Origin of the sequence: Tabrizicola oligotrophica, assembly GCF_011008935.1 — a bacterium.
Taxonomy (GTDB): Bacteria; Pseudomonadota; Alphaproteobacteria; order Rhodobacterales; family Rhodobacteraceae; genus Tabrizicola_A; species Tabrizicola_A oligotrophica.
Genome location: NZ_JAAIVJ010000012.1, coordinates 1 through 55124, shown reverse-complemented (window position 1 = coordinate 55124; position 55124 = coordinate 1). Strand labels below are relative to the sequence as shown.

Here is a 55124-nt window from a genome sequence, read left to right as displayed (position 1 = left end):
ATGCCGTTGATCGACGAGCTGCCCCCCAGGCCCCGCCCGCGCGCCTGTCCGAGGGTACGGTTGTTCAGATGCGGTTCCGGGCCGGTGACATAACGCCAGTTCCAGGTCTTGCTTTCGATCGGCATGGTCAGCGCCGCAGGCATGTGGATGAACAGGCTGCGGTCACGCGGCCCGACCTCGATCAGGCAGACGCGCGCCTGGGGATCTTCGGTCAGGCGGGCGGCCAGAACGCAGCCCGCCGAGCCCGCGCCGATAATGACATAGTCGTAGTCGCCCTTGGGCAGGCTGCCTTGGATTGGCATTGGATCATTCCCCCGTCGTGATCTTTTGCGCGTTCAGGAAGGCCGCGGGTTCAAAGCCGCGCGCGATGGCCAGCGGGATGACGAGGAACTGGACGGGCAGGATTTCCAGCACTGGCAGCAGGCCCGCAGGGACTTCGGGCAGGGCGATCGGCAGGACCGCGGCAGAGGCCGGGCCAGGGTCGGTGCCGATCGTCACCACGCGCCCGCCAAGGGCCACGATGCGCTCCACCAGAGCCTTGGTCAGCCGGCGTGCTGGGCCTTCGCCAAGGTAGACAACGGCGCGGAATCCATCGCGGACCAGTTCCAGCGGCCCATGGCGGAATTGCCCGCCGGTCAGCGCCTCGCAGGGGAGTTTCGCCGCCTCTTCGGTCAGAAGTGCTGCCATGGCGGCAGAGGCATAGCTGTCGCCGCGTCCGATCACAGTCAGCGGGGTGCTGTGGCCAAGATGATGCGCGGCGGCTTCGGCCTGGGTGGGCAGGGAGGCGATCAGGGCAGCAACGGTTTGTGACAGGTCGCGCACCTCATTCGCCGCACTTTGCGTCTTGCCCGTCAGATGCGCCACGACCAGATGCGCCGCCGCTAGCCCAGCAGTGTAGGTCTTGGTCGAGGCGGTCCGCTCCGGCCCGGCATGGGTTGCAATCGCCACATCAGCCCATCGGGCCAGCGCATTGTCAGCGGTGTTGGTGATCGAGATTGCACAGGCCGGGCGGGTCGGGAATTCGGTCAGGCGACGCACCTCGCCGCTTTCGCCGGATTGCGAAATGGCGATCAGGAGGCTGCGGGCGGTGACCACCTCGGCCGCCTGTTGGGTCAGCTCCCCGGATTCCCAGAGGAGGACCGGAACGGACAGCGCCCGCGACAACGCCAGATACGCCGGATATGCGCCATGCAGCGACCCGCCCATGCCGGTCAGCAGCACCCGGTCAAACCGACCCGCTTCCAGATCCGCGCGGACTTTGGCCAATGGCGCACCCCAGCTGGCGTCGAACCCCGCGCCCAGACGGTCAAGGATGCCGGGTTGCTCGGCGATTTCGGCAAGATAGGCTTCAGACATGGTCGGTTCCTTTGGGTCAGGGGGCCAGCGCGGCCAGACCCGCGCCGATCATGCCCGCGTCATTGCCAAGACGGGCGAGGATCAACGGGCAATTGGCCGAGAGAAAAGGCAGCGAGCGGGCATCGGCGCGGTCGCGAATCTGGTCGATGAAGGGCTGGCCAAGCGCCGAGAGCCCGCCACCGAAGACAATCAGATCAGGGTGGAAACTGGCGCGCCAACTGGCCACTGCCATGCCCAGCCAACCGGCCATCCCGGCGACAAGGCGCATGGCACCCGGATCACCGGCCAAGGCGGCGCGGCAGGCGGCGGCGGCCGAAACCTCGCCCGAAGGCAGTGCCTCAGCGCTCAGAGCGGGGCTTTCCCCGGTGGCGGCCAACAGCGTGGCATCTCGGACCAGCGCCTCGCCTGAGGCCACCGATTCCAGGCAACCCGTGCAGCCCTGTCGACAGCCGAACCGGCCCGAAGGGTCAAGGTTGAGATGGCCGCTGTCGCCCAGCGTCCCGCCCGCCGTTTCCAGCGGTTTTCCCGCGACGATCATTGACACGCCAACCCCGGTGCCCAACGTGACCATCAACATCCGCGCGGCGGCGTGATGGCGGGCCTCCGCCATAGCGGCGGCATCGGCATCGTTCAGCAGGGCGGCGGCGCCCAGTTCGGCCGCAAGCGGCTGGCCGTCCAGCGCCGGAACATTCGAGTTCAGCCCAAGGCCGCGCGCCCGGTCGACATGGCCGGGATAGGCAATGCCGACGGGCAGTCCCTCACCGCCAAGCGCGGCAATGGCGGCCCGATACTGTGCCGCAATCACCGGGAAATCCGCGCCATCCGGCAGCACCACCCGGCGCGAGGCCAGTAAGTCGCCCGCAGAGGAAATCAGCCCCAACTTGGTGCTGCCGCCGCCGATATCCAGCCCGATTGCCACGCCTTTGGTCATGATGCCCTATCCCAGCCGATAGCGCGCGACGCGCAGGGAAAAGCCGGGGCGGTAGATCGAACGCACCCGCTCGAACACCTTGTCCTCGGCAGTGACGGTGACACGCCACGCGACCAGCACCGGGTCGTCCTCGGCAATCTTCAGCAGCCGCGACACTTCGGCATTGGCAAGGCCGGGTTCGATCAGCGCATCGGTCCATGCGGGCTCCAGCCCCCAGCGGTCGGCCAGCAGCGAATACAGCGAGCCGTCGCTGAAATCGGCGGGCGCGAGATCGGGGAACAGCGCCTTCGGCAGCCAGGCATCCTCGATCGCAATCGGCAGGCCGTCGATCAGGCGCAACCGGCGCAGATGCACCTGCGGGCCATTCTCGCCCTCGGCGACCGGCAACTTTTCGGTGACAGAGGCGGGCAGACCGTCGACCTCGTCCGTGGCAAGGATGACCGAGCCCGGCTCTTGCCCGTTGCGGCGGACTTCGGCGGTAAAGCTGTGGAAGCCCGAAATGCCCTTGACGCGCGGAACGGTCGGGAATGACCCCCGGCCCTGCGCCGAATAGACCAGCCCCTTGGTCTCAAGGCTTTTCAACGCCTGCCGAACGGTGATTCGCGACAGGCCGTATTGCCGCGACAGGTCGCCCTCGGAGGGCAGGGCGCGTTGGCGCTCGGCATCGGTCAGAACGGCGATCTGCTGTTCCAGAATATCGGCCAACTGGCTGTAAGCCGGCACATTGCTGCTGCGCCTGATCGCCTGCCGTTCCTTGGTCTCTACCGTCATGTCCTGCTCCTCGCGCTGCTGATCCGGGTATTTGACGCCGAGAATCCAGATTGCGCCAGTGTCGTCGATATGCTATCCACACATTAGCATGTCATAACAACCTGTCAACCTGATGACTAGCCTGATCTGAAAAAGGGCATGCCGCAATGGAGGAACAACGATGAAGCCAAGACTTCTTGCTGCCGCGCTGACGCTTTCGGCTGCGGCTGTCACCAGCCCCGCTTTCGCCTTTGACTGGCGGCAGGCCGAGGGCACCGAAATCACCCTTCTGGCCAGCGAACACCCCTGGACCGCCGGCGTGCGCGAGCATCTGGCCGAGTTCGAGGCGCTGACCGGGATCAAGGTCAACGTCACGGCCTTTGCAGAAGACCTGTATCTCGATCGCGCCAACCTTGCGATCCGGTCGGAAACGCCGGTTGCAGACGTGTTCATGACGCTGATGGACGCGGCGATCTACGAGCAGTGGAACGTCGGCGGTGTCGCCCCGCTGACCCCCTACATCAATGACGCAGCCCTGACCGATGCGGCCTGGGACTATGCAGATTTCTCGCCCGCGCTGCTGCAAGGGGCCAGTTTCCCGCCCGGCGATGCGGCGGCCCAGCAATATGCCATCCCGATCTCGATGGAGGCCTATATCCTGTTCTACAACAAGGAACTGGTCGACAAGCACCTTGGCGGCACGCTTCCGGCAACCTGGGATGACCTGCTGGCAGGCGCCCAGAAGGTGACGGACGAAGGCGCGGGCGAGCTGTTCGGTTCGGTCATGCGCGGGCAGCGGTCCGGCAGTCTGGTCGACACCATGACCGGCATCGTCCTGAACGCCTGGGGCGAGGCCGAGGCGCCCTTGCCCTATAACATCTGGTTCGACGGCGCCTGGGACAAGCCGCGCTTTGACGACCCGCGCATCGCGGCGGGTCTGGCACATTATGCGGGCCTTCTGAATGCGGGACCGGAGAATGCGCTTTCCTTCGGCTGGGAAGATGCCAGCCGTTACTTCGCCCAAGGCAAGGCCGCCTTCTTCGTCGATGCCAGCGTCTTTGGTCCGGGGTTCGAGGATGTCGCGAATTCCGCCGTCGCAGGCAAGGTCGGCTATGCCGTGCTGCCGGCCGTGGATGGCGTCAGCGTCAGCGGTCACTGGGCCTGGGGCCTGTCGATGGCCGAGAACTCGGAGAAGAAGACCGCCGCCTGGCTCTTCATGCAATGGGCGACCTCGCAGGCCAATGACGCGGCTTTCGGTCTGAAGACCGGCGGGGCCACCCGCAGCTCGACCTGGGGCAATGCCGACTATGTCGCCGCCTTCGCGCCCGGCTATGTCGAAGCGGTCAGCAAGCAGCTGGAGCACACCCGCCCGACCATGGTGTTCCGTGAAGGCTGGGGCGAGGTCGTGCTGGTGATCGTCGACGCGATCCACGCGATCTATGGCGGCGAAGATCCAGTTGCGGCCGTGACCGTGCTGCAGGAAGTTGCCCCCGCAGTGATGCAGTAACCCCCTTCGCCCCGCCCAATCCGATGCGGCGGGGCGTTTCCCCTTCCCGAAAGGACCGCCCGATGGCACAGGACATTGCTCCGTCCCAGCCGAACCTCTGGCCCTATATCCTGCCCACGGTTCTGGTTCTGGGGGGCGTCACGCTTTACCCCATCGCAACGGTGCTCTGGATGTCGCTGCACGACTGGACCTGGGGCGGCGATTCGATCTTTTCCGATGTGAAGAACTACCGGCTTCTGTGGCTCAAGGGTTCGTTCCTCATCGCGCTTCTGAACACCGTGACTTTCGCCATCTCGGCGGTGCTGGTCGAACTGGTGCTGGGGATGATCCTTGCCCTTGCGGCGAACCGGGTGACGCGGGGCGCGGGTCTTTTCCGGGTGCTGATGATCCTGCCGCTGATGGTCTCGGGCATTGCCGTCTCGCTGGTCTGGAAGGTGCTTCTCGACCCGACCTTCGGCGTAATCAACGCAGCCCTTGGCGCCATCGGCCTGCCGGAACCGAACTGGCTCGGCTCCACCACTGCGGCCATGCCCAGCCTGGTTATGGTTGAAACCTGGTGGCAGACGGGCTTCGTCTTCATCATCCTTGCCGCCGCGCTGAAAAGCCTGCCGGAAGAGCCGTTCGAGGCCGCAAGGCTGGAGGGCGCGAATGGCTGGCAGATGTTCCGCTACCTGACCCTGCCGATGCTGCGCCCGGTCATCGTGACCGTGGTGGTGTTCCGGCTGATCGACACGCTGAAAGTCTTTGACCTTGTGTTCGGTCTCACCGGCGGCGGGCCGCTGCGGGCAACCGAGGCGGTGCAGACCCTGACCTACCAGACTGCCTTCAAATTTTCGAACTTCGGCGAGGCGGCGGCGATTGTCGTGATCTTCTCGGCTCTGATCTTCGCCATCTGCGCCGCCTATGGCGCGCTTGACCGCCGGACAGGAGGTGCCGAATGATCCGCTCCAGACGAGCGACGCTCTTGTCCTATGCGGTCCTGATCATCGCCGGGTTTGCCAGTATTTTCCCGATCCTGTGGATCATCGGCATCTCGCTGAAGACCCAGACCGATGCCTTCGCCATGCCGCCGAAGCTGATCTTCACCCCGATCTGGGACCATTATGCCAAGGTCTGGGCCGATGCGACCTTCATCAAGGGGTTCCTCAACAGCCTGTTCGCGGCGCTTCTGGGCAATCTGATGGCCTTTGCCATCGGCATTCCCGCTGCCTTTGCGTTGAACCAGCGGCGGGTGCCGGGGCGGGCAACCATCCTCGCCTGGCTTCTCCTGTCCTACATGCTGCCGGAATTCCTGTTCGTCATCCCGATCTACGGGGTGTTTCAGGCGACCGGGCTTTACGACAGCATCTTCGGCCTGGCGCTGGTCTACCAGACCTTCACCCTGCCTTTCACCATCTGGATGATGCGCGCCTTCTTTGCCGACGTGCCGTTTGCGCTCTATGAGGCCGCGCGGCTGGAAGGCGCGAAAAGCTGGCAGATCCTGCTGCGGGTCTATCTGCCGATGGCCGCCCCCGGCATTGCCGCGACGGTGATCCTGAACACCATCCGCATTTGGAACGAACTGGCCATCGCGCTTGGCCTGACCTTCGACAAGGCGCAGACCGTGACTTTGGCCGTGGCAGGCTATCGCGGTTACGCCTCGATCGACTGGGGCGCCCTGTCGGCAGCCGCGATCACCTCGATCTTCCCCATGCTGATCTTCGCCGTTCTGGCCCAACGCCAGATCGTCGGCGGGCTCAGCCTAGGGGCGGTCAAATGAACCATCTTACCGGGGAGGCCTGACATGGCGGCCGTCGAGTTTCAGAATGTGGGCATCAGCTTTGGCGAGGTGTCGGTGGTGCGGGACCTGTCGCTGACCGTGGCAGATGGCGAGTTTGTCGTGCTGGTCGGCCCCTCGGGCTGCGGTAAATCCACCATCCTTCGGTCCATCGCCGGGCTTGCGGCGATCAGCGCAGGCGACATGCGCATCGGCGGCACGCGGATGAACGATGCCGATCCCGCCACCCGCGACATCGCCATGGTGTTCCAGAGCTACGCCCTGTTCCCCCACATGACCGTCGCGCAGAACCTTGGCTTCGGCCTGAAGATACGGGGCGAGGCAAAGGCCACGATTGCCGCCAAGGTGGCCGAGGCGGCGGCAACCGTCGGCCTGTCGGATCACCTGCACAAGCGCCCCGGCGCTCTGTCCGGCGGCCAGCGGCAGCGGGTGGCCCTGGCCCGCGCCATCCTGCGCCGGCCCGGAGTCTTCCTCTTCGACGAGCCGCTCTCCAACCTCGACGCCGAGTTCCGCACCGCGATGCGGGCCGAGATCGTGCGCTTTCACCGCAGCCAGGGCGCGTCGATGGTCTATGTCACCCATGACCAGACCGAGGCGATGACCATGGGCGACCGCATCGCCGTGCTGGCCCCGCTGGCGGCAGGCCACAAGGCGAACCTGATGCAATACGGCACTCCGGACGAGGTCTACAACCGCCCCGCCAACCTGTTTGTTGCGCGCTTCATCGGGACGCCCCGGATGAACGTGGTCACTTTGCCGGTGGAAGGCGGCGCAATCCGCTTCGGCAGCCAATCCATCATTCTGCCACCTGCCGGCGCCTGCCTGGCCAAGGTCACTCTGGGCCAACGCCCCGAACATCTTCAGCTTGCCCCCGAGCGATCGGACACCGGCCTGACCGGTTCGGTCGAGCATATCGAGAACCTTGGCCACGAGATGATCCTGACGCTGGCCACGGAACTTGGCCCGCTCGTCCTCCGTCAGGCGCGATCCGGCAAAGTTCCCGCGCTGGGCCAATCGGTTCGACTGACACTCGATCCAGATCAGGTTCATCTCTTCGATGTATCGTCCGAACAGCGTATCGAGTAAGAAGCGCAAGTCGCCCGTATGCGATGCGGGGCTGAGACAAGCATGGAATCCTCGGCTCTGCTTGCGTCTACTTTCCGGGCCTTCAGCGAAACCTCTCCCGCAGTTTGTAGTACATCATCCCCAATGCCATGGCCTGCTGTCCGGCCCATTCTCCGAAGGGCAAGCGCAGGTGGCGGACTTGGGCGAAAGTGTCGAATTCGCCCAGGTGGCCGGTGATTGCACGGCCCATGATCTCGGCAACGATATGGCTAGTAGCAATGCCGTGGCCTGAGTATCCCTCGGCATAGAAGATATTCGGCGCGACGCGGCCGAGATGCGGGATCCGGTTGACGATGATCCCGGCCTTGCCTGACCATTGGTAGGCGATCTTCACGCCTTTCAGGCGCGGATAGGTCGCCTCGATGGCGGGCCTGAGTTCGGCGGCGACGTCGGCGCTGTCACGGCCCGAGTAGTTGGTTCCGCCACCGAAGATCAGCCGCCGATCGGCGGTCAGGCGATGATAGTCCAGCACGAAGCGGTTGTCGTAGATCGCCAGGTCCTGCGGGTTGATTGCGCGGGCGAGGTCTTCGCCAAGGGGTTCGGTCGCGACGATGCCAAGGCTTGCAGGGAACAGCGCGCCCCGCATCCTGCCGCGACCCAGACGATGATAGGCGTTTCCGGCCAAAAGCAGCGTCGCTGCGCGGACGCGGCCATGGCCGGTTTCAACCACCGGCCGCGGCCCGTCCTTGACTGCCGTGACGGCGCTGTCCTCGAAGATGCGCACGCCCAGAGACGCCGCCGCCTGCGCTTCGCCCCGCACGAGGTTCAGCGAATGCAGGTGCATGTTGCGCCGGTTGATCAGGCCTGCCGGGTAAAGCGGGCTGTCCACCACTTGGCGCAGAGCCTCGCCTTCCACCCATTCGACCTCGTCGCCCATGCCGCGTGATTGCGCCTCGGCAAGCATCGCCCGGAGGTCGGGGATATGGGCAGGCTTCGTTGCGGTCTGGATATGGCCGTGCTTCAGGTCGCAGGCGATGCCGAAGCGCGCGACGCGGGCCTTGATGATGTCGTGGCCGCGCCAGCGCAGGTTCCAGATGTAGTCGTCCGTCTCTTGGCCCAAGACCCGGCGGAACTCGCGCGCCATGGCGCGGTCGCCGGACAGCGAGCCGGTCACTTGCCCGCCGTTCCGGCCCGAGGCGCCCCAGCCGATGCGGTTTTGTTCCAGCAGCACAACGCGCAGGCCACGGTCGGCCAGTTCGATGGCGCTGTTCACGCCGGTAAAGCCGCCGCCGATGATGCAGACATCGGCGTCGACTTCGCCGTCCAGCCTTGGGAAATCCGGCACAGGGTTCATGGTGGCGGCGTAGTAGGACCCGGGGAAGGGGGCGGTCATTGGCTGGCTCACACGGAATGCAGGTACGAGGTGTATTCGAGGTCGGAGATGTCACGGTCGAAGACGGCGACTTCCTGATGCTTACAGGCAAGGAAGGCGGTGATCAGCTCCGGATGGAACAGGCGCGCGACGGTAGCGCTGTTGGCAAAGCGGGTCAGCGCGGAGCGCCAGTCGGACGGCAGTCGGGCGGTGCCGGGATCCAGGGAGGGGCCGCTGGTGGGCGGCGGAGGTTCGTCCTTCCGGTCAATCCCGTCGAGCGCCGCGGCAAGCACGGCAGCGAGGACGAGGTACGGGTTGGCATCGGCACCGGCGACGCGATGTTCGATCCGACGGGCGGCGGTCGGCCCGCCGGGAATGCGCAAGGCGGCCGTGCGGTTTTCAAAACCCCAGGCGGCGGCGGTGGGGGCCAGCGTGCCGGGGCAGAGGCGGCGGTAGCTGTTAAGGTGCGGGGCGAAGATCGCGGTACAGTCGGGCATCGCCGCAACCAGACCGGCCACCGCCTGCCGCATCAGCGCGGTGCCCTCGGGGCCGCCGTTGTCGAAGAGGTTGCACCCTGCGTCATCCAACAGGCTGAAATGGACATGCAGCCCGTTGCCGGCATGGGCAGGGTAGGGCTTCGCCATGAAGCTTGCGGCAAACCCATGCTTCCGCGCCATGCTTTTCACGATCTGCTTGAAGTAGAGCGTGTCATCGGCGACCCGCAGCGCATCGGCGGCGTGCTTCAGGTTGAACTCGAACTGGCTTGGCCCGCTTTCCGACACGGCGGCATCTACCGCCACGCCGCAGCCATCGGCCATGCGGTAGACATCGTCCAGAAACGGCCCGACATCGGCCAGCTCGTCCAGCGAATAGATCGTGTCGCGGGCGCCGGGGTGGCCCGGCGGGACCGGCACCAAGGGCGCAGGGCGCGGGGTGTCGGGGCGGATCAGGTAGAATTCAAGTTCGGTCGCGACCATCGGGGTCAGGCTCTGCGCGGCATAGCGGTCAAGCACGGCGGCCAGCATCCGGCGGGGGTCGCCAAGGTAGGGGCGGCCGTCTTCGTACCGCATCCACATCGGCAGAAGCTGCGCCGGGGTTGCGGTCCACATCAAGGGCAGGGGGCCGCGCCCGGTGGGCTCGCAGATGCCGTCGAGATCACCCTTTTGCATCAGACCGGGAGAATCGGTGCCCCAGATGTCCACGCCCAGGGCCGACATCGGCATCCGCATGCCGCCGGAGCGGAGCTTCTCCAGTGCGGTCGCCTCGACCCGCTTGCCGCGCAGGCACCCGTTCAGGTCACAGGCGGCGGCAAGGACGAAGCGGGCCTGATCGGCGTCGGTAGCAGCTTTGGGGGCGAGTTCGTGGCGCATCGGGCTCTCCAGGGTTAGGCTGTGCCGCAGTCTAGACCCGGTGGCCCGGCCCGAACCCTACCCCCGCCGGGGGTCAGCCTAACCCGGGCGGGGTATGGGACCAGGCAGGGCACCGGGGCAGTCTGGCGGCATCACCTTCTGGAACAGGAGCATGGATATGACCGCGAAAGACGAAGCAGGCGTCCGGGCCTGCGTGGATGCCTGGCTGGCGGGCTGGACCTTCGATCCGACCCACCCCTGGAGCCTGGACCGCTTCACCCCGATCCTGCACGAGGATGCGCAGGTGATCGACGACTACGGCCACCAGCTGTCGATCCTGAACGGCCACAAGGACTATTCCGGCATCTGGGGCCCAATGGTGAAGCAGTACATGAAGCAATGGGCGATCAAGTGCGAGGAAGAGACCTACAAGGCCTGGATCGGTGACACGGTGGCCTGTGTGTCCTTCGTGCTGCGAGGCGGTGGCGAGATGGCCAACGGCGAGGTCCACAAGCTGCGCCAGTACTGCACCTTCCCGCTGGAGAAGATCGGCGGGCGCTGGGTGATCCTGAAGGAACACATCACCACCGATTTCGACTATTCCACTTGAGGGGTCTGCCATGGTTGCCTGCGCGCTGACGTTCGACTTCGACGCCATGTCGGTCTGGCTTGGTTCCTACGCCGCGAAGAACCCCTCGATGATTTCGCGGGGGGAGTTCGGCGCGGTTGCGGTGCCGCGCATCCTGGACCTTCTGAAGGGCCACGACCTGCGGGCCACCTTCTTCATCCCGGGACATACCGTGCACGCCTATCCCGACATCGTGCGCCGGGTGGTGGCCGAGGGGCACGAGGTCGGCCACCACGGCTGGGTGCATGAAAACCCGGCCAAGTTCGACGAGGCCGGGGAGCGTGCCAACATGGACCGCGGGTTCGAGGCCTATGCATCGGTTGGGGCGCGGCCCCGGGGCTATCGCTCGCCCTCCTGGGACTTTTCCGAACGAACGATGGAGATCCTGCTCGACTACGGGTTTTCCTACGACTCTTCGCTGATGGGGTCGGACTTCGTGCCTTACTACGCCCGGGTGGGGGACCGCTACGACACCGTCTCACCCTATGTCTTCGGGCGGAATGTCGACGTGGTGGAATTGCCCGTCGCCTGGGTGATGGACGACTTTCCCCATTTCGAATTCGTCGACAACGACACGCAGGGACTTTCCGCGCCGTCGAAGGTCGAGGAGATCTGGCGGGATGAGTTCACCTATGCCAGTCAGGTCACGCCTGAGGGGCTGTGGTCGATCACCATGCACCCGCAGGTGATTGGCCGGGGGCATCGGATGCTGATGCTCGACCGTCTGATCCGGCATATCAAGGCGAACGGGGGAGTGTTCACCACGATGGGGAATTATGTCGATGGCTGGCGGGCGAAGAACCCGCTTGCGGCTTGGGCGGCCTCGGGGGCGCCGCAGGCGCAGATGGCGTGCGGGCGGCGGGCATGACCAGGGTCTACCGTTCGACGCTGACCGATCCGCAAGCACGCGGGCATGATTTCGGCCGCGTTCATGGCGAGAAGATCGCCGCCACCATCGCCGGATACCGCGCGATGTGGGAGGCGGTGGTGCCCGGTCATGACCCCAAACCCGCCGGCCGCGCAGCACTGGCGGCGACGGAAAGTTTTGCCCCGCATCTGGCCGCCGAACTGCGGGGGATGGCGGAAGGATCGGGGATCGACCTGGCGCTCATCGGCGCGATCAACGCGCGGACCGAGATTCTGGCGGCGCTGAAAGCCTCGACCCGGGGGGAGTGTTCGGCGGTCATCGCCCTTCCCCCCGAAGGACCGCCCGTCGCGATACAGACCTGGGACTGGTATCACCGCTTTCGGCAGAACTGGCTGGTGTGGGAGATTCCGCTGGAAGACGGCACCACCACCAAGACCATGACGGAGTACGGCATCGTCGGGAAGGCGGGGCTGAACACACGGGGCCTGGGGCTTCTGTTCACCATCCTGCACCACGAAGCCGACGGCCATGGCATCGGCGTGCCCGTGCATGTCGCGGCGCGGGCGGCGCTGGATCTGGGGCGCGACCTGCATGACGCGGCGCAGCTGCTGGGGACGGCACAGGTTTCGGCTTCATCCTCGCTGAACCTGTCGGCCTGGGAGCACGGGCGGTCGGCCGCGATCACGGTGGAACTTCACCCGGGCGGGCCGGGCCATGTGCTGCCGTCGCGCGACGGGCTTCTGGTCCATACCAACCATTTCCTTGATCCGCGCCCCGCGCGGCAGGACACCGAGCCAGCGGCCTTCCCCGACACGCTGCTGCGCCATGCCATGCTGTCCCGCCGTCTGACCGGAGCCAGCTCGGCAGCACAGGTACTGGACGCGCTCAACTGCCACATGGGGGCGGATTCGGCGCTGTGCTGTCACCCGCTACCGGGCGACCCGGACGACCAGTACGAGACACTGGCGACGGTGCGGCTGAACCTTGCGGCCGGGGATCTGCATGTCCATGAAGGCGGGCCGTGCAGCTGTGGCTGGAACCTGTGACGGTCAGCCCTTGGGCAGCATCCGGTCGATGAACATCATATAAAGCTCGGACTGCGAGGAGATGCGGAGTTTCGCATAAAGGTTCTTGCGGTGGACCTTCACCGTCTCGCCGCTGATCCCCAGGACCGCGCCGGCCGAACCGTTGGAATGGCCGCGCAGCACCAGGTCGGCGATCTCGGCCTCGCGCACGGTCACGCCGAAGGCGGCCAGCCAGTCGCGGGTGGCGCCGGTCCCTGCCGGTTCGTCCCGGCGGTCTAGCCAGCCCGCCACCGCCCGCTCGCTGTGCTGTTTCAACAGCGCCGAAAGGGCCGGTTCCAGGTGCCGCAGCGCCATCAGGTCGGCCCGCGTATAGGGCTGCGAATTGCTGCGGCGACCCAGCGACAGGTGCAGGACGGCCCGGTCGTCGATGGGGTGCAGAAGACCGATCTCGTCGATGATCTCGACCTTCTGGTAATAGGACCGGCAATAGTCCGAGGTGGCGAAACTGTCAGGCGCGATGTCGCAGAGGCGATGCGCCCCCATCCGCCGGGGGTCGAGGCTGGCAAGGTAGAACGGGTCCAGCTGATAGGCGCCCTTGCCGTAGAGAAGCTGGAAATAGTTCGGCTCCTGCGGCGACCACTGGTGCAGGATCAGGGGTCCCCGGTCACGGGCGAAGGCGAGGGCGACCAGATTGTCGATATGAACCTGCGCCCGGATCATCGCCCGCAGCGCCGGGAAGAAATCCGCCGTGCCAAGCGCGCGGATCACCGCCGCCGCATCGCCGGGGTGCAGGCCCATGACCGGCGGCGCGGCCGGAACCGGGATCTGCGCCCGGATCATCCGCGGAACCGGGTCAGCCGCAGCGCGACGGCCGCGGTGCCGATGGTGAACAGAAGGATCAGCGTTCCCAGTGCATTCACCTGCGGGTCGATCCCGGTGCGGAGCATGCCCCAGACCAGTGTCGGCAGAGTATTGCCACCGCCGATCAGGAAGAAGGTGATGATGAAGTCATCCAGCGAAAGGCTCATCGCGATCAGGGCAGCACCGAAGAGGGTCGGGCGGATCAGCGGGAAGGTGACGGTGCGGAAGACGGTGAAGGGGCTGGCACCCAGATCGCGCGCAGAATCGGCCATGGCGGGGTTGAGGTCGCGCAGGCGGGCCGAGACGATCAGGATCACGAAGGGCAGGGTGAAGGTCAGATGGGCCAGGATCACGGTTGCCAGGCTCAGCTTCATCCCGATGGTCGAAAAGAAGGCAAGGATCGCCAGTGCCAGCACCAGGGGCGGCATCATCATCGGCAGACCGAAGAGGAACATCGCCGTGGCAGATCGCCTCGGCCGCATCCGGGCGATGACCATGGCGGCCAGGGTGCCGATGGCGGTCGCGCCCAGACCGACCGAAGCGGTGATGACCAGGCTATTCCGCAAGGCGCCCGCAAATTCGTCCCGCGCCAGAAGAGCGCGATACCAGTCCAGCGTGAAGCCCGGGATCGGAAACGTCATCACGACGCTGGTGCCGAAGGAGAAAAGGATGACAAGGAGAAGGGGCAAGGTCATGAAGGCGGTGATGATCAGGCCAAGGCCGGTGGTAAAGTGGCGCATCATTTTGCCCTCAGAAGGTGACGCAGTCCCGCCCATGCGGCGATGATGACCGCGGTCGACGTGACAAGTGTGGTGAAGGTCATCGCGGCGCCCAGGGGCACGTTCATCCGCAGGCCGAACTGGCTTTCGATGAAATTGCCCATCATCAGCACCTGCGTGCCGCCTACCAGGCGCGGGGTCACGTAGTCGCCCGCCGTCACCAGGAAACAGAGCGCAAAACTGGTGATCAGCGCGGGCACGCAAAGCGGCAGCACCCCATCGCGCAGGACGGCATAGGGCGAGGCGCCAAGGTCGCGGGCGGCCTCCAGGCTGACCGGGTCGATGGCGCGCAACGCGCCGTAGAGCGGCAGGATGGCGAAGGGGAGGAGATAGCTCGTCAGCACCAGCGCAACGGCAGTGGGGGAATAGAGCAGCGCGTCGATGGGTTGGTCGATCACGCCCAGTCCCACCAGCGAAGAATTGATGATCCCCTCGCGCCCCAGGATGGTGCGCCAGGCGTAGATCTTCACCAGGTAGCCGCCGAACAGGGTAAGAAGCGTGGCGCCAAGAAGGAAGGCGCCCAGGAGGCCCGCGCGCGTCCAGATCAGGTGCGCCACGACAAAGGCGAGCACCGTGGTGACCACGGCGATGGCCGCGCTGATAGCGGCGGTAAAGGCGATGGGCCCAAGGTAATCGGCGGCCACCCTGGCATAGTTCGACAAGGAAACGCCGGGTACGACCTTGAAGAGCTTCACCTCCCAGAACGAGACGACGAAGAACCACACCAGCGGCGCGATGAACAGCAGGCCCAGAACGGCCGCGGCCGGGGTCATCAGCGCCGGGTCGCGCCAGAGCGAGGGACGGATGTCGCTCATGCCTCGACCACCCAATGATCGGCGGCATTCCAGCCGACCTCGACATCCTGCCCCGGAGCGAGGCCCGCATCGGCGGAATGCGCGACAAGATGGCACTCGCCAAGCGCCAGCCGGTATTGCACCTGCGCGCCCAGGAACATGCGGTCCGCGACCTGGGCGGTGAAGCGATGCGCGCAGCCTGCGGCCGCAGCCCCAAGCTGCACCCGTTCCGGGCGCAGGCCGACTTCGACCTTGCCGTCGGCACCGGACGACGCGAAGGCAATCAGCCCCGGGACGGGTCACGGTGCCGCCCGCGCGGGTTCCGGGCAACAGGTTCGCCTCGCCGACGAAGGTGGCCACGAAGCGGCTGGCGGGGCGCAGATAGATATCCTCGGCGCTGCCGATCTGTTCGACCCGGCCCCTGTTCATCACCACGATGCGGTTGGCGAGCGCCATCGCCTCGGTCTGGTCGTGGGTGACGAAAACGAAGGTGCCGCCCATCTGCGCGTGCAGGGCGCGAAGCTCTTCTTGCAGGGCCTGGCGCAACTTCAGGTCCAGCGCGGCAAAGGGCTCGTCGAGGAGCAGGACCTTCGGCCGCATGATCAGCGCCCGGGCCAGGGCCACGCGCTGCTGCTGGCCGCCGGACAGGCGGGCGGGCGGGCGGTCGGCGAAGGCCTCCATACGGGTCAGGCGGATCATGTCTTCGACGCGGGCGTCGACCTCGGCCCGCGCCACGCCCTGAAGCCGCAGCCCGTAGCCGATATTCTGGCGCACCGTCATGTGCGGGAACAGGCCGTAGCCCTGGAACACCATGTTGGTCGGCCGCTTTTCCGGCGGCAGGCCGGTCACGTCGCGACCATCGATCTCGATCCGTCCGGCGCTTGGTGCGACGAACCCGCCCAGCATCCGCAGAAGCGTAGTCTTGCCGCAGCCGGACGGGCCCAGGATGGCAAGGAAGTCGCCATCCTGAAAGCTCAGGTCCGCCGGGTAGACGGCAGGGACCCCGTTGTATTCCTTGGACAGGCCCGTCAGGCGGACCAGGGGTTGAGCGGCCACGGGCACGGCTCCCTTCGCAAAGGCAAGCGGGGTCTCCTGCATGGATCAGGCCCGCTGGTAGGTTTCGAAGGCGGCGAGGACCTCGTCCCATGTCACCAGATCGCCTTCGGCTTCCAGCGGGAACATGCCCGGCAGGAACTTGTTGGCGAAATAGCCCTCGACGTCCTTGAAGCCGTAGATTTCGGACGTCATCGGGTCGCTGACCAGCCCCATCGCTTCGGTGTTCACGATGCCAAGAATGTTGGCTTCGGCAAAGCCCTTCTGCGTTGCCGCCGACAGACCCCAGTTGATCAGCGCATGGTCAAGCTCGCGGTTCGGGGCATCCTTGGCGATGTTCACCGTGTCGAAATAGGCGAAGGTCCCCTCGACCGGCGCGGCGATCTTCAGCTTGACCCCGGTGCCATCGACCCATTTGATCATCGGTTCCCAGCCCATGGCCATGTCGATCTCGCCCCGGCCGAACATGTCGGAAATTTCGCCCAGGCTAGACGGGACCGACCGGCTGTTCGCTTTCAGCGCAATCATCGCCTCGACCGTCTTGTCCAACTGCTCGCGGGTCATCTTGGTCGGGTCGGCGATGCCTTCGTTGGCGACGCGGCTCCAGGTGACGATCATGCTCATCACATCCGGGAAGCCGACGACACGGCCCTTCATCGCCGGATCCAGAAGCGCCTTCCAGCTGGTCGGCTCGGCCACCTTGTCGGGGTTGTACATCAGGGGGATCGAGGAATAGGTGAAGGGAATGCCGTACAACGCCCCGTCCACCCGCAACAGCGCATCGAGCTCCTTGAACTTCGGGTGCATCCCGGCAAGGTTCGGCACCAGGCTTTCGTCGATCGGGTCGAGAAGCCCGTTTATCGCGGTGAAGCCGACATACTGATGGATGAAGGTCGTCAGGTCGACCGACCCGATCCCGCCCGACGACAGCTTGGTGATGATGTCCTCGATAGCGGCGATGTAAGTCGGCTGGTAGCTGGTTCCCGCGGCCTTCAGAAGGTCATCGGCCTTGAAGGCCAGATCATAGCCCTCCCAGCCCAGGAAGGCGACTTCGCCCGCTCCGGCAACTGCGGGGCGCAGGCCGAAGCCCGACAGCGCGACCATGCCGCCCGCTCCGGCCAGAAAGCCGCGCCGCGTGAGGCGAAGGCCCGAGGTCTGCGGGCCGGTCCGGGGAAATCTTTGGGTCATCTTCGTTCTCCTGTTGGCCCTGATCGGGGTCGTTTCAGCGGATGATGTGGCCGCCATCCAGGACCAGCTCGGCCCCGGTGGTATAGGCGGATCGGTCGGAGGCAAGGTAAAGCACGGCATCGGCCACCTGCTCGGCAGTGCCGATGCCAAGGGGCGCCATCCGGTTCCATTCCGCCCGCACGGCCGACGTGTCGGGATCGCCCCGCCGGGCGGCGACATCGACGATCTCGCGCTCCAGCATCGGGGTGGCGATGCAGCCGGGGTGGACCGAGTTCACCCGGATGCGGGTGCCGCGCCCGGCACAGTCCAGCGCCGCCGCCTTGGTGAAATGCGCGACGGCCGCCTTCGAGGCGCAATAGGCGGCGTTCAGCCCGTCGGCGATGTTGGCATAGTTCGAAGCGATGTTGATGATCGACCCCTCGCCCTGGGGCAGCATCGCGCGGACGGCGGTGCGGGTGCCCAGGAACACCGAGTCGAGGTTCACGCCCAGCACCCGATGCAGATCGTCGAGGCTGGTTTCCAGAAGGCCCTTCGACAACTGGATTCCCGCGCAGTTGGCCAGGATGTCCAGCCGCCCGGTCTTTGCCAGCACGTCGGCGACCAAGACCTCCCAGCCGGCCTCTTCGCGGGCATCCAGCACCGCGGTCGTGACGCCCGGCAGCGTCGCAAGACCGGCGGCGTCGATGTCCGCGGCCCAGACCGTCGCGCCCTCTTCGGCCAGGCGCAGGGCCACGGCGCGACCTATGCCGCTGGCCGCCCCCGTCACGATGGCCGTCTTGCCGCTGACCCAACCCGTCTTCATGTCTGGTCCTGTTCCCTTGTGCTGGGGGTCATGCTGGGCGCATGAACCGTTGGCCGGAATACCCCGGCGGGGTTAGCCCCGCCGTCAGAGGTCAAGTGTCAGTTCGTTGCCCTTGGCTCGCGACACGCAGGGCAGCATCACATCGCCCCGTGCCCGTTCCTCGTCCGACAGCAGCGTGTCGCGGTGGTCGGGTACGCCCTTCAGCACCCGGCATTCGCAAGTGCCGCAGAAGCCCTGTTCGCAGGAGCTCGGGTGATCCACCCCTGCCGCGCGCAGGCCTTCCAGCAGGCTGACCTCTGGCCCCACGTCGATGAACCGGCCCGACCGTGCCAGGTGCAGGCGCACCATCCCGTCGCCCGGCTGGGTCACTGTCACCGGCGCGAACCGCTCCAGATGCAAGTCGCCGGGACGGCCCGCTGCGGCAAAGGCCGCCTCCAGCGCCGTCAGCAGGCCCGAGGGCCCGCAGGCATGCACGACACCGTCCGCCGCAAGCGCCGGGTAGGTCGAAACGTCGGGCATCCCGTCGCGGTCGGTCTGGACAAGTGACACCCGGAACGGATCCAGCGCCGCCACCTCGGCGGCAAAGGCCATCCGGTCGGCGCTGCGGCCCAGATAGATCAGCCTCCAGTCCACGCCCATCGCCGCCGCCCGCCGGACCATCGGCAGGATCGGGGTGACTCCGATGCCCCCGGCCACGAACAACATCCGGTCGGCGGCCACCATCGGGAAATGGTTGCGCGGGGCCGAGACGCTGATCACCTCGCCCAGCCGCAAACCATGCACCGCAACCGATCCGCCCCGTCCGTCGGGCAGGCGCAGCACGGCAATCCGCCAATCCGCCCCCGGTTCACCGCACAGCGAATATTGCCGGATCACCCCGCCGGGCAGGTGCAAGTCGACATGCGCGCCCGGCTCCCAGCCCGGCAGCGCCCCGCCGACGCCCCGCAGCGTCAGCGAGACCACGTCTTCCGCCTCGATGCGCAGGGACAGGATCCGCACGGCAATCAGCGCCTGGCCTTCGCGGAGCGGCATCAGTTGGCCCCCGTCCGGCATCACGCCCGCTCCTCGGCCTTTTCGGCCAGCGCCACGAAGTCACCGAAGGCGCGGCGGTAATTCAGGGTGAAGAGGTCCGCCGGAACCGAATGCTCCTCGTAGGCCCCGTCCCAATCCACCTCGCGCGGCTCCAGCGCCCCGGCGATCGGCAGGTCCTCGCGGTAGACGGCTTCTTCCAGCACGCAGTTCTGTTCCAAGCTCGACCCCTTGAAGCCGCGCTCGTTTGCAACGCCCCAGAAGATCATCACATGGTCGTATTCCATCGGGCTCGGGAAACCCGCCACCACACGCCTGCCCTTGGCACCATAGTCGTAGGTGATCGTGGCCAGCCCCGGGGCGGCGCAGTGATAGTGCATCTCGCAATCGCCGTCGCCCGCCCATTCCCCGGTCCCGGCATCAAGATGGCGGTCCATCGTGATCATCAGCCCGTTCCGCTTCACCTGCAACGGCTCGACCACATGCGGCGAGGGACCCATCGTCGCCTCGTGGACAAAGGGGAAATGGGCGACATCGCGGAAATTCTCGATGGCCACCGCGACGCCCGTCGTGCTGTCCAAGGGCGTGCCCGCCATCCAGTCGAGCGCGACCCCCTCCCAGACCGGGACATGGTAGAAATCCAGCCCCGGACCGTCGAGCACCGTCCAGACATGGCCCCACTGTTCCCGCACCGGATAGGCGTCCAGCCGCGCCTTCGCGGGCCGCTTCGCCTGATCGTCCAGCGAGGGCACATGGGTGCAGCCGCCCTGCGCGCCGAACTGCCAGCCGTGGTAAGGGCAGGCCAGCGCCTCGCCGTGAACCTTGCCTTGCGTCATGTCGCCGCCCCGATGCGGACAGCGGCGCGACTGCACCACCGCCTGCCCCGAGGCCGTCCGCCAGACGACCAGACGTTCGCCCAGAAGCAGCGCCGGTTGCGGCTGGTCCAGATCGACCGACCGCGCCACCGGCCACCACATCCGCCGCATCGCCCGTTCCGCCGCGTCGCGACGCGGGCCGGTCAGGGGCGGGCGGGTATCGGGGAAAGCGGGTACAGACAGATCAAGCATAGCGGGTCTCCCAAGGGCAGATGCAGCGCCGCAGGGGGTGCGACGTCTTGGCGCATCTTGGGAAGCGAGCCTGCGCAAGTCAACAGTTTTTTCTTCAATAACTGCGCAATGCGCAGAACGCGATGGAAAGTGCTGCGATTTCCTTAACTTGCCTCACTGCCTCCATTCTCCATCGGCGTCGTGAAGCGCAGCTTGTGGACCCGGACTTCCGGCACCACGCGAATCGCCCTTACGCCCGGCAGCGCGGCAAGGCGCTGCCGCAGGTTCCACAGCGCCTCCTGGTCGCGGCTGACGCATTGCGCGCAGATGTCACTGTCGCCAATCGTGCTGGAGAGATAGCTGATCTCGGGCCAGTCCTGGATCTCGGCGATGATCCGGTCATGGGCACCGGGATCGGTCTCGATGAAGACCAGCGCCAGCTGGGCCGGGCCGATCTTGGTTGGGTCGGCAAAAGCCACGATCTGCAACACACCGCTGTCATGCAGCCGCTTCGTCCGCAGCCGGATCGTGGCTTCGGCGATGCCCAGGGTCCGGCCGATGTCCCGCAGCGACCGCCTGCCGTCCTCCTGAAGCTCGCGGATGATCTCTCGATCAGTCTGGTCAAGTTTCAACTGGTAGTCCTTTGCCGACAAGTGAAACGCTAAACGATGCGAATTATGAGTATCTGCACGGCCTTCGGAAAGCCGCAAGGCTTCATTGGGCCGCGCATGTCCTTCAGCATTGTTCAGCCACAGCTCCGAACCGCGTCGTTTGCCTGTCAACCGTTCCGACCGACTGAATGAGCTGACGATGTTCGGCAAGCCAGTTGCATTGTTGCTGCTGTGTCGAGGGTCAGGCCCCATTGATCTTGTGCTTGCGGCGTGATTGAGCCTCCGCGAGGAGACCGAACGATGAGCCGCCGTTTCTGGCTGAGGGACACGCAGATGGCGCGGCTCGAGTCTTTCTTTCCGAAGAGCCATGGCAAGCCGCGCGTCGATGACCGGCGGGTGCTGAGCGGAATACTCTTCATCAATCGCAATGGCTTGCGGTGGCGTGGTGCGCCCAAGGACTATGGTCCCGCCAAGAGCCTCGACAACCGCTGGAAACGGTGGAGCGACAAGGGCCTCTTCGCCCGGATGATGGATGGCCTGGCCTCTGAGGTTGCAGTTCCCAAGACGGTGATGATCGACGCGACCGGCCTGCGGGTGAAAACGGGGGACCCGGCGGCCAGAGAGGCCGTCTGATCGGCCGGATCAAAGGTGGCATGAACCCCAAGCTGCATGCTGTCACCGGCGCCAATGGCCGCCCGATCCGCTTCTTCATGACCGCAGGCCAGGCAAGCGACTACGCCGTCGCGAAACCAATCAGGCGAACGCGACGTCTCGGGCGGGATAACCAGAGCAGGCGACGTCACCCTGCGCCGTGCGCTGTGTCAGGCCGCCACCGTCATGATGTATGAGGAGGGTCAGAAAACAGTCCAGTGGTCTGTATTCCAGACGAATGGCAGGCGGGCGACTGGCGGAGAGCATGGGCCACTCAGGTTGCCCGTCGCCGCTGAGGCAAGCGGGCTTTGGTCGCTCTGGCGCGCCGGATCAGTGTGACCCTGCACCGCATGTGGGTCGATGACACGGACTTGCGGTCTGACATTCCAGCCCCTCATGCCGCCTGACAACCCGAACGCACATCCGTCGCCTGCCTGATCGCAGGCCTTCGATGTCCCCCAGGTCCGCGGTTCCGATGATGCCGTGGTCAGGACTGTTGCCGATCCATATCGAGCATGCCAATGGGATGCGCACATCGGAATTGCATTGAACCAGCATCATGTTGGCGGCCACCGCGCCGACCACGGAGCGAAGCTTGTGCCCGGGGTGATCTTAGTCGAAGCCGGCAGCCACGGCGCCACGGAAAAAACGACCGATGTCGAAACCGCACCCGGACGGCCAGCCTTGCATGCCCAAAACCAGTTGACTGAACCGGCCCGTTACCAAAGGCCTGACCCCAACAGCCATCTTTGCCTCTTTGCGGCAAAAAGAAGATGGGCGGCTAGGTATTTGGCGATGCCGAGGCAGATGCCTGAATCTGTCGCACGAAGACGGAGCGGGTTTCGATGGCACGGCACACTCCAATTTTGCTGTGGAATGCCAGATTTTGGCCTCCATCTGAACGAAATTGGTTCGAGCCAGCGGGCTTGGAGCGATTTCACATAGAAGGCAGTATGCTTCTGCCTGCGCGTCACGTGGCCTGTCCGGGTCAGCCCAACTCCGCCACCACAGCACGCGCCGCCGCCGCCGGGTCGGGCGCCTGCCAGATCGGGCGGCCGATGACGATGTGATCGGCCCCGTCGGCAATCGCCTGAGCCGGGGTGGCAACCCGTTTCTGGTCGCCCAGCGCCGCGCCTGCCGGGCGCACGCCCGGCGTCACGATCAGGCGGCCCGCCGCCTGCGGCAAGGCGCGGATCATTGCCGCCTCTTGCGGGCTGGCGATAACCCCGTCGGCCCCGGCCTCGAGCGCCCGGGCCGCACGTTCCAGCGTGATGTCGTGAATGTCGCCGGGCTTGATGAGGTTGGCGTCCAGATCCGCCCGGTCAAGGCTGGTCAGCACCGTCACCGCGAGGATCTTCAGATTGGTGCCACGCTTGCCTTCCTGCGCCGCCCGCACCACCTGCGGGTCGCCGTGGACGGTGAGGAAGTCGAGGTCATATTGGGCAATGCCACGCACCGCCGCCTCGATCGTGGCGCCAATGTCGAACAGCTTCATGTCCAGAAACACCCGCTTGCCGTGATCCTGCTTCAGCTCATTGGCCAGCGCAAAGCCGCCGCCGGTGAGCATGCCAAGGCCGATCTTGTAAAAACTGACGGCATCGCCAAGGCGGAAGGCCAACTCCAGCCCCTGCACCACGTTCGGCACATCAAGGGCAACGATCAGGCGGTCATCGGACATTTCGGCCTCCGGGCAAGATTTGCCGGGGTTTGCGGCTCAAGGGAGGCCGAGTCAAGCCCGATGCGGCGGCCGGATCATTTGCCAGAACGCGCGGCCATTGACAGGGTCGGGGTGCGCGGCGACTCTGGCGGGATAAAGAGGGACATTTCATGGATTTCAACATCACGGTCGAGCGCCCGGAGGGCGGCCCCAATTCCGGCCCGATCACGGTGGGCTGGTTCCTGACATCGGACAAGGGCGCGGTGATGTATGATCCGCCCGAACGGGTGTCGTTCCGGCAGACCAACAAGGTGCATGCCAAGAGCGCCGGGCGCTGCCCCGGCGTAATCCAGCTGGAAAGCCGGTATTTCATGGTCAGATGCCCCTTCGACATCCACATCGGCTTTGGCCGCGATGACAAGGGCAAGGCGGTGCTGATCAACCGGGCGGGCACAGCGAGCCCGATCCGCGCCAACAAGCTGGGCGAGGTGATGACGCTGGTGAACGAGGCGGAGTGGCGCTATCCCGACCGGCCGACGGTCCAGCTTGCGCTGCCCTACTGTTTCATCGCCGACGAGCTGGTCTACATCACCCAGCTGTCCGCCTTCATGCATTACCGCAAGGAGCAGCTTCCCGGCACGATCTTTGGTGGCCGCTTCCCGATTTCGGTCTGGCCGCGGCCGTTGATGTGGGCCTTCGAGTGGCACGAGCCGGAGAAGGACATCATCCTGAAACGTGGCGAGCCGCTGTTCTATGCCCAGTTCGAGGGCGAAGGCCCCGACCGCCCGGTGCAGGTGGTCGAGGCCGAGCGGACCCCGGAACTGCAGACCTATCTCGAGCAGATCGGCGGCGTGGTGAACTACGTCAACCAGACCTTCAGCCTGTTCAAGGCCGCCGAGGCCATCAGGCCGAAGCGGCTGCTGACGCCGAAACAACGCGAGTAGAGACTGATTTTCATGGATTGAGCGGGCAGCATGCGAACTCATGGTCTTGCGCTGCCGTCGCGAATTCGGAGCATGCGTCAGGGTAGAACGAGCCTGCCTATCCCCGCGTCCGGCGCTTGCGAAACACTGTGCGGATCATGAGCCAGATGTCGAAACAAAGCGAGCGGTGGGCCTGATAGATCAGGTCCAGCCGGGCCTTGCGTGGCACGCAGGCGCGGCGATAGATCGCCTCGGTTTCTTCGGCGGATCGGCTGGCAGCCAGAAGCCTTTGTTCGTGGCGGTGATAGGTGATCGTCGCCAGTCCGGTCAGACCGGGACGCGAGCGCAGGACGGGGCCGTAGATCCTGGGGTAATCCTCGACGTAAAGTCTCAGCGGGGGGCGTGGCCCGACAAAGGACATGTCGCCCTTCACGATGTTCCAAAGCTGCGGCAATTCATCAAGCCGCGTGCGGCGCAGGAAGGCTCCCAACCGCGTGATCCGCCCCGCCTTGTCCGCCCCTGTCACCCCCCGGTCCGCCGCGTCGGTTCGCATGGTGCGAAACTTGACCAGCTGGAAGCCCTGTGTCGGGGTTTTCATCCGCTCCGAGACATAGAATACCGGGCGGCCATCGAGGAGCAGGACCAGCAGCGCCAGCGCAAGGAGGACCGGGGCCAGCAGAACCGACAGGGCCAGCGCCACCGCAAGGTCAAGAAGGCGTTTCGAACGGGTCATGCGGGCAGGGTTGCCTTCCATTGCGCCACCATGGCGGCGGGATCGCTGTCTTTTTCCACCATCGGGCAAAGCCGGGCAAGGCGGCTGCAGTCCAGCGTGATGGATTGATGCGCCGTGGCGGGGGCCGGAACCATCATGCAGGGCCAGCCGGTGGCGGTTGCCAGCGCTGCCATGCGGACAGGGCCGGGGGCGGCAAGGTTCAGAACCTCGGGCAAGCGGCTGGGGAAAAGGGAGAGGTTCGCCAGAACCCGCGCCATGGTCTGCGGCCCGATATAGGACCGCAAGGGGCCAAGCCCGTCGGCAAAGGTATCAATCCTGACGGGCGTGCGCGGGCCGGAGGTCCGCAGGGCTGCGGTCAGCGGATGAAGCAGCGCGTCCGCTCCGGCGACATTGCCGATCCGCAGCGACACCACATCAAGCCCGGCTTGCCGGTAAGGCTCTGCCACCGCCTCCATTGCCAGCTTCGCTCGGCCATAGGGCGAAAGCGGGGCGGGAAGGGCGGTCTCGGCAAAGGGTTGCCCCTTGGCTTCGACGCCGTAGACCGCCGAAGACGAGGCCAGCAGCACCCGTTGAATCCCGGCAGTCTGCGCCGCGGCAAGACAGGCCATCGCCAGCACCTGATTTCCCTGAAGCTCTGCCTCGCTGATCCCCGGCGCGGGCGTAACCCCGACCAACATGACCAGCGCACATGGCTGCACACCGATACGAGCGAGATGGTCCAGAAGTGCCGAGGGGCCATCAAGTGGTGACCAAAGAAATCCGTCCGTCCGCATCGGCGGCCGGCGCTGCGACGCCAGCAGCGGCACGCTTTTGGGCCAGTGATGCACCACAAGCCGCCCGACCCGACCGGAGGCACCAACCAGCAGGACCGGCCCCCTTTCCTGTGAACCGGCTCCCGTGCGTGAAGATTGCCTGCTGTCGCCCGAACTCATGCCGCCCCGATGCCCTGAATGAACTGCGAAAACAACTCGCCCTGAGAGCTGATCTTCAGCTTGGCATAGACGTTGCGGCGATGGATGCGGACGGTGCCGGGGGCGATGCCGAGAATGCGGCCTGTCGCTTCGGCCGAATGGCCCTTCAGGGTGTACTCGACAATCTCGCGTTCGCGTCCGGTCAACACGCCCTGCCCGAAGCTGTGGAAGGACTGCTCGATCTGGCTTTGCGCTGGCAGCCCCTTTGCCGGCGCCGCAGCGAAGCGGTCCACCAGATCGACCCAATGACGGCGGATGCAGGCTTCGACCACCGGGCGGGCCAGCTCCAGCGCGCGCAGGTCGCGGGCTGAGAAGGTTTTTTTGTCCCGCATCATCGACAGCACCACCGTCGCCCCGTCACGAAGCGGGGCAAAGAAGGCGATTTCCTCGGCGAGACCGGTCTGCACATAGTAATTGCGGAAATATTCGCCCTGATAAAAGCGGTCCGGTGCCAGATCGCGGATGCGATACAACCCGGCGGCAACTGGCCTGCTCGCGGCAAGAAAGAACGGGTCCAGAAGATAGGGGCCGTCCTGATAGTCGGTGACGAAGACCTTGCGCTTTTCGTCCGGGAAGTCGTCGAACAAATCCAGCGGCCGGGCTGTGCCGTGATAGCCGAAGATCACCGTATAGGTGTAGGGCGCCGCGGCCCGCAACAAAGCGGCGAGTGCGGCTGGCAGGTCGGGCGTTCCGATCGCGGAGATCGCCGCGCCGATCAGCGGCATCCATGCCATCTCACGCATGGCGCACGTCTGTTTTGAGCATATATGCAATTTGTGATATATACAGCAAACGGCCCCTTTCTTACGCTTTGACCCGAGATCAAGCATATGTGCTGACGGATGAAAAGCAACCCGACCCTGACTGACGCCCCGATCGCCGAACTGCGCTCCGCCTCGAAGCGGTTCGGCGCGGTTCTGGCGGCCGATGATCTGAACCTGTCGATCGAACGCGGAGAGTTCCTGTCGTTTCTTGGCCCGTCCGGTTGCGGCAAGACCACGGCGCTGCGGATGCTGGCAGGGTTCGAGCCGCCGAGTTCCGGGCAGGTCTTGCTGGATGGGCAGGTGGTCAATGACCTGCCCGCCTATCGCCGTCCGGTGAACATGGTGTTCCAGCATTACGCGCTGTTTCCGCACCTGACAGTGGCCGAAAACATCGGCTACGGCCTGCGCCAACAGCGGCCCCGCCCATCGACGGCCGACATCGCCAAGGCGGTCGACAAGGCGCTGGAGACGGTCCGCCTGCAGGGTTTCGGGCCGCGCCGGATCTGGGAAATGTCGGGCGGACAGCAACAGCGGGTGGCCTTGGCGCGGGCAATCATCAATCAGCCGAAGCTTCTGCTTCTGGACGAGCCGATGGCGGCCCTGGACAAGAAGCTGCGCCGGGACATGCAGATCGAATTGCAGTCCTTGCAGCGCAGCCTTGGCATCACGTTCGTCTTGGTGACGCATGATCAGGAAGAGGCGCTGTCGATGAGCGACCGCATCTGCATCATGCGCGGTGGCAAGATCGTGCAGATCGGCAGTCCGCGCGATCTCTATGACCGGCCAAAGAACCGCTATGTGGCGGATTTTGTTGGGAAATCGAACTTTTTCGCGGGCACGGTCGATGCCGGCGGCGGCAGTCTGACCGCGACGGGCCACCGTCTGGCCGGACGCCCGACGCAAAGCCTGATCGCCGGGCAGGCGGCCTGGGCCAGCTTGCGGCCCGAACAGATCAGCCTGACTCGGCAACCGGGTGAGGGCATCAGCCTGCCAGTGCAGGTCGAGACCCGGATCTTTCTAGGGGAGCATACCGAATATCTGGTGAAGAACGCCGATCTGGGCGCGTTTCAGGTGCTGGTGTCGCGGCAGGCCGAATCCACCGAGGGCGGGTTTGAGCCGGGCGACAAGGCCTTTGCGGGGTGGCAAGACGGCGCGGCGCTGATCCTTGCCGATGACTGACAACAACAAGACAACTGGGAGAATGACCATGACAGACCGGAATGACACAATCTCGCGGGAAATGTTTATCGCAGAACTGATGCGCTACAGGAAAGGCTCGGTCACGCGCCGGCATTTTCTGGGTGTGACGGGGCTTGGACTGGCGACCACTGTTCTGGGTTCGGCAGTGCCGGGCCTGCGCGGCGCGGCCTGGGCGCAAGCGGACATCGGTGACAGGGTGGTACTGGCAAGCTGGCCGAACTACCACGACCCGGCCAACTTCGAGGCCTTCCAGACGGCGACAGGTGCCGCGGTGGACCTGAGCGTCTTTGGTTCGAACGAGGAAATGCTGGCCAAGCTGCAGGCGGGGGGCTCGGGCTGGGATGTGTTCGTGCCGACGAACTACACCATCAGCACCTATGTCGCGGAAGACCTGATCGAGGCGCTGGATCTGTCGCGGATCCCGAACTACGATCTTGCCTCCTTCGACCCGCGCTTTGCCGAGCCGGGAACTGTGGACGGCGTGGTCTATGCCGTGTCGCGCAACTGGGGCACCACCGGCTATGCGGTGAACACGGCGCAGACCGGCGGCAAGAAGCTAACCTCGTGGAAAGAGTTCTGGGACATCACCAGGGCCGAATTCTCGGGCCGCACCATGGTACATGACTATCAGCTCACCACCATTGGCAATGCGCTGAAATACTTCGGCTATTCCTTCAATTCGATTGACCCGAAGGAACTGGCCGATGCCGAAAAGCTGCTTCTCGAGGTCAAGCCGCACCTCTTTGCCATCAATTCCGATTACCAGCCCTCGATGCGGTCGGGCGATGCCTGGATGACGATGTGCTGGACAGGCGACGGCAAGCAGTTGCACCGCGACATCCCCGAGATCGAATATGTTCTGGGCAGCGAAGGGGGCGAGCTGTGGTCGGACTTTCTGGCCATTCCGAAAGGCGCACCGCATCTGGACGCGGCCTATGCGCTGATCAACTACCTGCTGGATCCGGCGGTGAATGTGAAGGAAGTGCTGTTCCATGGCTACCCGGTGGCCGACAAGCGCGTCGATGCGCTTTTGCCGCCGGAAATCCTGAACGACCCGATCATGTATCCGGCGGCCGACCTGCTCAGCCCGCTGGAATTTGGCGCGGCGGTGACGTTGACCGACCCGGGCCGCGCGGAGCTGATGGCGCGCTTCAAGTCGGCGTAAGGGGGCGATGATGCGGCCACGATACCGGACAGCGCTATTTCTGCTTCCTGCAGGGGCATGGTTCCTTTGCATGCTGGTGCTGCCGCTCGTGGTCGTCTTCGTCTTTTCCTTTGGCGAGCGGGGGCCGGCCGGCGGCTATGTTCCCGCTTTCACCTTTGACAACTTCCTCAACCTCGGCACGCGCTGGGCGGCGTTCAAGAATACGCTGGTGCTTGCGCCGGTCGGAACCCTCGCCTGCCTGCTGATCGCCTATCCGCTTGCCTATTTCCTGGCGATCCGGGCGGGTGACAGATGGAAAACCCTGCTCCTGATCCTGGTGATCGTGCCGTTCTGGACCTCGATCCTGATCCGCAGCTATGCGTGGATCTTCCTTTTGGGCGGGCAGGGTCTGCCGGCGCTGCTGGACAGTCTGGGCCTTGGCAATCCGCGGCTGATCAACACGCCCTTCGCGGTGCTGGTGGGCATCGTCTATGGCTACCTGCCGCTGATGGTGTTCCCGATCTATGTCAGCCTTGAAAGGTTGGACAAACGCCTGCTTGAAGCCTCCAGCGATCTGGGCTGCCCGCCGGCGCGGACTTTTCTGAACGTGACCTTGCCGCTGTCGATGGCAGGCGTGGCAACCGGCTGCATGCTGGTGTTCATCCTGCTGATGGGGGAATTCCTGATCCCGGCGATGCTGGGCGGCGGCAAGGTGTTCTTTGTCGGCAATGCGCTGGTCGACCTGTTCCTGCAATCGCGCAACTGGGCTTTCGGATCGGCAGTAGCGGTCGCCCTTGTGCTGGTGATGCTGGTCACCGTCACCGCCTATATGCGGGCGACCCGGCGCTGGGCCGGTGGCCGTGATGACGTGTCATTGATGTGAGGGCGCGATGCGGATCTATGCACTGGCCGTCTATCTGTTCCTTTACATCCCGATCGGGATCATCGCGCTGTTTTCGTTCAACGCGGGAAAGCACGCCAGCCAGTTCACCGGCTTTTCGCTGCAATGGTATGGCAAGGCGCTGGGAAATCCCTTTGTCACCGAAGCCTTCCAGACCAGCCTGATCGTGGCCGCCGTCTCGGCGCTGCTGGCGACCGTCTTTGGAACCATGGCGGCGCTGGCGTTGCAATCGGTGAAGGGGCGGCTGCGGGTGGCCTTCGATGCGCTGATCTATGTCGCGGTGATGGTGCCGGGAATCGTGATCGGCATTGCCACGCTGATCGCGCTGGTGACAGTGTTCGACTGGCTGAACCCGACGCTGGCGGCGCTGTGGCCAGTGGCTGACGCCGCTCCGCAGCTGTCTCTGGGATATGGCTCGCTGATCGCGGCGCATGGGCTGTTTTCGATGGCGCTGGTCATCATCATCGTGCGCGCCCGCATTGCCGGCATGGACCGCAGCCTGATCGAGGCCTCTGCCGACCTTGGTGCAACGCCCTGGGGAACCTTCCGCCAAGTCACCTTGCCGCAAATCTTTCCCGGCATCCTGGCGGGTTTCCTGCTGGCCTTCACCTTCAGCTTTGACGATTTCATCATCGCCTTCTTTGTCGCCGGGTCGCAGACCACGCTGCCGATCTATGTGTTCTCGTCGATCCGCCGCGGGGTCACGCCGGAAATCAATGCCATCGGCAGCATGGTTCTGGCGGTATCGCTGATCCTGCTCATCACCGCGCAGTTGGTCCTGCGACGCGACCGCAAAGCCTGAACGGAGCCAGTGATGCATCTCGCAAACCGGGTGGCCTTTGTGACAGGAGCCGGGTCGGGCATTGGTCGCGCCGGGGCCTTGGCCATGGCGGCCGAGGGCGCGCATGTCGTCGTCAGCGATCTGGATGGACGCGCCGCCGCCGCGGTTGCCGACGAGATCCTTGCCGCGGGCCGGCAGGCCACGGCCATCGGGCTTGACGTGACCGATGACGCCGCGGTGCGCGACGCGTTGGCCGCTGTGGCGCAGCGGCATGGCCGGTTGGATGTGCTGCATTCACATGCGGGCCTTCAGGTTCCGGGCACGCTGGAACAGGTGACGGCAGAGCAGATGGATGCCTCATGGGCGCTGAACGTGCGGTCGCATTTCGTGGCGGCGCAGGCGGCGATGGCGGTGATGCGGCCGCAGGGCAGCGGGTCGATCATCCTGACGGCCTCGAATTCCGGTGTGCAATATGACCGCGGGATGATCGCCTATTGCACCACCAAGCACGCCGTCGTCGCCATGGCCAAGCAGATCGCAGTGGATTACGCGCGGTTCGGCGTGCGCTGCAACGCGCTATGCCCCGGATTTGTAGATACCCCGTTCAACCATGGTTTCGAACAGCAGATGTCGGGCCGGGCGGGGCTGGAGGCCTATGTCGCGACCGCAATTCCGATGCAGCGCTTTGGCACGGTCGAGGAGATTGCGCAAAGCATCGTCTATCTGGCCTCGGATCAATCCTCGTTCATGACTGGCCATGCGTTGGTGATCGACGGGGCAGAAAGCCTGTAGAGCCCGGAAATGCATCTGCGCGCCCCGTTGGACAGGGCGCGCAGCGGTTGGCTTCAGAGAAGGGGACTCAGATGTCCTTCATCAGGCGCAGCGCGTCATAAATGGCCGCATGGGTGTTGCGGCTTTCGACGGCGTCGCCGATACGGAACAGCTTGAAGCCCGCCGGCCCGCCGTTCATCGTCTGCGGCTGGCCCGCAATCAGCGCGTCATAGTCGACCGCGCCAAGGTTCTCTGACTGCGGTTTCAGATCAAAGTAGATGTCGTCCAAAGGCGCCGTGCCGTGGTTGACGATGATCTGGTCGAAGTCGCGTTCCTGGCCAAGATCCATGTAATCGGAATCGATCACAGCGGTCAGACGGTTGCCCGATTTCTTCACGCCTGTCAGGCGATAGGTCACGGTGAAAGTCACCTTCTTGTCCTGCATGGCGCGCATGTAGGGCACAAGGTTCATCGCCATGACTTCCGGCGCAAAGCTGCGGTCGGGGGTCATCACCTCAACCGTCGATCCGGCTTCGGCCAGCAGTTGCGCGGCCTGCAGGGCCGAATGGTCGCCCGCGTCGTCGAACAAAAGCACGTTCTGGCCCGGCTTCACGTCGCCCGCCAGGATATCCCAGGCATTGACGGTCAGGTCGTTGCCGAAGGCCAGGATGTCCTTCTGCGGCAGGCCGCCGGTGGCGATGATGACGACATCGGGCTTTTCCGCCAGAACATCGGTCGCCTCGGCAAAGGTGTTGAAGCGGAACTCGACATCGCGCGCCGCACATTGCGCCATGCGCCAGTCGATGATTCCGATCATTTCCGACCGCCGCTTGGTCAGCGAGGTCAGGCGCACCTGCCCGCCGGGCTGGTCCGCGGCTTCGAACACCACGACCTGATGGCCCCGCTCGGCGGCGACACGGGCGGCTTCCAGACCCGCAGGACCGGCGCCGATGACCACGACCTTCTTCAGCGCTTTGGCCGGGGTGATGGTATGGGGCATGGTGCTTTCCCGACCGGTCGCCGGGTTGTGGATGCAAAGCGCCATGCCGCCCTGATAAATCCTGTCAAGGCAATAGGTTGCGCCGACACAGGGCCGGATGTCCTCTTCGCGCTTCTCGATGATCTTCTGCACGATATGCGGATCGGCCATATGCGCCCGCGTCATGCCGACCATGTCCAGCTGGCCCGAGGCCACGGCATAGCGCGCGGTTGCCACATCGGGGATGCGGGCGGCGTGGAAGGTGGGCAGGCCGACCTCGGCCTTCAGGCGGCCCGCCAAGTCAAGGTGCGGCGCCGATTTCATGCCCTGAATCGGGATCATGTCGGTCATTGCCGGGTCGGTGTGGATGCGGCCACGGTTGATGTTCATGAAATCGACCATGCCGGAATCGCGCAGCATCTTGCCCAGCGCGACACCTTCCTCGACCGTCGTGCCGCCTGCCTGCGCCTCTTCGCCGCCAAAGCGGACTCCGAGAATGAACTGGTCTCCCACGCGCTTGCGGCAGGCGGCGACAACCTCCAGCAGCAGTCGGGCGCGGTTCTCCAGATTGCCGCCATAGGGGGCGTCCATCCGGTTGGTCAGCGGCGAGATGAACTGGTCGAGCAGGTGGCCATGGGCGAGGAACTCGACACCATCAAGACCCGCGGCCTTCATCCGTTCGGCCGCATCGGCGTAGTCCTCGATGATGCGGTCAAGATCCCATTGCTCGGCCTTCTTCGGGAAGGCACGGTGCGACGGTTCGCGTTCCGGTCCGGCGGCCACGACCGGCAGCCAGTCGCCCTTGTCCCAGCGGGTGCGGCGGCCAAGGTGGGACAGCTGGATCATCACGGCCGCGCCGGCGTCGTGACAGTCGTCGGCAAGGCGCTTCATCCACGGAACGACCTCGTCCTTCCAGACCAGGAGGTTCGAGAACACCGGCGGGCTGTCACGGCTGACCGAGGCGGAGCCGGCCGTCATCACCATGGCGACACCGGCCTTGGCGCGTTCCAGATGGTAAAGCCGGTAGCGGTCCTTCGGCATGCCATCCTCGCCATAGGCAGGTTCATGGCTGGTGGTCATGATGCGGTTGCGCAGCGTCAGGTGTTTCAGCTGATAGGGCTGCAGAAGCGGATCGTTCGACATGGCTGTCCTCCCGTGAATTGCCGCCAGACTATTGTCCGCGCGGCGCAAGTCAACAAAAATCGACACTGGTGTCGAGTTTTGTCAGGCGGCGGACCGGGCGACTTGCAGCGCCGGGTCGAATTGCCTAGTTTCCGGGTCATGAACACGCCTGCTCCCAATGAACGCGGCTGGCGCGGCTCGGCCGATCTGTGGCTGGATGCCGCTTATCACCTGCTGGTCGAAGGCGGGGTCGAGGCGGTCAAGGTCATGCCGCTGGCGGAACGGCTTGGCCTGTCACGCACCAGTTTCTATTGGCATTTCGCCGATCGCGAGGCGCTGCTTGACGGGCTGGTCGCCCGCTGGCAAAGCCGGAACACCGCCAGGCTGGTGGCACAGACCGAGAAGCCGGCGCAGACCATCACCGAGGCGGTGCTGAACCTGTGCGACTGCTGGGTCACGCCCGAGCTGTTCGACAGCCGACTTGAATTTGCAATCCGCACCTGGGCTCTGACCGATGCGGCGCTGGGCAAGACCTTGGCCGAGGCAGATGCAGCGCGAATCGTGGCGATCAAGGCGATGTTTCTGCGCCACGGCTACCCCGAACCCGAGGCCGACATTCGCGCCCACACCATCTATCTGACGCAGATCGGCTATATCTCGATGCGGATGTCTGAGCCGCTGTTGCCGCGGCTGGAGCGTATCCCGCCCTATGCCCTGACCTTTACCGGCAAAGCCCCGACGCCTGCCGAGGTCGATGCCTTTCGCGCCCGTCACATTCAGGCCAGCCGCGCCAAAAGCGCTATCAGCTGAGCCTGCTCGGTAGCGGAAAGCGGCTCCAGCGTCTTGGCCGAAATCGCCAGCGCGGTTGCAATGCGCCGTTCGTGCAGCGCCTGACCGGCAGGCGAAAGGCCGACGATCAGGCGGCGGCGATCCTCGGGGTCGGGGGTGGTCTCCAGCAGGCCCTGGCGCACCAGCCGATCCACCACGCCCTTGATGGTTGCCGCATCCATCGCGGTTTCGCGGCCAAGGTGGTTTTGTGACAGGGGCCCCTTCTCCGCGAGCCTTGCCAGAACCGCAAACTGGGTCGTGGTCACTTCGGGAAGGGCGTCGGAAAAAATTGCAAGATGCCGCTGGGAGGCCCGTCGCAGCACATAACCGATCTGGTCATCCAGAACATATCGGGGCGGCTTTGCCATAAGCAGGGGATAGACCCATGCCGCCCTGCGCGCAAGAAAGTTGACGGTCTGCGGCGGGGGCGCAATTCGCTTGCGCGCAAACAATTTTGGATCGCGCATGAGCCACTGTGCCCGTCTCCAAGCCCTTCGGGTTCTGCATGGGGAAGGCCGGGCGGGCGTGTTCCTTCCGGCGCTGGTGGCCGAAGAGGTGCGGCTTGGGCGCTACACGGAGGAAGCGCAGCTCGGTCAGGCGTCGCGCTTTGCAATCCAGTCGTGGTCGGGATCGTTCTTGAAGCGCCATTTGCGCAAGGGTCCCGCCATGACGTTCAGATAATACATCTCATAGCCATAGGGCGCACCGCAGGGGTGGTGGCCCTTGGGCACCAGCGTCACGTCGTGGTTCTTCACGGCCATGGTTTCGTCAAGCGTGCCATCTTCGGTATAGATCCGCTGAATGCCGAAGCCCTGCGCGGGGTTCAGGCGCATGTAATAGGTCTCTTCCAGATAGGTCATGTTGGGGAAATCATCCTCATCATGGCGATGGCTGGGATAGCTGGACCAATGACCGGCGGGCGTGAACACCTCGGTCACCAACAGGCTGTCGGCCACCTCGCGCGCCTCCATGGCGATGTTGTTCACGTAGCGGGTGTTGGTGCCGCGCCCACGCGGGGTCAGCTCGATGCCCTCGGGTCCAAGGCGCCGGGCCTTGTGGCCGCCCTTGCCCGGTGCACGGCAGACGGCAAGGGTGCAAGGGGTGGTGGCGACGGCCTGCCATGTGTCGTCGTTCGGCACATAAAGGCAATGCGGCGGGGTCTTTTCGAACACATCCATCCGCTCGCCCAGCACGCCCCAATCCTGCCCCGAGGCGGTGATCTGCGCCTTGCCCTCGACGATCACCAGAATCGCCTCGTTGTCGCCGGTGGCCTCGGACGCGGTGTCACCGGGTTCCAGCCGATACAGCGCAAAGCCGACATAGCCCCAGTTCGCGGTTTCGGGGGTGATGTCATGCACCTTGCCACGGGGCGCGGTGGGCTTGCGCAACAGGGTCATTTTCGGCCTCCGGGGTAAGCCATGAAAAGCGCGTTGAAGGCGTAGCCGGTCAGCGCGGTGAAGACGGCCCCGAAGGCGACGGAGCCGGTGGAGAAGAACCAGATCGCGGCGGCCATGGGGGCGGCCACGATGAGAAGGCGGAGGGCGAGGGGCCAGTCAGGATTGAGCATGATGGCCCCAGCTTTGCGCCCCGTTTCAGGCCTTTACAAGCCCGGCCTCTTTGGCCAGCCGCTTGAGGGTCGCCAGACCCAGCGTTTGATACAGAAGCGGGTTGCGGACCTTGGGGTCTTGCTCGGCCTCGATCACGATCCAGCCGTCGTAGCTGTTGGCCGCAAGGATCTTCAGCAGCGGGCCGAAATCCACCCCGCCCTCCTGATCGCCCGGAACGGTGAAGGCGCCGCCGACCACGCCTTGCAGGAAGGACCAGCCCTCGGTGCGCACCTTGGCGGTAATCGTGGGGCGGATGTTCTTGGCGTGGAAATGCCGCACGCGGGGCGCGTGTCTGGTCAGCACCGCCACCGGATCGCCGCCGCCAAAGGCACAGTGGCCCGCGTCGAACAGCAGATGGGTATGCGGGCCGGTGGCGGCCATCAGGGCGTCGATTTCTTCCGGGCTTTCCACGATGGTGCCCATGTGGTGATGGTAGACCAGCGTCACGCCTTGGCCGGCGAGGTAGGCCGCGAAGGCCTCCAGCTTCTTGCCGAACTCGACCATTTCGGCGGGGGTCAGGCGGGCACGGTCATTGACCGGCTTTTTCGCATCGCCGTGAATGGCGTTCGAGGTTTCGCAGACGATCATCACCTTGCAACCATTGTGCTTCAGCTTGGCAAGGTGGTGCTGGCAATTCTTGATCTCGTCCTCGATCGAGCGGGTCAGGAGTTCGGTCGAATACCAGCCCGAGATGAATTTCAGACCATACTCGGCCAGCAGCGCCCGCAGAGCCTCGGGCTCATCCGGCCAGCGGTGGCCGTTCTCGATGCCGTCAAAGCCGATCTGGCGGCCCGCTTCGTCAAGGATACGGGCGGTGGGGATATCGGCGCCAATCGACTGGTCGTCGTCATTGGCCCACGCGATGGGGTTGGTTCCGAATTGGATCATGGTCGTTTACCTTAATTCACCAGCCACTGACGGCGGGTTGCTTTCTCATAACCCTCGCGGGCCTCGTTCACTTCCTTCCGGGTCGAGACCTCGGGCACGGCCACGTCCCACCAGGTGCCACCCGCGCCGGTGCCGGGGGCCGGATCGGTGTCGATCAGGATGACAGTGGGCAATTTCGCGGCTTTGGCGGCCTGCATTTCCGTTTCTAACTGGGCGATAGAGCCTACTTTAACCACAATCGCCCCCATCGAGCGGGCATGCGCCGCAAAGTCGATGTTGGCCGGGTTCACATGGAAGCTGTCGTCCAGCATGTTGTTGAACGCCGCCCCGCCGGTGCCCTTTTGCAGCCGGTTGATGCAGCCGTAGCCGCGGTTGTCGGTCAGGATCACGGTGAAGGGAATGCCCATCATCACCGCGGTTGCCAGCTCGCTGTTGGCCATCATGTAGCTGCCGTCGCCCACCATGCAGACCACGTCCTTTTCCGGGGCCGCCATCTTGATGCCCATGGCGCCGGCGAGCTCGTATCCCATGCAGGAAAAGCCGTATTCCATGTGATAGCCGCCCGCCGCCGCGCGCCACAGTACATGCAGCGCGCCGGGCATGGTGCCGGCGGCGGACATCACGACCGATTGCTTGCCCGTGTTGCGCTGCACCGCGCCGATGACTTGCGCGTCGGTGGGCAGGCCCGCGCCGTTCGGGGCGGCGGTCAGGGCGTCGGTGGTCTGGAACCACTGGTCCCGCGCTGCGAAATCGGGGTCGGCAAAGCGATGGTCGCCAAGGGCTGCGCCGATCTTTTCCAGCGCCACCCTGGCATCGGAAACCAGCGCCTGCGCCCCGCGCTTGGCGGCGTCATAGCCGTGGATGTTGATCGACAGCAGCTTGCGGCCGGGCGCGGAAAACACCGTCCACGACCCGGTGGTGAAATCCTGAAACCGGGTGCCGACACCGATCACCAGATCGGCCTCGGCGGCCAGCTTGTTGCCGCAGCCGGTGCCGGTCACGCCGGGAGAGCCGAAGTGGAGTTTCTCCTCCCAATCCACGGCACCCTTGCCGGCCTGGGTTTCGACCATGGGGATATTATGCTTCACCGCAAAGTCGCGCAGCGTCGCCTCGGCGCCCGAATAGATCACCCCGCCGCCGGTGACGATCAGCGGCTTTTTTGCCGCCTTGATCGCGGCCACTGCCTCGGCCAGTTCGCGCTGATCGGGTTCCGGGCGGCGGATGTGCCAGACTTTTGGCGTGAAGAATTCGACCGGATAATCATAGGCCTCGGCCTGGGTATCCTGACAGAAGGCCAGACAGACCGGGCCGCAATTGGCCGGATCGGTCATCACCCGCAAGGCGCGGGGCAGGGCGGTAAGAATGTGTTCGGGGCGTGAAATGCGGTCGAAATGACGGACCACCGGGCGGAAGCAATCGTTCGCCGACACGGTGGCATCATCGAAATCCTCGATCTGCTGCAGCACCGGATCGGGCGCGCGGTTGGCGAACACATCACCCGGAATGAACAGCACCGGCAGGCGGTTCACATGGGCCAAAGCTGCAGCCGTGACCATGTTGGTCGCCCCCGGGCCGATGGAGGAGGTGACGGCCATGGCGCGCTGGCGCTTGTGGGTCTTGGCAAAGGCGATGGCGGCATGGGCCATGGTCTGCTCGTTATGGCCGCGCCATGTCGGCAGCACATCCTTGATGCCGTGCAGCGCCTCGCCCAGACCCGCCACGTTGCCGTGGCCGAAGATGCCCCAGACACCTTCGATGAAGCGATGGCCGTCGGCGGTCATCTGCACGGAAAGCCATTTCACCATGGCCTGAGCGGCCGTCAAACGAACGGTTGTCATGCGGCAATCTCCTTGGCGGCGCGGGCCTTGTCCCAGATCTGGCAGAGGCGGGCGTATTTGGCGGCCATGTCCTGCACGGCCTGAGCATCAGTCAGTTTTCCGGCCAGCCAGCCCCGGGCGGCATCGCCGAAGATGGTGCGGCCGATGGCGAAACCTTTGACCAGATCATGCCGGGCGGCAAGCTGAAGCGAGGCGGCAAGGCTGTCTTCGGTCGCGTCCAGCCCCAGCACGACGATGCCGCGCACATGCGGGTCGCGGGCGGTGATGGCGGCGCAGGCGGCCTCGTAGGCGGCATTCGTCGCAAAGGGTTCCAGCTTCCACCAGTCGGGGTAGACGCCCAGATCGTAGAAGCGGTTGATGACCTCGGCGCTGGTGGTGTCATTCACCGGGGCCACCTTGGACGGGATGATTTCCAGCAGCATTTCCAGCCGGTTGCGGCGGCAGGCGTGGAACAGGCGCAGCACGGTGTCTTCCTGTTTCGCCTTGGTTTCCGCGTCGTCGTCCGGATGGTAGAAGCACAGCACCTTGACCACGTGCTCCAAGGGCCACTCCGACAGACCGCCGAAATCGGGGCCGATCTCGGGCTCCAGCGTCAAGGGGCGCGAGCCGGGCCACTCCACCGGATGCCCGATCCACAGGCCGGTGCCGGCGGCGGCGTAAAGCGCGTCGCGGCCAAGGCGCGAGTCGCAGAGGATGCCATAACCGGCGCGGCCACCGGAGACTTGCAGGGCGGCTTTCAGGCACAGCTCCTTGAAGGTGCCGATCTTGGCGGGGGTGGCGCCTTCCATCGCCTCAAGCTGCATGCGGTGGTCAAAGGCGAAAACCCGCATGGTGGACCAGTCCTTGTGCCGGTTGGTCGCCCAATGCACCTGCTCCAGCGCGGCATCCTTGCGCAGGGCCTTGGTGACAACGCCGCGGTTCAGGAAGAATTGCAGCTCCTCCCACGAGGGATAGGCCGGAGTGCAGCCGTGGCGGCTGACCGCGAAGGCGCCGCAGGCGTTGGCGTATTTCAGCGCCACGGGCCAAGGCTCGCCGTCGAGCCAGCCCTTGATCAGGCCGGACATGAAGCCATCGCCCGCGCCAAGGACGTTGAACACCTCGATCGGGAAGCCGGGGCCGGATTGGCCTTCGTCCAGCGTGTCGGGGATGGCGCCGGTGAAGGCCGCAGCCCCCATCGGGCCGCGCTTGCAGACCAGCGTGGCCTTGGACACGGCGCGGACGGCGCGCAGGGCGGCGATGGTGTCGGTGGTGCCACCGGCGATGTGGAATTCTTCCTCGGTGCCAACGATCAGGTCAAACAAATGCAGGGTGGATTGCAGCTTGGCGGTGACGGCGGCGGATTCGATGAACCGGCTTTCGCCATCGCCATGGCCGGCGAGGCCCCAGAGGTTCGGGCGATAGTCGATGTCCAATGCGGTTTGCAGCCCGTGCTTGCGGGCCAGCGTCAAAGCCTTCATCACCGCCGCCTCGGTGCGGGCGTGCGACAGGTGGGTGCCGGTGGCGACGACCGAGCGGGCCGAGGCGATGAAACCTTCGTCAATGTCATCTTCGCACAGCGCCATGTCGGCGCAATTTTCGCGGTAGAAGATCAGCGGAAACTGCTTTTCATCGCGGATGCCCAAGAGAACCAGCGCCGTCAGACGCTCCTTGTCGGTGATGACGCCCTCGACGTTCACGCCCTCGCGCGCCAGTTCCTCGCGGATGAAGCGGCCCATGTGCTCGTCGCCGACGCGGGTGATGAGCGCCGACTTCAACCCCAGCCGCGCGGTACCGGCGGCCATGTTGCAGGGGCTGCCGCCGATGTATTTCTGGAACGAGGCCATGTCCTCCAGCCGCCCGCCCACCTGCGCGCCGTAAAGGTCGACCGAGGCGCGGCCGATGGTGATGACGTCGAGCGGTTTCATGGTGTCCTCCAAAGCCGGCGCGCGTTATTGGAATAAATATTCTATTTTGCGTCGGAATGGAAGAGTTCTTTCTATTGCAGGGGTCGCGGCGGCAAAGGCCGCAAAACCAAGGGGTCGGCCCAGATCGAAACATAGACCTCGGGGCCTTGCGAGCCGCAGAGATGCTCGGGCGTGAGACCGACGATTCGCACCCGCATCGGTGCGCCTTGCCGGATGGCAGGGGCCAGAATGCGGGCAACCACGGGACCAAGATGGCCGAGCGCCGCCTCTTGCCGGTAGGGAAAAAGCCCAAGATAGCGCCGCGTCACCTCGGCCAGCAGTGTCACCTCGCCGGTCTCTGTCAGCCGCAAGCTTGCCGGATCGCCGATGCATAGGCCTGACCGCCCGACATGCAGGCGCAGCCCCAGAACGGGGGTCTTGGGCAGGACTGGGTGCAGGGTTTCGATCATCGGTGTGCTCCTGAAATTGGTCCGCGATCAGGCGCGCGGGCAGGGCGGCCTGCAATCGGGAGTGGCGACAAGACGCCGATACCGGACGCCCTGTTCGGCGGAAGCCCGGCGTGACCCGGCCCTGATCCGGCAAGACCCTGCCATCGGCGGAAATCCCTCGGCAAAATGTCGCAACAGAATCGACCCAGCCCGATTTGGCGGCCCATTGCAAAAACCCGGAGGCCTCCCCAAGTTAGCCTCAAGGCCAGAGCGGCTGTGCTGGAGTTCCGGGCACCGCAACGGCGCTTTTCAGAGGAGATGACCGATGAATTTGGACAAATTCACGGAGCGGTCGCGCGGGTTCGTTCAGGCCGCGCAAACCATTGCCATGCGGGAAGATCACCAGCGGGTGCTGCCCGACCACTTGCTGAAAGCCCTGATGGATGACGATCAGGGTCTTGCCTCGAACCTGATCCGCAAGGCGGGTGGCAGCCCGGAGCGGGTGAACGAGGCCATCAATGCCTCGATTGCCAAGCTGCCCAAGGTGACGGGGGGCGACGGCAACTCCTATGTCGATCCATCGCTGGTGCGCGTGCTGGATGAAGCGGAAGCCGTGGCCAAGAAGGCCGGGGACAGCTTTGTTCCGGTCGAGCGGCTGCTGACCGCGCTCGCCTTGGTCAACACAAGGGCGCGGGATGCGCTGACGGCCGGGGCGGTGAACGCCCAAGGGCTGAACGCCGCGATCAACGAGATTCGCAAGGGCCGCACCGCCGACAGCGCGAGCGCCGAGGACGCGATGGAGGCGCTGAAGAAATACGCCCGCGACCTGACCGAAGCGGCGGCCTCCGGCAAGATCGACCCGATCATCGGGCGCGACGAGGAGATTCGCCGCGCGATGCAGGTGCTGAGCCGGCGGACCAAGAACAACCCCGTGCTGATCGGCGAGCCGGGCGTCGGCAAGACCGCGATTGCCGAGGGCCTTGCCCTGCGCATCGTGAACGGCGACGTGCCGGAATCCCTGCGCAACAAGAAGCTGATGGCGCTGGACATGGGCGCTCTGATTGCGGGTGCCAAGTATCGCGGCGAGTTCGAGGAACGCCTGAAGGCTGTTCTGCATGAGGTGACATCGGCGGAAGGCGAGATCATCCTGTTCATCGACGAGATGCATACGCTGGTCGGCGCGGGCAAGTCGGATGGCGCGATGGATGCGGCCAACCTCATCAAGCCGGCACTGGCGCGGGGGGAGTTGCATTGCGTTGGCGCGACCACGCTGGATGAATACCGCAAGTATGTGGAAAAGGACGCCGCCCTTGCCCGCCGCTTCCAGCCGGTGATGGTAAACGAGCCGACGGTGGAAGACACCATCTCGATCCTGCGCGGCATCAAGGAAAAGTATGAGCTGCACCATGGCGTGCGGATCGCCGACTCGGCCTTGGTCGCGGCGGCGACGCTGTCGCACCGCTACATCACCGACCGTTTCCTGCCCGACAAGGCCATCGACCTGATGGACGAGGCCGCCAGCCGGTTGCGCATGGAGGTTGATTCCAAGCCCGAGGAGCTGGATGCGCTGGACCGGCAGATCCTGCAATTGCAGATCGAGGCTGAGGCGCTGAAGAAAGAGGACGATGCGGCCTCGAAGGACCGGCTTGAGCGTCTGGAAAAAGAACTGGCCAACTTGCAGCAGAAGTCGGCGGAACTGACTGCCAAGTGGCAGTCGGAACGCGACTCGCTGGAAGCGGCGCGCGATCTGAAAGAGCAGCTTGACCGCGCCCGCGCCGAACTGGAGCAGGCCAAGCGCGAGGGCGATTTCGGCAAGGCGGGCGAGCTGCAATATGGCCGTATCCCCGGTCTGGAGAAATCGCTGGCCGAGGCCGAAACCCGCGAGGGTGAGGCTTTGGTGGCCGAGGCCGTCCGCCCGGAGCAGATTGCCGAAGTGGTGGAACGCTGGACCGGCATTCCCACCTCGAAGATGCTGGAAGGTGAGCGCGAGAAGCTGCTGCGCATGGAGGAGGAGCTGGGTCAGCGGGTCATCGGCCAACACGCCGCCGTGGTTGCGGTGTCGAACGCCGTGCGCCGTGCGCGGGCGGGCCTGAACGACGAGGGGCGGCCCTTGGGCAGCTTCCTGTTCCTCGGGCCGACCGGCGTTGGCAAGACCGAGCTGACCAAGGCCGTCGCCGCCTATCTTTTCGACGACGAGAACGCCATGGTCCGCATCGACATGTCCGAGTTCATGGAAAAGCACTCGGTCGCCCGGCTGATCGGCGCCCCGCCCGGCTATGTCGGCTATGACGAAGGCGGGGTGCTGACCGAAGCGGTGCGGCGCCGGCCCTATCAGGTGGTGCTGTTCGACGAGGTGGAAAAGGCCCATCCGGATGTGTTCAACGTGCTGCTTCAGGTTCTGGATGACGGCATCCTGACCGATGGTCAGGGCCGCACGGTGGATTTCAAACAGACGCTGATCATCCTGACCTCGAATCTCGGGGCGCGGGCGCTGTCGGAACTGCCCGAAGGGGCCGACGCGGCCATGGCGCGGCGCGAGGTGGAAGAGGCGGTGCGGCTGCACTTCCGCCCCGAGTTCCTGAACCGTCTAGACGAGCAGATCATCTTCGACCGGCTGAACCGCGCGGACATGGACGGCATCGTGACGATCCAGCTTCGCCGTCTGGAAAAACGGCTCGCGGCGCGCAAGGTGGTGCTGGAGCTGGACGCCGACGCCCGCGCCTGGCTGGCGGATGAGGGCTATGATCCGGTCTTCGGGGCGCGGCCGCTGAAGCGGGTGATCCAGCGCCATTTGCAGGACCCGCTGGCGGAAATGATCCTTGCCGGCGATGTGATGGATGGCTCGACCATCAAGATCAGCGCCGGGCCGGATGGTCTGCTGATCGGCGACCGGGTGTCGGCCTCGCGGCGGACGAGACCCAGCGAAGCGGTCGTGCACTAACATTGGAATGGCCCCCACGCCGTTGGGGGCCATTCCAGTTTCTGCCCGGGCTTGAAATTTGATCATATTTGCGCGTAGCCTCTGGCCAGACCTCTTGCCAAAGGACCGACCATGCGCTGGACCATGCCCGCTGAAACTGCCCCGCAGGACCGGATCTGGATGGCCTTTCCGCGCGAAGGCGTGACGCTTGGCGAAACCGTAACCGAGCGGGAGGCAGGCTATGCCACCTGGACCGCCGTTGCCCATGCCATCGCCGAATTTGAGCCGGTAACGATGATCGTTGACCCCTCGGAAACCGCGCGGGCGCGCAAGATGCTGGGCAGCGGGATCGAGATTGTCGAACGGGTGATCGACGATTTCTGGATGCGCGATCCGGGGCCGACCTTTGTGCATGATGAGCGGGGCGGCTTGGCGGCGGTGGATTGGATCTTCAACGGCTGGGGGGGTGGGGAGTGGACCTCCTCCACCCATGACCGCGGGCTGGCGCAGTTTATCGCCGGGATTGCGGGTGTGCCGGTTGTGTCGTCGCTTCTGGTGAACGAAGGCGGCGGTATCCATGTCGATGGCGAAGGCACGATCCTGTTGACCGAAACGGTCCAGCTTGACCCCGACCGCAACCCCCATGCCGACAAGGGCCGGGTCGAGGCCGAAATGGCCCGCACACTGGGCGCCGAAAAAGCGATCTGGCTGCCAAAGGGGCTGACACGCGATTATGACACCTTTGGCACGCGCGGCCATGTTGATATCGTGGCCACCTTTGCCGGGCCAGGCAAGGTGCTGCTGCACGATCAGCAAAGCCCCGACCATCCCGATCATGCCGTGATGGCGGCAATCCGCGCCCAGTTGCAGGCCGAAACCGATGCCAAGGGCCGAAAGCTTGAGATCATGGCCTTGCCTGCGCCCGATACCCTGCGCGATGGGCATGGCTTTGTCGATTACAGCTATGTGAACCATCTGGTCATCAACGGCGCGGTCATCGCCTGCGCTTTCGGTGAACCGCGCGCCGATGCCCGTGCAGCGGAGATCCTTGCGGCAGCCTATCCGGGTCGCCGTGTTGTTCCGGTAGATGCGCGCGAGCTTTTTGCTAGGGGCGGCGGGGTGCATTGTATCACCCAGCAACAGCCCAAGGCTGTGGTGCGGTGATGCGGCTGGTCGAGGCCACAATTGCCGACCTACGCGCTGCGCTGGAATCGGGCGAGGTCACCTCGGTCGCGCTGGTCGCCGCCTATCTTGACCGGATTGCCGCCTTTGACCGCAGCGGCATTCACCTCAATGCGCTCTGTGTTTTGAACCCCATGATGTTCGACGAGGCGCGAGCGTCCGACTTGCGGCGGGCCAAGGGCGAAACTCTTGGTCCGCTGGACGGCATCCCCTACACCGCGAAGGACAGCTACAAGGTGCGGGGGTTGACGGTGGCTGCCGGATCGCCGGCCTTTGCCGGGCTGGTGGCGAGCGAGGATGCCTTTGCCATTCAGCGGCTGCGGGCGACAGGGGCGGTGCTGATCGGGCTGACGAACATGCCGCCGATGGCGAATGGCGGCATGCAGCGCGGGGTCTATGGCCGGGCCGAAAGCCCCTATTCGGCGGATTGGCTGACGGCAGCCTTCGGGTCTGGCTCGTCCAACGGGTCGGGCACCGCGACGGCGGCCAGCTTTGCCGCCTTTGGTCTGGGCGAGGAAACCTGGTCCTCGGGGCGTGCGCCGGCCGCCAACAACGGGCTGTGCGCCTATACGCCGTCGCGCGGGGTGATCTCGGTGCGGGGCAACTGGCCGCTGGTGCCGACGATGGATGTGGTGGTGCCGCATACCCGGACCATGGCCGACATGCTGGAGGTGCTGGAGGTGATCGTTGCCGACGATGCCGAGACGCGCGGCGATCTGTGGCGGCGTCAACCTTGGGTCGGTATTCCCAAGGTCTCCGAACATCGGCCCGACTCCTATCCGGCGCTGGCAGCAACTGCCCGGCTGAAAGGCAAGCGGCTGGGCATTCCGGCGATGTATGTCAACGCCGATCCGCTGGCGGGCACGGCTGAGGCGCCGGGCATCGGTGGCCCGCAGGGCCAGCGGATCGAGACCCGCGCTTCGGTCATGGCGCTGTGGCAGGCAGCGCGGGCGGTGCTGGAAGCGGCGGGGGCCGAGGTGGTAGAGGTCGATTTCCCGCTGGTCAGCAATTACGAAGGCGACCGGCCCGGTGCGCCGAAGATCATGACACGGGGTTTGGTCAGCGCCGACTATCTGCGGCGGGAAATCATCGATCTTTCGGTCTGGGCTTGGGATGATTTTCTGCAAGCCAATGGGCAGGCGGGATTGGATAGCCTTGCCGCCGTCGACGGCGCGCAGATCTTCCCGCGGCCCAAAGGGGCCCTGCCCGACCGCTATACCGGTTTTGACGACGACATTGCCGACTACCCCGCCCAAGCCCGCGCCCGTCCGCCGGGGGATTTCCGCGACATTCCGCATCTGGCCGAAGGCTTCGCCGGGCTGGAGGCCACCCGCAAAACCGACCTTGAGGACTGGATGGACGGGCTGGCCCTGGATGCCGTGATCTTTCCCGCGGTTGCCGATGTCGGCCCGGCCGATGCCGATGTGAACCCGGCTTCGGCCGATCTCGCTTGGCGCAACGGCACATGGGTTGCCAATGGCAATCTGGCGATCCGGCATCTGGGGGTGCCGACGGTCACGGTCCCGATGGGGCGGATGGCCGATATCGGCATGCCCGCCGGGTTGACCTTTGCCGGGCGCGGCTGGGATGACGCCGCACTTCTGGCGCTGGCCGCCGGATTCGAGGCGCTGGGCCACTTCCGCGACGCCCCGCCGCGCACGCCGGATCTGGGGCCGGTGGTGGTGATGACCGCGCCGGATGCGGGCGCCGCGCCCAGCCTGACGGTTCATGCAGCGCCCGAGGGCGACGGCCTCCTCCGGCTGGAGATTCACGCGGATCGCCCGATCCGGCACCTGACCATCGACGGCAGGCCGGTCTCTGGATCAAGCCACCTCTGGCCACGCAACAGCCATGCCCATAGCGAATGGGAACCTCTGCGCGGGCCTTTGGTCATCGCGCGCTTTGCCAATGGGCAGGCTACCTTTGTCGCGGTGGATCAGCCCTGAGGCGCAGGGCTGGCGTCCAGCCGCAGTTCGGCGATGAAGTCGTAAATGTCGGATCGGTAGAGCCCGCGGGTGAATTCCACCGGACGGCCCGAGGCGAGATATCCGGTGCGGTCGATGCGCAGCACGGCCTGCCCGGCCTCCATATGCAGAAGCTGGGCCTCCGATACCTTCAGATTGGCCGCCGAGACCCGCTGCACGGCATGCGTCGGCACATGACCGAGCGCCCGGATATGGTCATAGAGTGAGCCTTTCACCGCCTCAGGGTCGGGCAGGATGTCGGTCGGCCATGAGGAATATTCCAGCGCCATCGGCACCCCGTCGGCAGAGCGCAGCCGCTCGATCCGCGCCACCCGGCCCGAGGCCATCAGGCCAAGCGCCTGTTGCTCAGCAGGTGTCGGGGCATGCAGCCCGGCCGACAGGATGCGGCTGGTCGGCACCTTGCCGCGCTGGCGCATGTAGTCAGTGAAGGACACCAACGTCGAGCGGGAGTTGTCCAGCCGCGCCTTTGGCACCTTGACGAAGGTGCCCGCGCCGCGCCGCTGCTCCAGCTGACCGTCCTCGACCAGTTGCGCAACCGCCTTGCGGACGGTGACGCGGCTGACCTGTGCCAGTTCGGCCAGTTCCCGCTCGGGCGGGATCTGGGTTTCGGGGCGCAATGTGCCGTCGGCAATGGCGGACACCAGATGCCGGTACAGCTGCTCATAGCGCGGACCATGGCCTTCGCGGAACCAGGTGTCAGGATGGAACAGGAGGTCTTGGCGGGGCATGCGCGGGCCTTGTGCGGGTTTCGCCTTATTGGGCCGCAAATCCCCGGCGCGGCAAGCGGTTTCAGCCGGCCTTCACGCCGGCGGCCAGTGCGGTCGCCGCCTTGGTCAGAATCGCCACGTCTCCGCCGACGCCAAGAAAGGTCACGCCCATGGCTTGATAGCGCGCCGCGGTCTTGGGGTCGAAGGTCAGGATGCCCGCCGATTTGCCCGCAGCCATGATCGCCTTCAGCATGGCGTCGATGGTTTCCTGCACTTCGGGGGCGTTCATATTGCCGGGATAACCCATGTCGGCGGCAAGATCGGCCGGGCCGATGAACACGCCGTCCACGCCGTCCAGCTTCAGAATCTCCGGCAAGGCCGCCAGCCCGGCGCGGCTTTCGATCTGCAGGATCAGGCAGGTCTCGGCGTTCGCCGTGGTGATGTAGTCGGTGATCCGGCCATAGTCCGACGCCCGCGCCACCGAGGCGCCGACCCCCCGGTTGCCCAGCGGCGGATACAGCATCGCCTTGACCATTTGCGCGGCATGCTCGGCACTTTCGATCATCGGGATCAGCAGGGTCTGCACCCCGAGGTCCAGAAGTTGCTTGACGATGCGCACCTCGCCCACCGGGGGGCGCACAACGACGCTGGTGCGGCTGCCGATGGCCTGAACCTGTTGCAGAATCGTCGGGATGTCGTTCGGCCCATGCTCGCCGTCGATCAGGAGCCAGTCAAAGCCCGCGCCCGCCAGCGCCTCGGCGGCGATCGGGCTGACAAGGTTCATCCAGATGCCGTGCTGCACGGTCTTGGCGGCAAGGGCGGCTTTCAGGGCGTTCTTGGGTGCGGGCATGGCGGGCTTTCAGGCAAAGGTGCAGGTGAGGTGGCCGAAGGGGCCGAAATCGGCGTCGATATGGCTGCCGGATGGGCATTCCATAGCACGGATGAAACTGCCCGACAGGATGATTTGCCCCGGCTCTATGCGTTGGCCATATTGCCCCATGCGGCGGGCCAGCCAGATGATCCCGGTGACCGGATCATCCAGCACGCCCGCGCCAAGCCCGGTTTCCTCGACCACGCCGTCGCGTTTCACAATGGCCCCGACCCAGCGCAGGTCCAGCGCCGGATCGTGGCGCTGGCTGCCCGTCACGATGCCTGCATTGGCTGCATTGTCGGAAATCGTGTCGATGATTGTGCGGGTCTTGCCGGCCTGGGTCCGGACGATGCGGGTGTCGAGAATCTCTAAGGCCGGGGCGACATGGGCGGTCGCGGCCAGCACCTGTTCGCGGGTGACGTCGCCTTGCAGCGGGGTCTTCATGATGAAGGCGATCTCGGCCTCGATGCGCGGGGCGATGAAACGGCCCGCCGGAATGGTGTCGCCGCTGGAGAAGGCCATGTCATCGAGAAGCACGCCCGAATCCGGGGTGGTGATGTTGAGCTGCTGCTGCATGGCGCGCGAGGTGAGGCCGATCTTCCAGCCGATGATGCGGCGGCCGGCCGCCAGCTTGCGATCCACAAACGCCCGCTGCACCGCATAGGCGTCGTCCATCGTCGCCTCGGGGTGTTCGGCCGACAGAAGGCCGCGCTGAACGCGGCTCTGTTCGGCCTGAAACAGGCTGTTGCCGGCCTTGGCCACCCAATCGACGCTCATGCCGGAATCTCGTCGGCGATGGTGTTTGTCAGCGTGCCGATGCCCTCGGCGCTGACCTCTACCACATCGCCGGGTTTCAGCCAGATCGGTGGATCAAAGCGTGCGCCGGCGCCGGTGGGGGTGCCGCAGAGAATCACGTCGCCGGGCACCAGCGTGGTGAAGGTCGAGATGTATTCGACGATGCGGCGGAACGGGAACAGCATGCGGCTGGTGCGGTCTTGCTGGCGCAACTCGCCGTTCACCCGGGTTTCCAGCGCGATGTCGTCAAGCTGCGCGGCGCTTTCGAATGGCACCAGCCATGGGCCGATCGACCCCGAGGCATCAAAGTTCTTGCCTTGGGTCACGTTGAACTTCGCGTGCCGCACCCAGTCGCGCAGCGTGCCTTCGTTGGCGATGCTGATCCCGGCGATATGGTCATAGGCGGCGGCCTGCGAAATGCGGCGGCCGGCCTTGCCGATGACGATCACCACCTCGCCCTCGTAATCCAGCTGATGCGATTCCGGCGGGCGGATCAGCGGCTGGCCATGGCCGGTAAAGCTGCGCGGAAAGCGGATGAAGAGGGACATGTTGGGCGGGGCGTCCTGCCCGTCCTTATATTCCGCGTTGCGGTCGGGATAGTTGACACCGACGCAGATGATCTTCTCGGGGTCAGTGACCGGGATGGTCAGCGCCACCTGATCCAGGGCCAGATGCGGCCCGGCCGCCTTGGCCAAAGCGGCCAAGGCCCCGGATTCAATCGCGGCGCGCATGGTGGGGAAATGCGCGGTCAGGTCGGTGATGGTGTCGCCGTCCAGATGGCCCCAGCCCGTCTCGCGCCCGGTGGAATAGCTGACGAACCGGCTCATGGCGCGATGATCGGTTGCGCTTTCAGCACCGCCTCCCGCGGTTCAAGCCCGGCGAACAGCGAGCCATGTTCGAACCAGCTGCGCGGCGCGGGGGCGCCCCAAAGGGTCTGGCGCTGCGGGTCTTTCAGATCCCATTTGATCGGTTCCAGATCGGGGTCAACCGTTTGGTAATCCGAGCAGTAGATTTCGATCCGGTGGCCATCTGGATCGAGGATATAGAGGAAGAAGGCATTCGAAATGCCATGCCGGCCGGGACCGCGCTCGATATTGGCGACATAGCCGGTGGTCGCCATCAGGTCGAGCAAGTCGATGATGTTCAAGGGCGTCGGCACCCAGAAGGCGGTGTGGTGCAGGCGGGGCCCGAGCCCGTTGGTAAAGGCCATGTCATGCACGCCGCCTTTGCGATGCATCCACGCGGCCCAGAGGCGGCCCGAGTCTTCATCTTCGGTGTATTCGGTCACCCGGAAGCCCATGTCGTTCCAGAAGGCGACGCTGGCATCCACGTCGGGCGTGAAGGTGTTGAAATGGTCGATCCGCAGCGGCTTGACGCCTTTGTAAAGCGCGTATTTCTGGTGGATCGGCGGCAGGCGGTCCATCCTGGCGTAGAATTCCAACGGCACGCCGAACAGATCCGAGGTCAGCAGGGTGCGGCCCTGATAGGGGCGGTCGATCCAACTGGTCGGCCGGCCCTTGGCCTTGAACCAGGCCTCGGCGCGGTCAAGGTCGGCCTCGTCCCAGACCTTGAAGCCCAGCACATTGGCGGTGGGCTTGTCGCCCTGCCGCAGCACGACGCAATGATGCCCGCGCTCTTCCATCGCGCGCAGATACAGCGCGCCGGGTTCCTCGCCGCTGATTTGCAGGCCCAGTGTGTCGACCCAGAAGGCGCGGCTTGCCGCCAGATTCTTCACGGTGAATTCGACGTGCGAAAGCCGGACGGTGTTGAAGTCGGGGTAGAGGTTCGGGCTTGGAACGGGCATGGCTTATTTCCCCAGTTTCGGGATGGAATGGGCGGTGGTGGCGAAGCAGACGTTCTTCGTCTCCATATAGAAGTCGAAAGACCAATCCCCGCCGTCGCGACCGATGCCACTTTCCTTGGACCCGCCGAAGGGCGTCGGGAGGTGGCGGTTGTTTTCCGAGTTCACCCAGACCATGCCAGCCTGAACCGATTCCGAAAAGCGGAAGGCGCGGGTAACGTCCTGGGTCCAGAGATAGGCGGCAAGGCCATAGGGCACGTCATTGGCCACGGCCAGCGCCTCGGCCTCGTCCTTGAAGGGGATGGCGGTCAGGACCGGGCCGAAGATTTCCTCCTGCGCGATCCGCATCTTGTTATGCGCGCCGGTGAACAGCGTCGGCTTCACATAGCAGCCCCCGCCGGGACCCGTCGCCTTTTCGCCGCCCGCGGCCACGGTCGCCCCATCGGCGCGGCCGATCTCGAAATAGGACAGCACCTTTTTCTCATGTACGGGGTGGATCAGCGGCCCCACCTCGGTTTCGGGGTCGAGCGGGTGGCCGACCTTGATGGCGCGGGCGCGGGCGGCGATCTTGGCGGTGAAGCTGTCATAGATCCCCTCCTGCACCAACAGCCGGGACGAGGAGGTGCAGCGTTCGCCGTTCAGCGAATAGATCATGAAGACGGCGGCATCGACGGCGCGGTCGATGTCGGCGTCGTCGAACACGATCACCGGGTTCTTGCCGCCCAGTTCGAAATGCACCCGTTTCAGGGTTTTCGCCCCTTGGGCCATGATCATGCTGCCGGTGCGGCTTTCGCCCACGAAACCCACCGCGCGGATCAGCGGATGTTCGGTCAGCGCCTTGCCCGCTTCCTCGCCCAACCCGTTCACAAGGTTCCACACGCCTTTCGGCAGCCCGGCCTCTTCGGCGATCTCCACCAGCAGGCGGGCCGACAGGGGCGAGAATTCGGCAGGCTTGTGGACCACGGTGCAACCCGCCGCCAAAGCCGGAGCGATCTTCCAGGTCGACAGCATGAACGGCGTGTTCCACGGCGTGATGATCCCCACCGGGCCCAGCGGCGCGCGCGAGGTCATGTTGACCTGCCCTAGTGCCTGAATGGTCTTGCCGTCCCGCGCCTCAACCGCCTTGTCGGCGAAGAAGCGGAAGTTCTCGGCACCGCGCAAAGCGGCCTTGGACATGAAGCGCAGCGCCTGCCCGGTATCCATGCATTCGACCATGGCGATCTCATCGGCGCGGGCTTCGATGCCATCGGCGATACGGTGCAGGATCTTGCGGCGCTCGGCCCCCGGCAGCGCAGCCCAGGCGGCAAAGGCCGCATGGGCGGCCTTGGCGGCGGCATCAATGTCGACGGCATCGCCACGCGCCACTTCTGCCAAGGGCTTCAGATCGACCGGAGAGATAATCTCAAAGGTCTTGCCAGAGGCCGCCGGAACCGCATGTCCGCCGATATGGTTCAGCACCCCGTCCTTGGCGAAGCGGGCGAGAAACCCGGTCGCGCGGGCGATATTGTCGTCAAGCTGGGTCATTTGGTCCTCAGGCGCGGGTGAATGGCATTGGTCTTCCAGCTGAAGGCGGGCGAGATTTCCTGCACCTCCAGCGTCAGGGCGAAATGCGGCCGGGCGAGAAGCGGCACGAAATGCACCTCGGCTGCGGACATCAGCGCTTGGCCCACGGCTTTCTTCTCCGCCTCGCCGCGGCCCGCGCCGATCCGCAGGATCATGTCGGCAAAGGCATTCTCCGGCATTTGATCGGCTACGGCGAAATGCGGGCAAGGCCGCGCCCGCACCCGCACCGCGCCCAGCTCGAACAGGCCAGAGGCCATCATCGCGGCATGCAGGCTGCGGCACAGCGCGGCCATGTCGCTGTGCGCGTCCAGATTGGCGGAATATTCGACGGTCAGATGTGGCATCGACTCAGGCCCTCCATAACTTAACATGTTAACCAAATGGTCGGTCTGGTCAAGTGTTTCGTTCACATTCCGTCACGCCAAGTTGCGCTGTATTTCAGGGCGATTGCTGGCAGGCTGCGAAATGCGCCCTAGCTGCACAGCAGACAAACCGGAGGTTCCCATGCCTTTCAAATCCGATCTTGGCTGGTCCGACGTGACCCCGAAGGCCCTGTTCCTGAACCGCCGCCAGTTGATCGCCGGAGCGGCGGCTGCGCTGGCAAGCCCGGCGCTGGCCGAGACGCTGGAGCCGAACAGCCTTGAGGACATCACCAGCTACAACAACTTCTACGAATTCGGCTGGGACAAGGGCGACCCGGCCCGGCATGCGGGCGCGCTGACCACCGATCCCTGGTCGATCGAGATCGGCGGCATGGTCGACAAGCCCGGCACCTATGATCTGGCTGACATCCTGAAGGGACAGCCAATCGAGGAACGCATCTACCGCTTCCGCTGTGTCGAGGCCTGGTCGATGGTGGTGCCGTGGACCGGTTTCGCCCTTTCGGGCCTCTTGAACCGGATCGGGGTGCAGCCCTCGGCCAGATATGTCGCCTTCGAAACGCTGCTGCGCCCCGAGGAAATGCCGGGGCAGCGCGATGGCTCTTTCCCGTGGCCCTATGTCGAAGGCTTGCGGCTGGACGAAGCAATGCATCCGCTGACGCTGCTGGCCACCGGGCTTTATGGCGAGCCGATGCCGAACCAGAACGGCGCGCCGATTCGGCTGGTGGTGCCGTGGAAATATGGCTTCAAGTCGATCAAGAGCATTGTGAAGATCACCCTGACCGACCGGCAACCGCCGACGACGTGGAATATCCTGCAACCCTCGGAATACGGTTTCCACGCCAACGTGAACCCTGAGGTGGATCATCCCCGCTGGTCGCAGGCGTCCGAGCGCCGCATTGGCGCAGGCCTGTTCGGCGGGCGCGTCGATACGTTGATGTTCAACGGCTATGCCGATCAGGTGGCCAGCCTCTATGCCGGGCAAGATCTGGCGGTGGACTACTGATGCGCGACCGGATCAACGCAACAGCCCGCCGGGTGCCAACGGCATTCCTCTATATAGGGGGAGCGATTCTGGCACTCTGGCTGCTCTTTGCCGCGGTTCAGGACAGCCTCGGCCCCGATCCGGTCAAGGCGCTGGAGCAGGGGCTCGGGATCTGGGCGCTTCGCTTCCTTCTGGCTTCGCTTTGCATCACGCCTCTGATGCGGGCGGGAATCCGGTTGCTGAAGTTCCGCCGGGCGCTCGGGCTGCTGGGCTTCGCCTATGCTGCTCTCCATTTCGCCACCTGGATCGCGCTCGACATGGGGCTGCGCTGGGGCCAGATCGCGGGCGACCTGACAAAACGCCCGTATATCATCGTGGGCGCGCTAGGGCTTCTCCTTCTCCTCCCTCTGGCGGCAACCTCGTGGAACGGGGCCATCCGCCGTCTGGGAGCTGCCGCCTGGAATCGCCTTCACCGCCTTGCCTACCCCGCGATTCTGGCCGGCGCGGTGCATTTCGTGATGATCGGCAAGGTCTGGACCGGGGAATCGCTGGTCTATCTCGGCATTGCCATGGTTCTTCTGGTCCTGCGGGTGCCGCAAAGCAGAAGAATCCCGGCCAGAGCCACCTGAGTCGTGCTGCAAGCGCGAAACTTTCTTGCGCAAACCATAGGGCTCTTGTGCTGGAAACTTCGCCAACCCCAAGATTTTGCGAGAAAATCGGGAAAAGCAAAAAAAATGTGACGACCCGTGTTTTTTGCTCTTGCGGCTTCCAGCGCCTCTCCGTAAATACCGCCTCACCGAAGCGAAACAGCGACGGTGACGGACGGAAGCGAAGACGAAAGTCGAAACGGAAGTTCGGAAAATCTGAAGATAAGGCCTTCGACGAAGCGCTAAGGTTTAGCGCTCGTTGAAAATTTTGTCGGAAGATCGCTCTTTGACATTGATGAGAATGAAGGGATATGTGGGCGGTTTGGGCGCATCGGCGTCGAGACAGTTTGCATATCTGCCCAGCAGGGGAGCGGAGTGATCCGCCGACCGATGACCTGGGAAGCTTC

General features: G+C 65.0%; 52 protein-coding genes and 2 pseudogenes (1 of these 54 running past the window's edge). 21 read left to right on the top strand and 33 right to left on the bottom strand.

All coding sequences use genetic code 11. From position 1 onward, the window contains the following. The 4 genes in view from G4Z14_RS15760 to G4Z14_RS15745 are tightly spaced (at most 16 nt apart) and all read right to left on the bottom strand, a layout consistent with a single transcriptional unit that may run on beyond the window. Positions 1-302: the 5' portion of a GMC family oxidoreductase gene (locus tag G4Z14_RS15760; protein ID WP_164627445.1), read on the bottom strand. 1354 nt of this gene lie to the left of the window's left edge; only the first 302 of its 1656 coding nucleotides appear in the window; it begins with the start codon at positions 300-302; its stop codon lies beyond the left edge, outside the window. A gap of 4 nt (positions 303-306) precedes the next feature. Continuing rightward, entirely contained in the window at positions 307-1356 is a 1050-nt protein-coding gene (locus tag G4Z14_RS15755) for an SIS domain-containing protein (RefSeq protein WP_164627443.1), read from the bottom strand. A gap of 16 nt (positions 1357-1372) precedes the next feature. Next, the gene (locus tag G4Z14_RS15750) at positions 1373-2287 is read right to left on the bottom strand and encodes an ROK family protein (RefSeq protein WP_164627441.1); all 915 of its coding nucleotides are present in this window, start codon (positions 2285-2287) and stop codon (positions 1373-1375) included. A gap of 6 nt (positions 2288-2293) precedes the next feature. After that, entirely contained in the window at positions 2294-3058 is a 765-nt protein-coding gene (locus G4Z14_RS15745) for a GntR family transcriptional regulator (protein WP_164627439.1), read from the bottom strand. Positions 3059-3218: 160 nt separating this feature from the next. On the opposite strand from G4Z14_RS15745, the gene G4Z14_RS15740 reads away from it, so the two are divergent. The 4 genes from G4Z14_RS15740 to G4Z14_RS15725 all read left to right on the top strand — a co-directional run bounded on the left by G4Z14_RS15740 (position 3219) and on the right by G4Z14_RS15725 (position 7407). Beyond that, positions 3219-4544 (top strand): extracellular solute-binding protein, encoded by a 1326-nt coding sequence (locus G4Z14_RS15740; RefSeq protein WP_164627437.1) that lies wholly within the window; start codon positions 3219-3221, stop codon positions 4542-4544. Between the two features lie 62 nt (positions 4545-4606). Continuing rightward, positions 4607-5485 (top strand): carbohydrate ABC transporter permease, encoded by an 879-nt coding sequence (locus tag G4Z14_RS15735; RefSeq protein ID WP_164627435.1) that lies wholly within the window; start codon positions 4607-4609, stop codon positions 5483-5485. Beyond that, on the top strand, positions 5482-6303 hold the full coding sequence (locus tag G4Z14_RS15730) for a carbohydrate ABC transporter permease (protein WP_164627434.1): 822 nt from the start codon (positions 5482-5484) through the stop codon (positions 6301-6303). Before G4Z14_RS15735 ends, G4Z14_RS15730 begins: the two co-directional genes overlap by 4 nt. A 24-nt stretch (positions 6304-6327) precedes the next feature. Continuing rightward, positions 6328-7407: an ABC transporter ATP-binding protein gene (locus tag G4Z14_RS15725; protein WP_164627432.1), complete on the top strand. Its 1080-nt coding sequence runs from the start codon at positions 6328-6330 to the stop codon at positions 7405-7407. 82 nt (positions 7408-7489) lie between these two features. Here the strand turns inward: G4Z14_RS15725 and G4Z14_RS15720 are convergent, their stop codons facing one another. Beyond that, positions 7490-8779, bottom strand: coding sequence for an NAD(P)/FAD-dependent oxidoreductase (locus G4Z14_RS15720; RefSeq protein ID WP_164627430.1), 1290 nt, complete (start codon positions 8777-8779; stop codon positions 7490-7492). An 8-nt stretch (positions 8780-8787) separates the two neighbouring features. After that, entirely contained in the window at positions 8788-10128 is a 1341-nt protein-coding gene (locus tag G4Z14_RS15715; protein WP_164627428.1) for a glutamine synthetase family protein, read from the bottom strand. A 157-nt stretch (positions 10129-10285) separates the two neighbouring features. On the opposite strand from G4Z14_RS15715, the gene G4Z14_RS15710 reads away from it, so the two are divergent. Genes G4Z14_RS15710 through G4Z14_RS15700 form a run of 3 tightly spaced genes read left to right on the top strand, consistent with a single transcriptional unit; the run spans position 10286 to position 12649 of the window. Further along, a complete protein-coding gene (locus G4Z14_RS15710; RefSeq protein WP_164627426.1) occupies positions 10286-10717 on the top strand; it encodes a Cif family virulence factor in 432 nt (143 codons plus the stop codon). Positions 10718-10727: 10 nt separating this feature from the next. Further along, a complete protein-coding gene (locus tag G4Z14_RS15705; protein WP_164627424.1) occupies positions 10728-11603 on the top strand; it encodes a polysaccharide deacetylase family protein in 876 nt (291 codons plus the stop codon). After that, positions 11600-12649, top strand: coding sequence for a C45 family autoproteolytic acyltransferase/hydolase (locus G4Z14_RS15700; RefSeq protein ID WP_164627422.1), 1050 nt, complete (start codon positions 11600-11602; stop codon positions 12647-12649). Before G4Z14_RS15705 ends, G4Z14_RS15700 begins: the two co-directional genes overlap by 4 nt. A 3-nt stretch (positions 12650-12652) precedes the next feature. On the opposite strand, the gene G4Z14_RS15695 is transcribed toward G4Z14_RS15700, so the two are convergent. From G4Z14_RS15695 to G4Z14_RS15655, 8 genes are all read right to left on the bottom strand, one after another. Beyond that, a complete protein-coding gene (locus G4Z14_RS15695) occupies positions 12653-13468 on the bottom strand; it encodes a helix-turn-helix transcriptional regulator (protein ID WP_164627420.1) in 816 nt (271 codons plus the stop codon). Next, positions 13465-14229, bottom strand: coding sequence for an ABC transporter permease (locus G4Z14_RS15690; protein WP_164627418.1), 765 nt, complete (start codon positions 14227-14229; stop codon positions 13465-13467). The genes G4Z14_RS15695 and G4Z14_RS15690 overlap by 4 nt, the downstream gene beginning before the upstream one ends. After that, positions 14229-16160 (bottom strand): ATP-binding cassette domain-containing protein, encoded by a 1932-nt coding sequence (locus G4Z14_RS19290; protein ID WP_265331869.1) that lies wholly within the window; start codon positions 16158-16160, stop codon positions 14229-14231. Before G4Z14_RS19290 ends, G4Z14_RS15690 begins: the two co-directional genes overlap by 1 nt. A 3-nt stretch (positions 16161-16163) precedes the next feature. Further along, the gene (locus G4Z14_RS15675) at positions 16164-17303 is read right to left on the bottom strand and encodes an ABC transporter substrate-binding protein (RefSeq protein WP_164627416.1); all 1140 of its coding nucleotides are present in this window, start codon (positions 17301-17303) and stop codon (positions 16164-16166) included. Between the two features lie 34 nt (positions 17304-17337). Beyond that, entirely contained in the window at positions 17338-18105 is a 768-nt protein-coding gene (locus G4Z14_RS15670; RefSeq protein WP_164627414.1) for an SDR family NAD(P)-dependent oxidoreductase, read from the bottom strand. Between the two features lie 84 nt (positions 18106-18189). Next, positions 18190-19158 carry a PDR/VanB family oxidoreductase gene (locus G4Z14_RS15665; RefSeq protein ID WP_227751791.1) on the bottom strand — a complete coding sequence of 323 codons (969 nt, stop codon included), beginning with the start codon at positions 19156-19158 and terminating at the stop codon, positions 18190-18192. Further along, complete coding sequence (locus tag G4Z14_RS15660; RefSeq protein WP_227751790.1) at positions 19158-20201, bottom strand: Rieske 2Fe-2S domain-containing protein; 1044 nt, start codon at positions 20199-20201, stop codon at positions 19158-19160. The genes G4Z14_RS15665 and G4Z14_RS15660 overlap by 1 nt, the downstream gene beginning before the upstream one ends. Before the next feature lie 143 nt (positions 20202-20344). Further along, positions 20345-20962 (bottom strand): Lrp/AsnC family transcriptional regulator, encoded by a 618-nt coding sequence (locus tag G4Z14_RS15655; RefSeq protein WP_227751789.1) that lies wholly within the window; start codon positions 20960-20962, stop codon positions 20345-20347. Positions 20963-21091: 129 nt separating this feature from the next. Here G4Z14_RS15655 and G4Z14_RS15650 point away from each other — a divergent pair. After that, positions 21092-21537 (top strand): annotated as a pseudogene (locus G4Z14_RS15650) (IS5 family transposase); the annotation flags it as partial. After that, positions 21527-21849, top strand: a pseudogene (locus tag G4Z14_RS19235) (transposase); the annotation flags it as partial. The pseudogenes G4Z14_RS15650 and G4Z14_RS19235, both read left to right, overlap by 11 nt. A 581-nt stretch (positions 21850-22430) precedes the next feature. Here G4Z14_RS19235 and pyrF read toward each other — a convergent pair. Further along, positions 22431-23120 (bottom strand): orotidine-5'-phosphate decarboxylase, encoded by a 690-nt coding sequence (pyrF, locus tag G4Z14_RS15640; RefSeq protein WP_164627410.1) that lies wholly within the window; start codon positions 23118-23120, stop codon positions 22431-22433. 149 nt (positions 23121-23269) lie between these two features. Between pyrF and G4Z14_RS15635 the strand changes: the two genes are divergently transcribed. After that, positions 23270-24043 carry a hypothetical protein gene (locus tag G4Z14_RS15635; protein WP_164627408.1) on the top strand — a complete coding sequence of 258 codons (774 nt, stop codon included), beginning with the start codon at positions 23270-23272 and terminating at the stop codon, positions 24041-24043. Between the two features lie 97 nt (positions 24044-24140). On the opposite strand, the gene G4Z14_RS15630 is transcribed toward G4Z14_RS15635, so the two are convergent. From G4Z14_RS15630 to G4Z14_RS15620, 3 genes are read right to left on the bottom strand one after another with little or no spacing between them, the layout of a single operon-like run. Continuing rightward, the gene (locus G4Z14_RS15630; protein WP_164627406.1) at positions 24141-24755 is read right to left on the bottom strand and encodes a sugar transferase; all 615 of its coding nucleotides are present in this window, start codon (positions 24753-24755) and stop codon (positions 24141-24143) included. Next, complete coding sequence (locus G4Z14_RS15625) at positions 24752-25687, bottom strand: NAD-dependent epimerase/dehydratase family protein (protein WP_164627405.1); 936 nt, start codon at positions 25685-25687, stop codon at positions 24752-24754. The genes G4Z14_RS15630 and G4Z14_RS15625 overlap by 4 nt, the downstream gene beginning before the upstream one ends. After that, complete coding sequence (locus G4Z14_RS15620; protein WP_164627403.1) at positions 25684-26469, bottom strand: helix-turn-helix transcriptional regulator; 786 nt, start codon at positions 26467-26469, stop codon at positions 25684-25686. The genes G4Z14_RS15625 and G4Z14_RS15620 overlap by 4 nt, the downstream gene beginning before the upstream one ends. A gap of 99 nt (positions 26470-26568) precedes the next feature. On the opposite strand from G4Z14_RS15620, the gene G4Z14_RS15615 reads away from it, so the two are divergent. From G4Z14_RS15615 to G4Z14_RS15595, 5 genes are read left to right on the top strand one after another with little or no spacing between them, the layout of a single operon-like run. Continuing rightward, positions 26569-27669, top strand: coding sequence for an ABC transporter ATP-binding protein (locus G4Z14_RS15615; RefSeq protein WP_227751788.1), 1101 nt, complete (start codon positions 26569-26571; stop codon positions 27667-27669). Positions 27670-27697: 28 nt separating this feature from the next. Further along, positions 27698-28855: an ABC transporter substrate-binding protein gene (locus G4Z14_RS15610; protein WP_321573061.1), complete on the top strand. Its 1158-nt coding sequence runs from the start codon at positions 27698-27700 to the stop codon at positions 28853-28855. Positions 28856-28865: 10 nt separating this feature from the next. Further along, positions 28866-29717, top strand: coding sequence for an ABC transporter permease (locus G4Z14_RS15605; RefSeq protein ID WP_164627399.1), 852 nt, complete (start codon positions 28866-28868; stop codon positions 29715-29717). 7 nt (positions 29718-29724) lie between these two features. Continuing rightward, positions 29725-30537, top strand: coding sequence for an ABC transporter permease (locus G4Z14_RS15600; protein ID WP_164627397.1), 813 nt, complete (start codon positions 29725-29727; stop codon positions 30535-30537). 12 nt (positions 30538-30549) lie between these two features. Further along, complete coding sequence (locus G4Z14_RS15595; RefSeq protein ID WP_164627395.1) at positions 30550-31308, top strand: SDR family NAD(P)-dependent oxidoreductase; 759 nt, start codon at positions 30550-30552, stop codon at positions 31306-31308. Positions 31309-31375: 67 nt separating this feature from the next. Here G4Z14_RS15595 and G4Z14_RS15590 read toward each other — a convergent pair whose 3' ends face one another. Then, positions 31376-33409 carry an NADH:flavin oxidoreductase gene (locus tag G4Z14_RS15590; protein ID WP_164627393.1) on the bottom strand — a complete coding sequence of 678 codons (2034 nt, stop codon included), beginning with the start codon at positions 33407-33409 and terminating at the stop codon, positions 31376-31378. Between the two features lie 138 nt (positions 33410-33547). Here G4Z14_RS15590 and G4Z14_RS15585 point away from each other — a divergent pair, with 138 nt between their 5' ends. Further along, on the top strand, positions 33548-34198 hold the full coding sequence (locus G4Z14_RS15585) for a TetR/AcrR family transcriptional regulator (protein WP_164627391.1): 651 nt from the start codon (positions 33548-33550) through the stop codon (positions 34196-34198). On the opposite strand, the gene G4Z14_RS15580 is transcribed toward G4Z14_RS15585, so the two are convergent. The 7 genes from G4Z14_RS15580 to G4Z14_RS15550 all read right to left on the bottom strand — a co-directional run bounded on the left by G4Z14_RS15580 (position 34165) and on the right by G4Z14_RS15550 (position 40902). After that, positions 34165-34584 (bottom strand): MarR family winged helix-turn-helix transcriptional regulator, encoded by a 420-nt coding sequence (locus G4Z14_RS15580; RefSeq protein WP_164627389.1) that lies wholly within the window; start codon positions 34582-34584, stop codon positions 34165-34167. The two genes, G4Z14_RS15585 and G4Z14_RS15580, sit on opposite strands and share 34 nt — an antisense overlap. A 225-nt stretch (positions 34585-34809) precedes the next feature. Further along, a complete protein-coding gene (iolB, locus tag G4Z14_RS15575) occupies positions 34810-35613 on the bottom strand; it encodes a 5-deoxy-glucuronate isomerase (RefSeq protein ID WP_164627387.1) in 804 nt (267 codons plus the stop codon). Continuing rightward, the gene (locus G4Z14_RS15570) at positions 35610-35783 is read right to left on the bottom strand and encodes a hypothetical protein (protein WP_164627385.1); all 174 of its coding nucleotides are present in this window, start codon (positions 35781-35783) and stop codon (positions 35610-35612) included. Before G4Z14_RS15570 ends, iolB begins: the two co-directional genes overlap by 4 nt. 25 nt (positions 35784-35808) lie before the next feature. Then, positions 35809-36711 (bottom strand): myo-inosose-2 dehydratase, encoded by a 903-nt coding sequence (gene iolE, locus G4Z14_RS15565; protein WP_164627384.1) that lies wholly within the window; start codon positions 36709-36711, stop codon positions 35809-35811. An 11-nt stretch (positions 36712-36722) separates the two neighbouring features. Continuing rightward, the gene (gene iolD, locus G4Z14_RS15560) at positions 36723-38549 is read right to left on the bottom strand and encodes a 3D-(3,5/4)-trihydroxycyclohexane-1,2-dione acylhydrolase (decyclizing) (protein ID WP_164627382.1); all 1827 of its coding nucleotides are present in this window, start codon (positions 38547-38549) and stop codon (positions 36723-36725) included. Further along, the gene (locus G4Z14_RS15555; protein ID WP_164627380.1) at positions 38546-40453 is read right to left on the bottom strand and encodes a bifunctional 5-dehydro-2-deoxygluconokinase/5-dehydro-2-deoxyphosphogluconate aldolase; all 1908 of its coding nucleotides are present in this window, start codon (positions 40451-40453) and stop codon (positions 38546-38548) included. Before G4Z14_RS15555 ends, iolD begins: the two co-directional genes overlap by 4 nt. A 71-nt stretch (positions 40454-40524) precedes the next feature. Continuing rightward, positions 40525-40902 (bottom strand): hypothetical protein, encoded by a 378-nt coding sequence (locus G4Z14_RS15550; protein WP_164627379.1) that lies wholly within the window; start codon positions 40900-40902, stop codon positions 40525-40527. Positions 40903-41206: 304 nt separating this feature from the next. Here G4Z14_RS15550 and clpB point away from each other — a divergent pair, with 304 nt between their 5' ends. From clpB to G4Z14_RS15535, 3 genes are all read left to right on the top strand, one after another. Further along, on the top strand, positions 41207-43822 hold the full coding sequence (clpB, locus tag G4Z14_RS15545) for an ATP-dependent chaperone ClpB (protein WP_164627377.1): 2616 nt from the start codon (positions 41207-41209) through the stop codon (positions 43820-43822). Positions 43823-43945: 123 nt separating this feature from the next. Next, positions 43946-44965, top strand: a complete 1020-nt coding sequence (locus tag G4Z14_RS15540) for an agmatine deiminase family protein (RefSeq protein WP_227751786.1) — start codon at positions 43946-43948, stop codon at positions 44963-44965. After that, positions 44965-46929, top strand: a complete 1965-nt coding sequence (locus G4Z14_RS15535; protein ID WP_164627373.1) for an amidase — start codon at positions 44965-44967, stop codon at positions 46927-46929. Before G4Z14_RS15540 ends, G4Z14_RS15535 begins: the two co-directional genes overlap by 1 nt. Here G4Z14_RS15535 and G4Z14_RS15530 read toward each other — a convergent pair. The 7 genes from G4Z14_RS15530 to G4Z14_RS15500 all read right to left on the bottom strand — a co-directional run bounded on the left by G4Z14_RS15530 (position 46920) and on the right by G4Z14_RS15500 (position 53049). Continuing rightward, complete coding sequence (locus G4Z14_RS15530) at positions 46920-47696, bottom strand: GntR family transcriptional regulator (RefSeq protein ID WP_164627371.1); 777 nt, start codon at positions 47694-47696, stop codon at positions 46920-46922. The two genes, G4Z14_RS15535 and G4Z14_RS15530, sit on opposite strands and share 10 nt — an antisense overlap. A gap of 61 nt (positions 47697-47757) precedes the next feature. After that, a complete protein-coding gene (locus tag G4Z14_RS15525) occupies positions 47758-48525 on the bottom strand; it encodes an HpcH/HpaI aldolase family protein (RefSeq protein ID WP_164627369.1) in 768 nt (255 codons plus the stop codon). Between the two features lie 9 nt (positions 48526-48534). Then, a complete protein-coding gene (gene hpaH, locus G4Z14_RS15520; RefSeq protein WP_164627367.1) occupies positions 48535-49323 on the bottom strand; it encodes a 2-oxo-hept-4-ene-1,7-dioate hydratase in 789 nt (262 codons plus the stop codon). After that, complete coding sequence (locus tag G4Z14_RS15515) at positions 49320-50168, bottom strand: fumarylacetoacetate hydrolase family protein (protein WP_164627365.1); 849 nt, start codon at positions 50166-50168, stop codon at positions 49320-49322. Before G4Z14_RS15515 ends, hpaH begins: the two co-directional genes overlap by 4 nt. Beyond that, complete coding sequence (hpaD, locus tag G4Z14_RS15510) at positions 50165-51145, bottom strand: 3,4-dihydroxyphenylacetate 2,3-dioxygenase (protein WP_164627363.1); 981 nt, start codon at positions 51143-51145, stop codon at positions 50165-50167. The genes G4Z14_RS15515 and hpaD overlap by 4 nt, the downstream gene beginning before the upstream one ends. Positions 51146-51148: 3 nt before the next feature. Beyond that, complete coding sequence (hpaE, locus tag G4Z14_RS15505) at positions 51149-52666, bottom strand: 5-carboxymethyl-2-hydroxymuconate semialdehyde dehydrogenase (protein WP_164627362.1); 1518 nt, start codon at positions 52664-52666, stop codon at positions 51149-51151. Further along, positions 52663-53049 (bottom strand): 5-carboxymethyl-2-hydroxymuconate Delta-isomerase, encoded by a 387-nt coding sequence (locus G4Z14_RS15500; RefSeq protein ID WP_164627360.1) that lies wholly within the window; start codon positions 53047-53049, stop codon positions 52663-52665. Before G4Z14_RS15500 ends, hpaE begins: the two co-directional genes overlap by 4 nt. 160 nt (positions 53050-53209) lie before the next feature. Between G4Z14_RS15500 and msrP the strand changes: the two genes are divergently transcribed. Both msrP and msrQ read left to right on the top strand, forming a co-directional pair. Continuing rightward, positions 53210-54091 carry a protein-methionine-sulfoxide reductase catalytic subunit MsrP gene (gene msrP / locus G4Z14_RS15495; RefSeq protein WP_164627358.1) on the top strand — a complete coding sequence of 294 codons (882 nt, stop codon included), beginning with the start codon at positions 53210-53212 and terminating at the stop codon, positions 54089-54091. After that, positions 54091-54699, top strand: coding sequence for a protein-methionine-sulfoxide reductase heme-binding subunit MsrQ (gene msrQ / locus G4Z14_RS15490; RefSeq protein WP_164627356.1), 609 nt, complete (start codon positions 54091-54093; stop codon positions 54697-54699). The genes msrP and msrQ overlap by 1 nt, the downstream gene beginning before the upstream one ends. Positions 54700-55124 lie beyond the last annotated feature (425 nt).

Excerpts from the sequence above, each read along its gene's own strand:
- G4Z14_RS15635 (WP_164627408.1), top strand. The coding sequence starts at position 23,270 with ATGGATTTCAACATCACGGTCGAGCGCCCGGAGGGCGGCCCCAATTCC.
- clpB (WP_164627377.1), top strand. The coding sequence starts at position 41,207 with ATGAATTTGGACAAATTCACGGAGCGGTCGCGCGGGTTCGTTCAGGCC.
- G4Z14_RS15735 (WP_164627435.1), top strand. The coding sequence starts at position 4,607 with ATGGCACAGGACATTGCTCCGTCCCAGCCGAACCTCTGGCCCTATATC.
- G4Z14_RS15660 (WP_227751790.1), bottom strand. The coding sequence starts at position 20,201 with ATGCTTGATCTGTCTGTACCCGCTTTCCCCGATACCCGCCCGCCCCTG.
- G4Z14_RS15515 (WP_164627365.1), bottom strand. The coding sequence starts at position 50,168 with ATGAGCCGGTTCGTCAGCTATTCCACCGGGCGCGAGACGGGCTGGGGC.
- G4Z14_RS15570 (WP_164627385.1), bottom strand. The coding sequence starts at position 35,783 with ATGCTCAATCCTGACTGGCCCCTCGCCCTCCGCCTTCTCATCGTGGCC.
- iolE (WP_164627384.1), bottom strand. The coding sequence starts at position 36,711 with ATGATCCAATTCGGAACCAACCCCATCGCGTGGGCCAATGACGACGAC.
- hpaD (WP_164627363.1), bottom strand. The coding sequence starts at position 51,145 with ATGCCCGTTCCAAGCCCGAACCTCTACCCCGACTTCAACACCGTCCGG.
- G4Z14_RS15755 (WP_164627443.1), bottom strand. The coding sequence starts at position 1,356 with ATGTCTGAAGCCTATCTTGCCGAAATCGCCGAGCAACCCGGCATCCTT.
- iolB (WP_164627387.1), bottom strand. The coding sequence starts at position 35,613 with ATGACCCTGTTGCGCAAGCCCACCGCGCCCCGTGGCAAGGTGCATGAC.
- G4Z14_RS15555 (WP_164627380.1), bottom strand. The coding sequence starts at position 40,453 with ATGAAACCGCTCGACGTCATCACCATCGGCCGCGCCTCGGTCGACCTT.
- G4Z14_RS15585 (WP_164627391.1), top strand. The coding sequence starts at position 33,548 with ATGAACACGCCTGCTCCCAATGAACGCGGCTGGCGCGGCTCGGCCGAT.
- G4Z14_RS15710 (WP_164627426.1), top strand. The coding sequence starts at position 10,286 with ATGACCGCGAAAGACGAAGCAGGCGTCCGGGCCTGCGTGGATGCCTGG.
- G4Z14_RS15725 (WP_164627432.1), top strand. The coding sequence starts at position 6,328 with ATGGCGGCCGTCGAGTTTCAGAATGTGGGCATCAGCTTTGGCGAGGTG.
- G4Z14_RS15730 (WP_164627434.1), top strand. The coding sequence starts at position 5,482 with ATGATCCGCTCCAGACGAGCGACGCTCTTGTCCTATGCGGTCCTGATC.
- G4Z14_RS15625 (WP_164627405.1), bottom strand. The coding sequence starts at position 25,687 with ATGAGTTCGGGCGACAGCAGGCAATCTTCACGCACGGGAGCCGGTTCA.
- G4Z14_RS15580 (WP_164627389.1), bottom strand. The coding sequence starts at position 34,584 with ATGGCAAAGCCGCCCCGATATGTTCTGGATGACCAGATCGGTTATGTG.
- G4Z14_RS15695 (WP_164627420.1), bottom strand. The coding sequence starts at position 13,468 with ATGATCCGGGCGCAGATCCCGGTTCCGGCCGCGCCGCCGGTCATGGGC.
- G4Z14_RS15525 (WP_164627369.1), bottom strand. The coding sequence starts at position 48,525 with ATGCCCGCACCCAAGAACGCCCTGAAAGCCGCCCTTGCCGCCAAGACC.
- hpaH (WP_164627367.1), bottom strand. The coding sequence starts at position 49,323 with ATGAGCGTCGATTGGGTGGCCAAGGCCGGCAACAGCCTGTTTCAGGCC.
- G4Z14_RS15600 (WP_164627397.1), top strand. The coding sequence starts at position 29,725 with ATGCGGATCTATGCACTGGCCGTCTATCTGTTCCTTTACATCCCGATC.
- G4Z14_RS15715 (WP_164627428.1), bottom strand. The coding sequence starts at position 10,128 with ATGCGCCACGAACTCGCCCCCAAAGCTGCTACCGACGCCGATCAGGCC.
- pyrF (WP_164627410.1), bottom strand. The coding sequence starts at position 23,120 with ATGTCCGATGACCGCCTGATCGTTGCCCTTGATGTGCCGAACGTGGTG.
- hpaE (WP_164627362.1), bottom strand. The coding sequence starts at position 52,666 with ATGACCCAGCTTGACGACAATATCGCCCGCGCGACCGGGTTTCTCGCC.
- G4Z14_RS15530 (WP_164627371.1), bottom strand. The coding sequence starts at position 47,696 with ATGCCCCGCCAAGACCTCCTGTTCCATCCTGACACCTGGTTCCGCGAA.
- G4Z14_RS15745 (WP_164627439.1), bottom strand. The coding sequence starts at position 3,058 with ATGACGGTAGAGACCAAGGAACGGCAGGCGATCAGGCGCAGCAGCAAT.
- G4Z14_RS15665 (WP_227751791.1), bottom strand. The coding sequence starts at position 19,158 with ATGCCGGACGGGGGCCAACTGATGCCGCTCCGCGAAGGCCAGGCGCTG.
- G4Z14_RS15630 (WP_164627406.1), bottom strand. The coding sequence starts at position 24,755 with ATGACCCGTTCGAAACGCCTTCTTGACCTTGCGGTGGCGCTGGCCCTG.
- G4Z14_RS15670 (WP_164627414.1), bottom strand. The coding sequence starts at position 18,105 with ATGAAGACGGGTTGGGTCAGCGGCAAGACGGCCATCGTGACGGGGGCG.
- G4Z14_RS15740 (WP_164627437.1), top strand. The coding sequence starts at position 3,219 with ATGAAGCCAAGACTTCTTGCTGCCGCGCTGACGCTTTCGGCTGCGGCT.
- G4Z14_RS15535 (WP_164627373.1), top strand. The coding sequence starts at position 44,965 with ATGCGGCTGGTCGAGGCCACAATTGCCGACCTACGCGCTGCGCTGGAA.
- msrQ (WP_164627356.1), top strand. The coding sequence starts at position 54,091 with ATGCGCGACCGGATCAACGCAACAGCCCGCCGGGTGCCAACGGCATTC.
- G4Z14_RS15550 (WP_164627379.1), bottom strand. The coding sequence starts at position 40,902 with ATGATCGAAACCCTGCACCCAGTCCTGCCCAAGACCCCCGTTCTGGGG.
- G4Z14_RS15620 (WP_164627403.1), bottom strand. The coding sequence starts at position 26,469 with ATGCGTGAGATGGCATGGATGCCGCTGATCGGCGCGGCGATCTCCGCG.
- G4Z14_RS15615 (WP_227751788.1), top strand. The coding sequence starts at position 26,569 with ATGAAAAGCAACCCGACCCTGACTGACGCCCCGATCGCCGAACTGCGC.
- G4Z14_RS15595 (WP_164627395.1), top strand. The coding sequence starts at position 30,550 with ATGCATCTCGCAAACCGGGTGGCCTTTGTGACAGGAGCCGGGTCGGGC.
- msrP (WP_164627358.1), top strand. The coding sequence starts at position 53,210 with ATGCCTTTCAAATCCGATCTTGGCTGGTCCGACGTGACCCCGAAGGCC.
- G4Z14_RS15610 (WP_321573061.1), top strand. The coding sequence starts at position 27,698 with ATGACAGACCGGAATGACACAATCTCGCGGGAAATGTTTATCGCAGAA.
- G4Z14_RS15500 (WP_164627360.1), bottom strand. The coding sequence starts at position 53,049 with ATGCCACATCTGACCGTCGAATATTCCGCCAATCTGGACGCGCACAGC.
- G4Z14_RS15700 (WP_164627422.1), top strand. The coding sequence starts at position 11,600 with ATGACCAGGGTCTACCGTTCGACGCTGACCGATCCGCAAGCACGCGGG.
- G4Z14_RS15540 (WP_227751786.1), top strand. The coding sequence starts at position 43,946 with ATGCCCGCTGAAACTGCCCCGCAGGACCGGATCTGGATGGCCTTTCCG.
- G4Z14_RS15690 (WP_164627418.1), bottom strand. The coding sequence starts at position 14,229 with ATGCGCCACTTTACCACCGGCCTTGGCCTGATCATCACCGCCTTCATG.
- G4Z14_RS15590 (WP_164627393.1), bottom strand. The coding sequence starts at position 33,409 with ATGTCGAACGATCCGCTTCTGCAGCCCTATCAGCTGAAACACCTGACG.
- G4Z14_RS19290 (WP_265331869.1), bottom strand. The coding sequence starts at position 16,160 with ATGCAGGAGACCCCGCTTGCCTTTGCGAAGGGAGCCGTGCCCGTGGCC.
- G4Z14_RS15750 (WP_164627441.1), bottom strand. The coding sequence starts at position 2,287 with ATGACCAAAGGCGTGGCAATCGGGCTGGATATCGGCGGCGGCAGCACC.
- G4Z14_RS15675 (WP_164627416.1), bottom strand. The coding sequence starts at position 17,303 with ATGACCCAAAGATTTCCCCGGACCGGCCCGCAGACCTCGGGCCTTCGC.
- G4Z14_RS15605 (WP_164627399.1), top strand. The coding sequence starts at position 28,866 with ATGCGGCCACGATACCGGACAGCGCTATTTCTGCTTCCTGCAGGGGCA.
- iolD (WP_164627382.1), bottom strand. The coding sequence starts at position 38,549 with ATGACAACCGTTCGTTTGACGGCCGCTCAGGCCATGGTGAAATGGCTT.
- G4Z14_RS15705 (WP_164627424.1), top strand. The coding sequence starts at position 10,728 with ATGGTTGCCTGCGCGCTGACGTTCGACTTCGACGCCATGTCGGTCTGG.
- G4Z14_RS15720 (WP_164627430.1), bottom strand. The coding sequence starts at position 8,779 with ATGACCGCCCCCTTCCCCGGGTCCTACTACGCCGCCACCATGAACCCT.